We start from the raw sequence: 57,671 nt of genomic DNA, 5'->3' as shown, positions 1-57,671 counted from the left end.
GTGTGGTCGCCGACGCCGAAGGTGCTCCGTATCTGCGCTACCTCAACCACAAGATGAAACGCGACGCGTTGGTGCCCATCGACGTGCAGTTGCGCGAGCTCACCGCCGAACATCGCAACCGCACCGCCCAGCGTTGGCCGGCAGGCACGCCGGTGTTGTTCCCACGGCCGACGAAGAACATTGACGGCACCCACCCGATCGCCAGCCCCACCTACCGGATGGCGCTGTTGCGCTGGCTGTCCGTCTGCGACATCCGTGACGAGCACGGCCAGCCGGTGCACCTAACCCCGCACCAGTGGCGCCACACCCTGGGCACCCGGCTGATCAACCGCGACGTCCCACAAGAGGTCGTGCGACGCATCCTGGACCACGACTCCGCGCAGATGACCGGGCATTACGCCCGCCTGCACGACACCACCGTGCGCCGCCAGTGGGAGGCGGCCCGCAAGGTCGACATCCACCGCACCACAATCATTTTCGACCCGTCCGGTCCGATCGCCGCGGCCGCCTGGGCCAAACAGCGCCTCGGCCGAGCCACCCAGGCCCTACCCAACGGCTACTGCGGACTGCCGGTGCAGCAGAGCTGCCCGCACGCCAACGCACCGTTGACTGAACTAACTGGCCCAGCCGCGTGGCGTGGCGCGGCGTAATGCGCCGGCCCCGATAGCTTTCGGCCATGAACCAAGAGCCAGTACAAACCAGGGATGTAGCCCGTCTTGTTGTTTCTCGCTGTGGGGAGCTCGCCTCAACCGGCGATCTGGGTGAGCCTTACCGGTTGATCGACGCCGAGGGCGCCGTCGTGGAATCAGTGGCCGCGTTTCTACGGGAGCTGCTCGCGGCTGGGCGTTCTCCAGCGACGCTGCGTTCCTACGGCATGGACTTGCTGCGGTGGTGGAGATTCCTCGGCGCGGTCGATGTCGATTGGCGCCGCGCGACGCGGATCGAAGCGCGCGATTTCAGCTGTTGGATTCAGCTGACGGTCAAACACCGGAGAAGGCCATCGTCGGACCAAGTGGTTGCAACCGTGGAGTCGGTTGGGCCGCCGAACCCCGTAACGGGCAAGGCCGCCCTCGGCCCCGGGTATGCCCCGGCGACGATCGCTCACAGCGAGACGGTGCTACGCGGCTTCTACGACTTCCAGCGTGACCTCGGTGCCGGACCGATCTTGAATCCGTTTCCCCTCGATATCGCACGTCGGTCGGAGCGGGCGAATGCCCACCACAACCCGATGGAGGCCTGGAAGCACGACCGTGTAGGGCGCTATCGCCCCAAAATGCCGCAGCGGATTCCGCGGGCGATACCCGACGATCGGTTCAACACGCTGTTCACCGCGCTGCCGTCGAATCGGGACCGAGCAATGGTTGCATTCTGGATCTCAACGGGAGCCCGCGCGTCCGAGCTGCTGGGGGTTCGCCAGTGCGATGTCGACCCAGGCCAACAACTGATCACCGTGGTGCGCAAGGGTTCCCGCGCCATACAGCAACTGCCCGCGGCGGCGGACGCATTTGTTGTCGCCTGCCAGGGTGATGGGACCTCTGGTTTGCCATGAGCATGGGACCGGGTTGTTCCGGTTGTAGGCCGTGCGTTGATGGTGACCGATGGGGTGGTTGCCGGTCAATCCGACGGAGTCGGAGGGGCCGGCTTTTCCGGTCGGGGCTTTTGGCGTTGCCGGTAGGACTGGCCTTCGACGACGAGTTCGTAGGCCGCTGATTGCAGGCGGTCCATCGCGGATTGAGCCAGCAGAGGATCGGCCATCATGGTCAGGATCTCGGGCGGTTCGCGGTTGCTGGTGATGATCGTCGAAGCCTTGCGGTGGCGTTCGACGATGATCTCGTAGAAGTCGGTAGTCTCGGTGGCTTCCAGGCGGTGCAGTGCCAGATCGTCGATGATCAATAGCTCGACGCGGTGCAGTTTGCGCATCTCGTCTTCGTAGCTGCCGTCCAGGCGTGCTCCACGCAGGCGTTTGAACAGTTTGTCGGCCCGTTCGGTGTGCACGCTGTGAAGCCGTCGTACCGCGATGTGGCCTAAGGCGTTGGCCAGGAACGTCTTTCCCACGCCGACCGGGCCCATGACGAGCACGTTGTAGGCATCGGCGAGGAACCGCAGCGAGATCAGCTCGGCCCACAATTGCTGATCGAACGCCACGGCGGTGGAGTCGTCCCAGGCTTGGAGTTGCATCGCAGGATCGAGGTGGGCAGCCTTGGCCCGCCGCGTCGCGGACTCGCGGTCGCGGCGGGTGACCTCATCAGCGAACAACAGCTCCAAAAAGTCGTGGTGCGGCAGCCGGTTGGTGCGGGCCAGCGCCAGCCGCTCCGGGAGGGTGTCGAGCAGCTGACCGAGTTTGAGGCGGCGCATCAACGCTTTGAGCTCGCCGGAGACCTCGATCGGTTTGACCGCCGGCACGGCATCGGGGCGGGCCGGGCTCATGAGGGCCTGCGGACCGAGAAGTCGGAGCCATCCCGCACGAACCTGGACGCCGCCCCGGGTGGTTTCGGTATCAGGGGCATCTGTTCACCGCCGCCGCGGGTCACGATCCGCTCGATCAGTCCGACGTCGATGACTTCGGCATCCAAGGCACGCCGGCAGGCGTCCTCCACGGCGGCGGCGCTGTGGCGGCGCACCAGCCCCAGCAGCCGATAGACCTGGCGCATCTTGGTCCACGGCAGCGGGTGTTCCAACACGGCGGCGGCGTAGGTGCCGACGTGGGTGCCGTGGGCAGCAGCCTTGCGCTGCAGCGCATTGATGTCGCGCATCGCATAGACCGACACGTGCGCGGGCAGATCAGCGGGGTCGGTGTGCCGCCGGCCCGGGGCCATGACGGGGTGGACCTTGATCAACTCACCACGCCAGTACAGCTTCACCGCGTGCGCATCCGTGCGGGCCTCGATCCGCTTGCCGACCAACTCGCCGGGCACGCTGTAGAGCGCTTTGGCGATCTGCACATGCCGGTCTGAGGCGACCTTGGGATGGGTCCAGACCGGGATGTCGAACACATCCTCAGGCACCGGTCCCAGCGCAGGGAGTTCCTCGGCGGCGAACACCTCGGCCGGGCGCAGCCGGGTGGTGCCATGAATCCGCAACCCGGCGGTCTGCGCACACCACAGCCGCGCCCGTTCCCGGCAATCCCCGAGATCCCGGAAGTGTTCTCCGGCATAGAAATTCGACCGCACGTACTGCACCATGCGTTCTACCCGCGGCTTATCTTTGGGGCTGCGGACCCGCGTCGGGTCAACAGCGAACCCGCGGGCCTGGGCATACTCCCGGAACGCGTCATTGAGCCGGGGTTCGGTCGCGTGTGCGGTGGTGACGATGGCTTTCATGTTGTCGGGGATCACCACCGCGAACACCCCGCCGAAGAACACCCACGCCGCTTCGAACCCGGCGATCACATCGTTAAGGGTCTGGCGGTAGGTGGGCCAGACGAACATGTGCCGCGAATACACCGCGGTGAAGATCAACCCGTGCACCACCCGGCGCCGCCCATCACCAGCATCGATGAGCAGACCGAGGCGGCCGAAGTCGACCTGCACCTCCGCACCGGGTTCGCAGTCGGCCACCGGCACCGTGGCTTGGCGCCGCCCGAATCCCAATTCAGTTGTGGCGTAACGGTGCAACGTCCGATACGACACCACCACACCCCGGCGGCCAAGCAGCGTGTGGATCTTGGTCAACGTCAACCCGTCTTTGAGCCACGCCTTGATCTGCTCATGCTCAGCGGCGATCGTCTCCCAGGCAAGGCTCTTGCCAGTCGGCCGGTGCGGGCGAACCTCGGCGATCACCGCCGCGAGCAGCTCATCGGTGAGCTGACTGTCTCCGCCGTCACGGTCGAGCCCGCAGGCCCGTGCCCGGTCGACGTAGCGTCGCACCGTTTTACGATCGGTGCCCGAGAGCCGGGCCACCTCCCGCAACCCCAACCCCTGCAGCCACAGCCGCAGCATTTCCACGATCTCGATCACCGATACCTAATAGCTTTGTAGGGCACTGGACGATTCCTGATCAGAACTCGGGGCTAGACCCCCTTCCACAGGCGGGAACGCCGGCTGCTCTGCGACCTTCCGAGTGAGCGGTCGGCCAGCGAGTGTCGACGGAACGCCTGACCGATACCGGGGTCGGCTAGACCTGCCGGGAGAACGGCGAGGTCGGCGTGTCGTGACCGGCTGCTCCTCGGAAGGGGTTGGGGTGGGGAACGTGGTTCGAGCCCGCCTGCACGATCGACACCTCATCGACGGGGAGCCGTTGAGCTCTGACAAAGACTGGGGGTCGTGCGGGTTGCTGGGGTCGCGAACGGCTCAATCGGAGGTCAGGCCATCAGAGCCTTGCTATTAGGGCGCCGCGCGTTCTCACAAAGGGTCACGCACCCAACACATTTCGACAACCAAGGAGGTAAATTTGTCCATGGTCACGTGTGGGATCGACTGGGCCCAGGATCATCATGACGTCGCGCTGGTGGATGCCGACGGTCGGCTGGTCGCCAGACGGCGCATCCCCGAGTCGGTCGCCGGATTCGCCGAACTGACCGCCATGCTGGCCGATGCCGACGACGACCCTGAGGATCCGATCCCGGTCGCGATCGAGACCCCGCGCGGGTTGCTGGTCGCCGTGTTGCGGGCCAGCGGTCGACCGATCTACCCGATCAACCCGATGTCGGTGGCCCGCTATCGGGAACGGACGTCGATGTCGGGCAAGAAGTCTGACCACGGCGATGCGGTCACGCTGGCCAACATCCTGCGTACCGACATCGACCAGCATCGTCGGTTACCCGCCGACACCGAACTGGCGCAATCGATCACCGTGCTGGCCCGTGCCCACCAGGACGCCACCTGGCGGCGTAACCGGGCCGGCAACGAACTGCGGTCGCTGCTGCGGGAATATTTCCCGGGTTTCCTGCACGCCTTCGCCGACCGTCCCGGCGGAATCACCGCACCCGAAGCTCGTGCGGTGCTCGCCATCGCTGCCACCCCGGCCAAGGCGGCGCGGCTGTCAAAGCCGCAGATCACCGCCGCCCTGCGCCGCGCCGGACGCCAACGCGGCCTGACCACGCTCGCGGCGACAATCCACCAGCAGCTGCGGCTGCCGCAGCTGCGACACCCCGCCCCGGTCGAAGACGCCTTCGGTATCCAAGCAGTCGCATTGCTGGCCACCCTCGACGCTGAGTGCGCCAACGTCGACCGGCTGGGCGAGGCCACCGCCGCCACCTTTGCCCAGCACGCCGACCACAGGATCATCACCTCATTTGTGGGGGTCGGCGACCTTACCGGTGCCCGCCTGCTCGCCGAAATCGGCGACGACCGAACACGATTCGCCGACGCCCGAGCATTGAAGGCGTTCGCCGGGTCGGCGCCCGTCACCAAAGCCTCTGGGCGCAGCATCCGCATCACTCACCGGCACGTGAAGAACAACCGACTTGCCGCCGTCGGATTCGTCTGGGCGTTCATCGCGGCCGGCTGCGAAGGACCCACCCGCGCTCACTACCTGACACGCCGCGACCACGGCGACCGCCACCCCGCAGCCCTGCGCCACCTCTACAACCGCATGCTCGGCCAGCTCTACCACTGCCTGCAAACCAGCCAAACCTACGACCCAATCAAGGCATACCGACCACCCCCGACGCACCCCACACGAGCCGCCGCTTGACTGTTAACAAGATCGGAGGTCTCCCGGTAGCTCATCAGGCCAATACAGCGGCCCAACAACCGGAAGAACCCACGCCACGCCGGGGTGGTCCCATAACTGGCAAAACAGCCAGTCAGGTGGTCCCATCAATGGCAAACAGGTGGTCCCATGCTCATGGCAAAACCAGCTCTGAAGTGGTCCCTTTCACCTGGCAGCCGACATTTGTGTGGCTCCGCCTGTATCAGCAAGACCTGCAGGCCAAGTTGCCGCGTGGCCGGACCCGGCCGCTGTGGTGGACACTACGCCGACCACACCGTCCGCTGACCTATCACGCCGCGCACAGGATGTTCGAGCGGGCCAATGCCTGCCTGGGCTCGGATTGGACGTTGCACGACCTGCGGCACAGCGCCGCGATGCGGATGGCGCGGGATCCGCAGATGACGTTGAGCGACGTGCAGTGGGTGATGGGCCACGCCCACTTGACCACCACCGAGTTGTATTTGACGCCCTCCAAAGAGGAGGTCGTAGCGAGTGTGCTGGCTCACCACGCGCGGCAAGCGGCGCGGCGCGAAGATCCGGTTCCACCGCCGCCGGCGCCGGGCTACGACCCGCAGTCGCTGAGCGTCCTGTTCGGGAGGTCGATGTGACCACGATCGCCAAACACGTTGCGCGCAAACCACTTGCCGTGGCGAATGCGACCAAGACTCAGATCAGCGGGCGGAACAAGCAGCTGCGCGAACGGTTCCCCGCCCGTCAGCCCGAGCATTGTGGGGCAGCCACGGCCGGAACCGCCCAGGACACCATGGTCAGGCTGACCTCCGGATTGTTTACCTCGGATGTCAAGGGGACCCAGGCGGGTCGACGACGCGGTGTGACCAAGCTGCTGGACTGGCTGGCGACGTTTCCGGGCGACACCTGGCAACAGCGTTGGGAACTCAGTGGCGTCGAGCAGCATCCCGGCAAGACCTGGACCGGGCTCTCACTGAGGTGGCTGCAGGAGCGCGGTCAGGACGCGTCGTACGACGTCGACGATCTGGCCTCGGGCCTGCTCGTGTTGATCTGCGGCGACGTCATCCGTCCGGGTGTGCCGTGGATGCTTACCCGCACCCACGCCCGGCTGGCCGGTGCGATGGCGCACATCAGAGACCCGCAAGGGTTCGCCCAGCTGCGGCGACTCGCCGAGACCCAACCGGCCAGCTCCGCCGTCGACGCGCGGGTCGCGGCGACCAGGATCGCGACCATCCTCGCGTGCAAGGGCGGACGTGTCGCCGACATCACTGTCGGCGACTGTGTCGAACTGGTCGACACCCTGCGCCAGGTACACGCTCGCGGCGGACAAAAGAAGGTCGACTTCTACCTACGCCTGCGTGCGATTGGCATCTTCCCCGACGATGCGCCGCACACGATTCGCGCATTCGGGCAAGCCACCGGGCGACTCACGATCGAAGAATTAGTGGATCGATATCCGTTGCGTTGCCGACCCATTCGCGACCTGCTTGTCGACTACCTGCGGGAACGTCAGCCGTCGCTGGACTTCGCCAGCATCGACGCGATCTCCCGCAGCCTGGCCGGGCTGTTCTGGGCCCGCATCGAAGCCATCGCACCGGGCATCGACACCCTGCAGCTGCCCCAGGACGTCATCCGGACCTGGAAGGACGACCTGGCCACCAAGAAGCGAACGATCACCAACGCCGCCGGTGAGCAGATCGAGGTCGCAACCCCGCGACTCAACGCCAAAGACGAACTACTCCGGGTGCGAGCGTTCTACCTCGACATCGCTCAATGGGCCGTCGACGATCCCGCCCGATGGGCCCGGTGGGCGGCTCCCTGCCCGATTGGCGACGCCGAGATCCGACGAGCCAAGGAACGCAAACACCGCAAGGCTCGGATGGACCAGCGCACCCGCGAACGACTGCCTGTGCTGCCGGTGCTGGTGCGCACCGCGAACGAGCGCCGCCGCACCGCACAACAGTTCTTGCAGGCCGCTGACCAGACGGTGTCTGGAACCCTGATCCCCGGCACCGACGCCAAATTACGGAAAGCGCACGTCCCCAAAGCCATAGGCCGCCACGTCTGGGCCGACGACACGGCCACGGGCAAACGGCGCAACCTGTCCTACGAGGACGACGAGGCGTTCTGGGCGTTCGCGACGATTGAAGTATTGCGACTGACCGGCATCCGCTGTGAGGAACTGCTTGAACTCAGCCACCACAGCATCACCGAATACCGCCTGCCCTCCAGCGGCGAAGTGGTGCCGCTGCTGCAGATCGCCCCCTCCAAGACCGACACCGAACGCCTGCTGCTCGTCAGCCCCGAACTCGCCGACGTGCTCAGCGCCATCATCACCCGCCTCCGCGCACCAAGCGGTGCGATACCCCTGGTGCCGTCCTACGACACCCGAGAGCGAGTCTGGAACCCGCCGATGCCGCTGCTGTTCCAACGCGCCATCGGCAACGAGCACCGCCCCTTCACACCCAGTGCGATCCGCAAACTGCTCATCGACGCACTCGCCGCCAGCGGGCTCACCGACGCCACCGGCGAACCGCTGATTTTCTCGCCCCACGACTTCAGAAGGATCTTCGTCACCGACGCAATCATGAGCGGGCTACCACCGCACATCGCCCAAATCATCTGCGGGCACAAGACAATTGACACAACCATGGGATACAAAGCCGTCTACCCCATGGAAGCGATCGAAGCCCACCGAGCGTTCATCGCTCGCCGACGGGCAACCCGACCCAGCGAGGAGTACCGGACCCCGACCGAGGACGAGTGGGACGACTTCCTCGCCCACTTCGAGAAGCGCAAGGTGTCGGTCGGGACGTGCGGCCGCGCGTTTGGAACGCCGTGTTTTCACGAGCACGCTTGCGTCCGATGTTCGCTTCTCCGGCCGGACCCAGCGCAACGACCACGCCTGGAAGAGATCCGCAGCAACCTCGAGGACCGAATCGAGGAGGCCAAACTTCACGGCTGGCTCGGCGAAGTCGAGGGACTCCAAGTCAGCCTCGCCGGGGTGAAAGACAAACTCACTCAGATCGACACGAGCCGTCGCCTCGCGGTCGACCTCGGAACCCCCTCCCTACCAACAAATGCGCGGCCACGATGAACGGATCGCTAAGTGCCCCAGCTAAGTTCAGAGAAGCCTGTCTGACCTGTCCGATGTTCCTCACCACCGCCGAGTTCCTGCCCCAGCACCACCAGCAGCGGCAACAGAGCCTGCAGCTGATCACCGCCGCCCAAGCCCGCGGACAACAACGTCTGGCCGAGATGAACCACCAAATCCTGCACAACCTGGACAACATCATCACCGCCCTCAACGATCCACAACCAGGGAAGGCCAAACATGCCGGCTGACAACAGCATCCACCTCATCCACGCCGCCCAGCAGCGGCACGAACACACCCGCGCCAAGGCCATCGCTGCGATGCACGAACTCGACCGGACCGGCGCCCTGCTCACCTTCGAATCCGTCGCCCGCCACGCCGGTGTCTCCCGCTCGTGGATCTACACCCAAACCGACCTCAAAGACGAGATCCGCCGGCTCCGCACCCAACACCGACCCGAGCCAAGCACACCGTTACCCGCCCGACAACGCGCCAGCGACGACTCCCCGCGGCAGCGCCTCGAAATCGCCAACCGCCGCAACCGCGAACTCGCCGACGAGAACCGGCGGCTACGCCGCCAACTGGCGTGCGCCCTTGGCCAACTCCGCGACGACACCGGCCGACATCATGAACCGACGCATCGCGATTCGGTAACAATCGGGCCGTGCTAACCGCCAAGCGATATCCATCTCCAACCGCGTCATGGACACCCTCCACGACACAAACCTGCAGGTCACAACAGCTACCGCGGCCAGAACTCCAGATAACAATCGAGTCACTCAACGCCCGCTACCGACGGGCGATCAAGGCTCGCGGCCATTTCCCCTCGGAGGCCGCGGCGCTGAAGTGCCTGTATATGGTGACTCGCTCCCTCGATCCCAAGGGCACCGGCCAGCAACGCTGGGCGGTCCGCTGGAAGCCCGCTTTGAACGCGTTCGCAGTAACATTCGCCAACAGAATGCCCGACCTCAACCGAGGATAGGGAAACGCCACTTACACCGAATTCCGGATGGACCCGTCGGCGAAGTGCGCGGCCACTTCGCCGGTCGTTAATCCTTTAGCGGTCAACGACAACACGATCTCGTCGATGCCGGTCAGCCGACGTTGGCGCTTCTTGACGATCTGCGGATCGAACGAGCTGTTGGTATCGCGCGGCACCTCGATCTCGACCGGTCCGATCTCGGTGAACACCGTCTTGGCCCGGGTGCCGTTGCGGGCGTTGCCGCTGCCACGTCCGACCGGGTCGTGCTTGTCATAGCCGAGGTGCTCGGCCATCTCTGCGTCCAGCGCGGTCTCCAATACATTCTTGGTGATCTGGTTGAGTAGCCCGTTCGGGCCGACCAGCTCCACGCCCTGCTCCTTGGCCTGGGCCAATAGTTGTTCAGCGAGCTGCTTTTGATCCACCTCGGTAGCCATGGGCTCGAGTGTTTCGGACATCATCAGTCCTTCCCGCCAAGCTCACGCTCGGCGTGTCAGACCAAGGTCAGATCCACCGCTGTTCAGACAGTCCCCATCCTCAGTTTCGATTGCAGGGACCAGATCTTGTTGAGCAACAGTGCCTTTGTGTCGTAACGGTGGTAGCCGACCACGGTGCGCACGATCGCCCAGTTCTTCTGCTCGACGTGGCAGCCGTCGTTTTTGTTTCCGGGCCGCGAGCGGGTGAAGGTGATCTGGCGCCGCTCGCACCAAGCCAGCAGGTGGTGGTTGATGAACTCGCTGCCGTTATCGAAAGCCCAGGATCGGGAAGGGCATGGTGGTGGCGATCGAGGTGCCTCACCAAAAAGTGAGCGCGAAGCGTGGGCTGGTGCCTCACGCATGGTGAGCGCGTGGGGGCTTGCACTACTTCGCCTTGGCCAATCGGTCGATTGACGGTTGCAATGCTTCCAGGTCGATGTGGCGGGCGGCGGCAAGGGCGTCGGTCTTGGTCTTGGCCAGGTCCAGTAGCTGCATTTGGATGGTGTTGATCTGCCGGGTCAAATCGGCCGGGTTGATGCCCTCGATTCGGGCGGACACATGCGAAAGCTGTTGCGCATCAAGTATTCCCGATTCCTGCAGACGTTGCCACGGCGTGGCCGGCGTGTCGTAGATGCGCGTGCGGCGACTGGCCGCGGTGGTGCTGTAGCCGATGGGCTTTTTCGTCGGGGTGAAGAAGTTGCACCGCAGCGACACCAGCTTCCACAGCCGGTTGAGCAGCTCCAGCTCCTCGGAGGTGTCGTAGCGCCAGTAGAACGCGTGTTTGCGCACCACGTGGTTGTTTTTTGACTCCACGTGCGCTTGGTCGTTCTTCTGGTACGGCCGCGAGTGGGTCTGGGCGATGTCGCGGGTCTGCAGCCAGGCGGCGACCTCGTGATTGATGAACTCACCGCCGCAGTCCAAAGCGAAAATCACCAGATCGAACGGGAACCGCTGTTGCAGCTCGTCGATGCCGGCCGTGATCCACTTCGAGGCGTTGTTGCGGATCGAGAAGTTCTCGGTCCAGCCGATCACCAGGTCGGTCATCGTCAGCGTGCGGGCGAACTCGCCGATCAATGTCGGGCCGCAGTGCGCCACGGTATCGGCCTCGATCACCCTCGGGGCCTCAGGTGCCTCATCGGCGCAGGTACGGATGGCGATCGAGTTACGCAGCAGCGGCGACGGTTTGGTCGTCGAGATGCCCTTGATGCGCATCCTGTCCCAGGGCCGGTTTCAGGTAGCGGTCCAGGGTGGCCGCGCTCATCGCCTTCAGCTCCGCTGATGCCGCCTCGGTGGCGAACGGCCTGTCAAGATCACCGGATTCAGCCAGCAGCGGCAGCCACAGACCCACCATGACCACCAGGTACTTGCCGCACGGCATGCCCATCAAGGCCCACACATACTCCAGCAGTGCCCTGGCGTCGTCGCTGAAGCCCCGCGGCCGCAACGTACGCCTGTCAACCTGCTCGGCCGGGTCCGGCAGCCTCGGGCCGGTCAGCATCCGCCGAGCCGTCGAGCGGCCCATCCCCGTGGTGGACACCACCCGATCCAAAATCTTGCTCTTGTCCGCCTTCAACGCCTTGCGGTACTGACCTCGCAGTTTGTTCGCTACCTGCCGCCTCGCAGCCATGTCGATCTTGCCTTCCACATCGGGCAGGCCTTCCGGGCCACGCGCTCAAAATAGGTGAGGCACCACCGCCGGCCACGCGCTCAAACTCAGTGAGGCACGCCGGACTATTGACAATTGGTCGATCTTTGTAAAAGATTGGTAATACCGTCTGTCCGGGGTATTCGGGAGCAGCCAGTTGCCCGGTCGACGGCCGTCAGTATCCGGGAATGACGGGCAAGGGATCCACGCTATGCAAAGCACTATGCAAGACGTTCCGCTTTCTGTGACATCGATCGTCAAGCATGCCAACTCCATTCACGCCGACCGCCGCGTCGTCACACCGACCGAGTCGGGCTACCGGGCCGCGACCTACGGCGAGGTCGGCCGGCGGGTCGGTCAGTTAGCTAATGCGCTGCATGACCTTGGCGTCACCGGCGATCAGCGTGTGGCTACCTTCCAGTGGAGCAACCAGGAACACTTGGAGGCCTATTGTGCGGTGCCGTCGATGGGCGCGGTGTTGCACACGCTCAATATTCGTCTTACCGCCGAGCAGCTTGGCTACATCGCCAACCACGCCGACGACAACATCGTCATCGTCGACATGTCGTTAGCGCCGCTACTTGCGCGTTCTTTGCCGGCCATATCGTCGGTGCACACGGTGATTGCGGTCGGTGAGGGCGATCCCGAGCCGCTACGGGCGGCCGGCAAGGCCGTCGTTTCGTACGAAGACCTGATCTCGACACATCCCACCGAGTTCGACTGGCCTGAACTCGATGAGACGTCGGCCTCGGCGATGTGCTACACCAGCGGCACCACCGGAAACCCCAAGGGCGTGGTCTACAGCCACCGATCCACCTACCTGCATTCACTGGCCGTCTGCACTGGCAACGGGTTGGGCATCGCTGAAGCCGACCGCATCTTGGCTATCGTGCCGATGTTTCAAGCCAATGCGTGGGGCCTTATCTATGCCGCGCTGATGGCGGGGGCCGAACTGGTACTCCCGCACCGATGGCTACAACCTGGAGCGCTGGTGGCCATCATCGAGGACACCCGCCCGACCGTGGCCGGTGCGGTGCCCACAATCTGGAATGACGTCCGGCACTTCCTGGGCTGCGAGCCCGGTCATGACATCTCGTCGCTGCGTCTGGTCGCGTGCGGCGGATCGGCGGTACCGGTGTCACTGATGCGCGGCTTCGAACGCGACCACGGCGTACCGATCGTGCAGGCGTGGGGAATGACCGAAACCTCGCCGCTGGCCACGGTGGCCAAACCGCCGACTGGGCTCGACGAAGACCAACAGTGGGCGCTGCGTGCCACCCAGGGCCGCCCGATATGCGGCGTGGAAATCCGGCTGCGCAACGACCAGGATCGCACCCTGCCGTGCAACGGAGAAGCGGTCGGCGAGATCCAAGCCCGCGGGCCGTGGGTAACTGGCTCTTATTTTCGCGACGACGACGCCGACAAGTTCGACCAGGGGTGGCTGCGCACTGGCGATGTCGGCCACGTCGACGAGCATGGCTTCTTGACGCTGACCGACCGTGCCAAAGACGTCATCAAGTCCGGCGGGGAGTGGATTTCGTCGGTCGAATTGGAGAATTTGCTGATCGCCCATTCCGGGGTACATGAAGCCGCGGTCATCGGTGTGCCCGACGAGAAGTGGCAGGAGCGTCCACTCGCTCTAGTGGTGGTCAAACCCGGCGCCGATATCACGCCAGATGAGCTACGTGCCTTCTTAGACGGCAAAGTCGCTACGTGGTGGATCCCGGAGCGCTGGGCCTTCGTCCCCGAAATCCCGCGAACCAGCGTCGGTAAATACGACAAGAAAGTGCTTCGGGCATGTTACACCGCCGGTGACTACAACATCGTGGAATTCGTCTAGCGACCAAGGTTCGCTAGACCCGGCAATGCAGCCGAATAATTAAGGAGGTTACATGGCAACCACACGTTACCATTCGCTGGGTGCCGGCGGGCTGAACTGGGAAAGCGTGCCACTCAGGCTGTTCGCTGGCGGCATCGCCAAACTCTGGGACCCCGCCAATATCGACTTCTCCCGCGACAGCGCCGATTGGGAGGCGCTTTCCGACCGCGAACGCGTGTACGTCACCCGATTGTGCGCGGGCTTCATTGCCGGAGAGGAAGCAGTCACCCAGGACATCCAGCCGTTCATGGCCGCAATGCGGGCCGAAGGCCGGCTCGGCGACGAGATGTACTTGACGCAGTTTGCGTTCGAGGAAGCCAAACACACCCAGGCGTTCCGCTTGTGGCTCGATGCCGTCGGGGTGCGCGACGACTTACATAGTTTCCTCGATCAAACTCCGGCATACCGGCAGTTGTTCGACGAGGAACTTCACGAATCGCTCAACACGCTCTATGTGGATCCCTCGCCGGCTGCCCAGGTTCGCGCTTCGGTGACGTACAACCACATCATCGAGGGCATGTTGGCGCTGACCGGCTACTACGCCTGGCACAAGATCTGCGTGGAGCACGGCATTCTTCCCGGCATGCAGCAGCTGATTCGGCACATCGGCGACGACGAGCGACGCCACATGGCATGGGGCACTTTCACCTGCCGGCGCCACGTCGCTGCCGACGACACCAATTGGACGGTGTTCGAAACGCGCATGAACGAACTCATTCCGCTGGGGCAGCGCCTGATCGACGAGGGTTCTGCACTGTATGGCGACGACATACCCTTCAATCTGTCAATCGACGAGATGAGGACCTATGCCACCGACAAGGGGATGCGCCGGTTCAGCACGATCAGCAGCGCCCGCGGGCGACCGCCCGAGGAAATCGACCTCGACTACTCGCCACTGCAGCTGGAGGACACCTTCGCGGACGAGGACGCGAGGGTGCTGGCCGGTTCGGCCTGACTTCGACGAGATCGGCGCCAGTGCGTAAAAACGCGGAATTTTTGCGCTGGAGTCGATTCGGCACTGCGAGTACCAACACTGCTCCAGCTTAGTTGCCGTCGCCGGTGCCACTATCTCGGCACGCTTCAAAGATCCGCGATGGCGCAACGCTCCAAGCGGCGGCGAGGCCAGTCATTGACCGCACGACCCGGAGGAGACGACACACGATGCGTCGACCACTTGAGGACGGCTACTTCACGATGCCCAACGGCGATGAGCAGCCGCGGTTGATCGGTTCCTATAGCCCTGCTGCCGACAAGTACTTCTTCCCCCGCCGCCGCCGCTGTCCGTTGACGGGCGGCCCGGTCGAGGATGTCCTGCTGTCACCAACCGGCGAACTGTACGCCTGGACCTACGTCGAGTCGGCGTGGATGGGCAAGTCCCGGTTCGGCTCCACAGGCGACGGGCACGGTGTCGGCCAAGTTGACCTACCGGAGGGCGTGCGCGTGCAATCCATCCTGCGTGGCGAGATGGGCGACTGGGAGATCGGCATGCCCATGCAGCTTGAGGTCTACCCCCTCATGACCGATGCCGATGGCACTGAGCTGTGCTCGTTCCGCTTTTGCCCTACTCGACGGGGGGCATCTCGGTGATGGCCCGCGACGTCTATGTGATCGGCGTGGGGATGGCCCCGTTCGGCCAGCCGGACGCCAACGCGGCCGACTTGGGCTTCGGGGCCGGTGTCAACGCGCTCGGTGACGCCGGCATCGGCTTCGATGAAGTCGGCTACCTCTACAACGGCTACATCGGCGCCGGTCTGCTCACGGGTGTCACCCTTGCGAAGGATCTCGGGCTTACCGGCATCCCGATCACCCACGTCGAGAACGCGTCGGCCACCGGATCGTGCGCCTTCCATGAGGCGGTCCAGGTGGTGGCGGGGGGGAGCGTCGATATCGCGATGGCGCTAGGGTTTGACGACCTCAATCGCGCCACTCGAGCTATCGGGGGCAGCAAGCCCGGCATTGGCCAGGTGATCCTCCCGGCGGCGTTTTTCGCCATGTGGGCGACACGTCGCATGCACGAAGTGGGCACGACGGTCGAGACCTTCGCCGCCATCGCGGCAAAGAATTGGAACCATGCGCGGCTGAATCCCTACGCGCAACGTCGGGCCGACCATGAGGTCACCGTCGAAGAGATCCTCGCCTCGCGCATGATTTCCTACCCGCACACTTCGAAGATGGCCTGCGCCGCTGGCTCTGGGGCTGCGGCCGCGATCGTCGCGAGCCGCGAGGCGGCAGAGCGCGTGGCCGGTTCACGCCCGCTGGTGAAGGTGGTCGCCAGCCAGCAGCAGTCCGAGCAGTTCGTTGACGGCCACATTTTCATGGGTGCGGTCGTCGGTCCGGGCGAGCTCACCGCGGCCACGGCAAAGGCCGCCTACGACGAGGCCGGTGTCGGGCCGGCCGACCTCGACCTCGCCCACGTGCACGACGCATTCCCCATCGAGGAACTGATGTATTACGAGCTGCTCGGGGTGTGCGCGGCTGGGGAGGGGGACAAGCTCGTCTCCGAGGGCGCGACCAGCCTGGGTGGTCGTATCCCGTTCTCGACCGACGGCGGGCTGATCGGGCGCGGTCATCCCGGTGGGCCGACCGGCCTGGCCCAGATCTGGGATGTGACACGGCAGCTGCGGGGCGAGGCGGGCCCGCTGCAGGTCGAAGGCGCTCGAACCGGGCTTGCTCACATGATGGGCGCGGGCTCGGTCTGTGTCATCCACATCCTGCAGGCCGGGCGGTGACGTCATTCAACACATCCGATAAGAGAGAAATCGCCCTGCGGGGCGACAGCATGGAAGGGAAATCGCGTGGCTGAGCTTAGCTTCGACGGGAGGGTCGCCATCGTGACCGGGGCGGGAAACGGTCTCGGCAAGGAGCATGCGATGCTGCTTGCATCACGCGGCGCGCGCGTGTTGGTGAACGATCTCGGCGGCAGCGTCGCCGGCGTCGGCGCGGACCTGACCGCGGCGGAGGCCGTCGCTCAGGAGATCGAAGCCGCCGGCGGTATCGCGGTCGCCGATGGTCACAGCGTGGCGACCCGAGAAGGTGGGGCGGCCATCGTGCAGGCGGCTCTCGACGCCTTCGGGCGGGTCGACATCGTCGTCAACAACGCGGGCATCCTGCGCGACAAGTCCTTCCACAATCTCACGCCGGAGCTACTCGATCCGGTGATCGATGTCCATCTCTACGGCACCATCTGGGTGACCCAGCCGGCGTTCCTCAGGATGCGCGAGCAGGGCTACGGCCGGATCGTCAACACCTCCTCCGCCGCCGGGATTTTCGGCAACTTCGGTCAGACCAACTACGGGGCCGCGAAGATGGGGGTCATCGGCTTCACACGGGTGCTCGCCCAGGAAGGCGCGAAGTACAACATCAAGGTGAACGCGATCGCGCCGATGGCGCGGACCCGGATGACCGAGGAACTCCTCGGGCCGATCGCCAAGAAGCTGGACCCGGCACTGGTCGCCCCGGTCGTCGCGTATCTCTGCCATGAATCCTGCGATCTCACGTCGAGGATCTTCTCCGTTGGGGGCGGGCGAGTGGCCGAGATCTTCATCAGTGTGACGAAGGGCTTCTCATCGCCGACGCTCGATATCGAAGCGGTCCAGGACAACCTTGAGGCGATCTGCGACCGAGAGGGATACCAGACTCCAACGCAGGCCAACGACGAGATCGGCCTCGTGCTTCAAGCGCTCGGCTGAACACGTACGTACGTTGAGGAGGACCATGCCATGGCCGTGATCGACCTGCTGCGCCAAGCGGTAGAGGACCGACCGGACAAGACCGCCGTCATCGCCGAGGACGGCGCGGCCACTTTCCGCGAGCTCGACGCTGCCAGCAGCCGGGTCGCCCAGCAATTGCACGCCGCTGGGGTGAGCCGCGGTCACAAGGTGGCGATGCTGCTCGCCAACGACCAAGCGATGCATTTCAATGCAGTGTATTTCGGCATCCACAAACTTGGTGCCGTGCCGGTGCCGCTCAATACCCGGTGGGCAGCGCCGGAAAAGCTGTTCGTGCTTGAGCACAGCGACGCCGTGGCGGTGATCACCGGTCTCGCCCACCGGGAGGTTCTGGTTGCGCTTGCCGAAGGCGAATCTGTCGAGATCGGCGGCCGTCCCGGTAGCTTCCAACTTGAGCACTTCTTCGTGACCGGCAGCGAGGCGCTGGATGGATTCACCCCCCTGGGCGACGTGGTGGGCGCGGGCTCTGCGGACGTGCCGCTCCTCGAGCCTTCCCTGAGCGCCGACGACCCGGCGGATCTGCTCTATACGTCCGGCACCACCGGGATGCCCAGGGGCGTGCTGGTGCCCGAGGGCAACCTCGCCGACGAGCCCGGCCAGGCGAGCCTCGGGCAGCTTCTCGGCGCGATGTTCGGCGAGAGCCTGCTTCATGCGGTGCCCTTGTTCGGTTTCACGGGCTGCCATGGCCTGATGCTGCTAAGCATTCGTGCCGGGGTCACGCAGATCGTGTTGCCGCGTTTTGATCCCGAGCAGTTGCTCGCGGCGATCGAGCGCTACCGCGCCACGTCGATCATGGGTGTGCCGACAATGCTGAATTTGGCCATGAAGCACCCCACGGTGGGTGATCACGACTACAGCTCGCTGCAGCTCGTGTTTTTCGGGGCGGCGCCGATCCAGCCCGACACCGTGCGCAAAATGCGGCAGGTGTGGCCCGGAGCGAAGATGCTGAACGCTTACAGCCTCACCGAGGCCGGTGCCGGCGCGGCCTGCATCCTCGGTCCCGACCCAGATGACATCCTTGCCCGGCCGGGCTCGGTTGGCAGGCCCGTAGGATGCGAGGTTGTCGTCGTTGATGACTACGATAACCCACTCCCCCCAGGCAAGGTCGGCGAGATCTGCTTTAAGTCGAAGATAGCTCGGCGCAGCTACTACAAGGGGGAGCAGCCCACCGCGGAACTTTGGAGCGGTGGACTGTTGCACACCGGCGACGTGGGTTATGTCGCTGACGATGGCTACGTCTATCTGACCGAGCGCAAAAAAGACATGATCCTGCGCGGCGGCTACAACATCTTCGCCATCGAGGTCGAGCGCGTGCTGCTCGAGATGCCCGAGGTGCTCGAGGCCGCAGTCATCGCGGTGCCGCATTCGGACCTCGGTGAGGATCTCCTAGCGGTGATCGCGCCCAAGCCCGGGTTCAGCGGCGGCGAAGGCGAACTCACCGCGGAGCGGATCAACCAGTTCTGCCGCCAGCACCTCGCCGACTACAAATGCCCGCGCCACATGGTCGTAGTGGACGAGCTACCGAAGAACGCCATGGCCAAGGTCATGAAAAACGAACTCCGACAGCGCTTCCGAGATCACCTGTTCGATCAAGGGGCCGAAAACAAATGAATGCTCCTTGAATATCGGCTTAACAGCGCGACGGCGGCCATTCCGAGCAGTGTCCGGCGCATAGCCACAGAAGAACCGTAAAGCGAGCGGATGGGGACGGCGGAAGATGCCAAGGCCGGTGAGACAGTGCTTACGCGGAATTGATGAGCGCTTCGGTGTGTGGATTGGTCGATCCAGGCGACGGTAAGGCCGTCCCTATTTCTTTTCGCGACAACAACTGTTTGAAGAGAAGATGAGGTGCCATGTCATGGATTTCATGCTCAGTCCAGAACAGGACGATTTCCGCCAGACTATACAGCAGTTCGTTACCGAACTGTCACCGCTGGCCAAGGTTCGCCAGGCGGTAACAACTGCGCCGGGATATGACATCGACCTTTGGTCTCGCATGAGTCGGGAACTGGGGCTGCCGAGTCTGCTCGTACCGGAGGAGTACGGCGGTGCGGCAGCAACGATGATCGAGGCTGCTGTCGCCATCGAGGAGCTTGGACGCGGCATCGTGCCGTGCCCGCTGTTCGCGACCGTCGCGCTCGGTGTCGCGCCGATCTTGATCGCGGCCAGCCAGGAGCAGAAGAGAGAACTGCTTCCAGAGATAGCCGCGGGCGCTCGTACAGTCACGACTGCTATCAATGAACCGGGTTGCGTTGACGGCTTCGGTGCTGTAGCCATGCGAGCGGCGACAAATGGCGACGCCGTCACGCTGTCTGGGACCAAGATTCATGTGATCGACGGCCATAGTGCGGACACCCTGCTGGTGCTCGCTCTGCCGCCCGGTGACTCCGCTGAGCCGGCATTGTACCTCGTTGACGGTAACGCCGTCGGCCTCACCCGTACACGCGTCGAGACCCTGGACATCACCCGACCGCTGGCCACCCTGACCTTCGACGCCGTCTCTGCGGTTCCCTTGGCTGGCGCGCACGGCGTCGCGCCCATACGCCGTGCGTTAGATGTCGCGAAGACGTTACTCGCAGCGGAGATGGTTGGTGGCACCGAGGGCGCTATGACCATGTCCGTCGAATACGCCAAGGTGCGTCACCAGTTCAATCGGCCCATCGGCTCCTTCCAGGCGATCAAGCACCGATGCGCCGAGATGGCAATCGAACTGGACAGTGCTCGTGCAGTCACTCTCTACGCGGCTCATCTGGCAGCGGAGGAGAGCGCTGACCTCGCCAAGGCGGCCCCCATTGCCGTGGCAACCGCCGCGGCCGGATTTGACTTCACCGCATCGTGGAATGTGCAGATTCACGGCGGGATCGGGTTCACCTGGGAGCACGACGCACACCTCTACTACCGGCGGGCGAAAGCCGACCGGGTACTGCTGGGCTCAGTACGCGAGCAATGGCTCGAGGTCGCTGACCGCATCGGGCTCTAAACACCGCCACATACTTCGTCGGCACGAACAGAGAAAGATGACATGTGGATGGGGACCCCCTCAGCTCAGACGCTCGTTGATATAGGCGTTAGAGGAATTTTTCAGGAGCTCGAGGAGGTCCCGATGACGATGGTAGGCGGTTTCGACGTGCGGCGACAGCAGATCACATTCGATTACGTCGATTATGACGGCTTGTTGCGCTGGGGTCAGATCGGTCCGGCGACCCGGAAAGCGTTGCGGAACTGGCTGGCTGAGCACTGCAGCGATGGGGACGGCCAGTTCGCGCTGGAGGGCTGCCCGGGGTGGCGGTATGTGTGCGAGGAGCTGGCCGCTGCTGGGATCTGCGCGCACCTGGGGGATGCGGCCGAGATTGCCGTCTTACCGGAGCCCAAGAAGCGCGCCAAGACCGACCGCGCCGATACTCGGTTGCTGCGTACGCTGTTGTTCGAGGACCGGTTCCCCGAGTCGTGGATCCTACCCGCACACATGCTGGAGATCCGCACGCTGGGCCGGTTGTACTACACGTTGATGGACGAGCGGCGGGCCTGGCAGCAGCGCATCCATGTCCAGCTGTTCCATCAGGGCTGTCCACCGATTCGGGCGCTGTTATCCGGCGCAGGCCGCGCGGCGCTGGACAGCGTCGACTTGTCGGCGGCGGGCCGGCGGTGCGTTGACACTGCGCTACGGCGCATCGATCAGCTAAGCACCGAGATCGACCCGCTGCCAAGCCAATTAGTCAACTTCGCCCGACGCCAAGCCGGGTGTCAGGCAATGCAGCGCCATTACGGCATCGGTTGGTTGTGCGCGGCGATCATCTGGTCCGAGGTCGGTGATGTCCGCCGATTCAGCAGTTCCCATCGGCTGGTGCGGTTTGCTGGGCTGGATGTCACCGTGTACTCCTCTGATACCAAACGCTCACCAGGGCACCTGTCGCGAGAGGGCTCACCCGAGCTGCGCTGGGCGGCGTTTGAGGCAGCCGAGTGCGCGAGCCGGCGCCGTTCCCTTGATTACGGTTACTACCACAAGCTGGCAGCCAAGCGCGACGGCCACAACGGCAAGAATCCCCACCCTGGCGGTGGAACGCAAAATTCTGCGCCGATGCTATCACCCGCTGCGTGCGTTCGAAGATGGCGCCCTGGCGCTGCCAGTCCCCGAACGCCAGGAGGTGGCCTCTTAAATGATGCGTTGCGCGCCTGCCATGCCCATTAATCACCTGATGCTAATCACCTGATGCCTGCGGCCAGCGCCCGTGTGGTTCCTGTCGCCACTCCGCTGTTGGGTGGACTTCCCGGAAAGATTGAGCGGCCGCGCCTTCGTTGCCCGCACGTCGGGCACCCCATCGATCATCAAGTTGCCGGATATCGTCCGTGGACTCAGATAAGGCTGGGCGCCGGCACACGCGACGCGCGTCTTTCGCCCCACATTTATGCACCGGAGGGCAGCAGATGACTTGAACCACACCGTCTTTTCCTGTTCCCCGGCGGCCAAGTATGCGGCGGATCCTCGTCGGTCTCAAGGTCGTTCGTCCTCGCTACGCTGCGGGCGCTCCGCCTTGACCCCGACCGCGGTCCACCGCCTTCAAGCGGTCGAAAACGAAGCAAAACACGCAAAAAATAACCCAATGGATCCACCTTTACGCGGGTCCTCAACACAGATAAGGGACGACGATTCGATATGGACCTGTCTTATCCCCCGTCAGCTGAGGCGTTCAGGTCACGAGTGCGCGACTTCATCACCGCGAACGTCCCTGCCGACTTCGCTGGAATCGGGGCGTTGGATCAAACCCGGCGGAAGGAGTTCATCCGAGAGTGGCGGAAGACGCTCGCGGACAACGGCCTACTCGCCGTGTTGTGGCCAAAGCGATATGGCGGAGCGGGACTGACCCCACTCCACCAAGTCGTGCTGGCCGAGGAGTTTGCTCGCGCCGGGGTACCCGCCGGAACTGAGAACGACATGTTCGGGATTCAGCTGCTTGGCAACACGCTTGTCGTCTGCGGCACCGAGGACCAGAAGAATTGGTTCTTGCCGCGAATTCTGTCCGGTGATGATCGGTGGTGCCAGGGGTTTTCCGAACCCGACGCGGGATCGGATCTGGCCAGCCTGCGGACGAGAGCGGTTCTTGATGGCGACGAATGGGTCATCAACGGGTCCAAGATCTGGACTTCAGTGGGACACCTCGCCAACTGGATCTTCGCACTGTGCCGCACCGACATGGATGCTCCCAAGCACCGGGGGATCTCATTTCTGCTCGTGCCGATGGATCAGCCCGGCGTGGAGGTTCGACCCATCAAGAATATAGTGGGCCAGTCGATGTTCAACGAGGTGTTCTTCACCGACGCCCGAACCGCTGCAGACAACGTTGTCGGGGAAGTGAACGCAGGATGGTCGGTGGCCATGACGCTGCTGGGTTTCGAGCGTGGAACAAGTGTCACCACCGACGCGATTCGCTTCCAAGCTGAGATCGACCGGCTCTTCGAGCTGGCGAAAGAACGAGGTAAGACTAACGACCCGCATATCCGTGAGCAGCTCGCTTGGTGCTATGGTCGCGTCGAGATTATGCGGTGTCGTGGGTATCAGGCGTTGACGCGCTTCTTACACGGTGAGTATCCAGGTCCCGAGGCCGCGATGACCAAGATCCTCTGGAGCGAGTTCTTCCAACGCGAGACCGAACTGGCGATGGAGATCCTCGAGACGGACGTGTTGACGCTGTCGGGCACGGGAACGAACGGCGCCTTGGCGACTGCGGATGTCGGAACACCGAATTCGTCGCTCGCGTGGGTTGAGTCGGCATTGGCGGCGCGAGCCGCCACGATTTATGCGGGCAGTTCACAGGTGCAGCGCAATATCATCGGCGAGAAACTGCTCGGCCTGCCCAAGGAACCGCGCCTCTAGGATCCGAACAATGCCGGAGCCCGTAGACACCAGTAGTGCCGCTTCCGGTAGATGGGCGGCCATCTCGAATGCGGAATACCTGCGCAAGTGGCTGGGCCTTGGTATCGCGATCGGCACTCGGCGACGCCTGAAAACTGACCCCGTGTCGACGCAGATTTTGACCCCTTCGACCGATTCTCGGCTTGGGCCGAGAGGAGAAAGGAGTTGTTGTCAGTGGACGATTGGCTGAGATCCGCAGACCGCCGCTGTTGAAGATGTTGCCGAAAAGCGGTTCTCCGCGCAGCGGTCACCGTGCCGGTGATGGGTGCGACCAACCGATAATCCATTTTGATGATCATCACCGGCTCGTCGTGACGAAGTATCTTGCGGGAACAGCGGATGACACCGGACCGGATCCGCAGCGTCTTAGGACGATGCGGGCTTGCTCTTTGAGCAGCAAGGCCTCTGTCAATGGCCATTTAGAAGTGTCGCTTGCCAGGGTGATGGGGCCACCTGATTGCCAGGGGGATGGGACCACCGTGGCGCGTTATTGAGGAAGCTCGTCGTCGTGGTCTGGGTCAAGCTGGCTGGGTCGGGTGCGTTGACGGTAGGACGGTCCTTCGATGACGAGGGTGTGGGCGGTGGCCGTGAGTCGGTCGATCGCTGATTGGGCCAGCAGGGTGTCGGCGGTCATGGTCAACCATTCGGAGGGTTCTCGGTTGGAGGTCACGATGGTCGTTTTGGCGCGGTGGCGTTCGACGATGATTTCGTAGAAGTCGCTGGTCTCTGTGGCGCCGAGGGGTCTGAGCGCAAAGTCGTCGATAATGAGGACGTCGATGGTGGTGAGTCGGCGGATCTCGGCGTCGACGGTGTTGTCCAGGCGGGCGGCGCGCAGCCGGGTGAACAGCTTGTCGGATCGGGCGAACAGTACGGAGTTGCGTCGGCGAATTACCATGTGTCCCAATGCTGTTGCCAGATACGTCTTGCCTACTCCGACCTCGTGTCAATGTGCGGTTTCAGGACATGCTTGGCATTGTTGCTTCAAGACATCTTTGACGGATTCGCCCTGGGCAAGTCGCGAGCACGGCTAGATGCTGTGGCGGCGTGGGTAAGCCTTGAAGATGGTGATATCGCTGTCGGGATTTCTCGCATGAGTGCAGATCTCGTTGCCGTCGATTACGACGCGAAAGACGGTGTCCTCAATGGCAATAGCGACCGTTTGCCCTTGGTAACTGCGTCCTATCCGTAGTCGTTGGCCGGCGACGGTCACCGTCCCATTGGCCGCCACGCGTCGCATGGCCTGGTGTGGGGGCGCCGGTGGCGGCAAGGGCTCGGCGCTGGGGCGTGCTCCACGCAGTGCTGCGCGCTGATCCGCCGGTATCGGCGCGGGCAGCGTCTTGACGAGTCGGCGGTTGGCCACGATGTGCATCAGGGTGCCCTCGAAGCGGACGGTGACGCGCTGGCCGACCAACGTCGACTCCAGCAGCACCTTGTGGCCACCAAGGCCGATGCAGCCATCGCGGGAGACGGTGCGCGCGACTTCGATGACTGCGCTGGTGGTCAGCATGTCGACGGTGACAGCGCCACGTGCGGGCTCTGGTCCGGCGATGCGTGCACCGCGGCGCAGCAGATCGCGCAGGTCGTGTTCGGACAGTCGCGATGGTCGCGTCCGGATGACCGCGCCGTCGAGCACGATGTGGATGCTGCGGTCGCTGGCCCACACCGTGACCTCGCGTCGGGCCAGCGCGGCGGTGAACTTGAACTGCTGATCAGCTGGAAGCAGCAGCCGCGCTCGGGGCGTCAGCACTGCCTCCCACTCGACGGCGTGCACGGTCGCGCCCAACGCGTGCTCTGTCACCGGCGCGAGGTGTTGGCGGGTACGAGGCGGAACGATGACGTCGACGGTGTTGGGGACCAGCGGTTCGGTGGCTACGGGCAGCGGCGGTATCACGTCGATGGGCGCTGGACGGAACACCGTTGCCGGCGTCGCCATCCCCAGCGACTGGTGGCGGCGTTTCTCTTGGGCTCGCGGCCTGAGTCGCGGTAGTGTCCCGGTGTTTCCGCAGTTCGCGCGGCTGGCTGCTGAAGAATATGGTGCGCAACAGGTGTGGTGCAAGGACTCATTTGTCAGCCGGTCGGCTGGGAGAGGTTGAGCTGGGCCATAAGTTCGCGGTTGGCGGCGCGGGCGGCGGTGAGGTCTTGGTCGCGTTCTTCGAGTTGCAGCCGTAGCTCGACGATTTGTTGTTCGAGCGTGACGATGCGTTGCTGAAGTTGCTCGATGTCGGTTGGCGCGCCGAGTCCGCTTGCGCGCCATGCTTGTTCGCCGAGCAGTTCAGACAGACGGATCTCGAGTTGTTGGGTGCGTGCGGCCATGCGGGTGCAGCGGTGCTGGGCGGCGAGCAAGTCGGCCTGCAGTGAGGCACGGGTGACCTGGTGACCGATCTCGGATTTGTCTGGTGGCTGGGTTGCAGCGGCGTGGATGCGTTCGAGCAGGTCGCGGTGGCGGTATAGGAAGGTGCGGTCGACTCCGGCGCGTTGAGCGATGCTGGTGGCGCTGAGTTCTGCGCCGTCTTTGATGGCGACCTCGAGGGCGGAAAGGACGCGTTGGCGGCGTCTGGTGGAGTCGGCTCGTCGTCCGTCGATCATCGCGTCGAGGGCATGGGTGGTGTTGGTGGTCATGGGGTTCTCTCTGGGCGCAGGTCGGGCAGGATTTGGCGGGTGCGAGGCATGCCGAGCATGACGCTGCGGTGTCGGCGCACGACGGTGACGGCTTGTTGAAGTTGTTGTCGCTGTTCGGGTTCGAGTTCGCCGAGCCCGTTTCTGATCTGGTCGATCAGGCGGCGGATGCGGCGGATTTCCTCCTCGGAGGGCATCGCCTCGACGCGGGCCCAGTCATCGAGGTCGGTGGTGGCGAGCAGGCGTTCCCGGGTGCGCAGCAGGTCGTCGAGGTAGGCGCGCAGGTCGGGCAGATAGGAGACGTCGGTGCGGAAGTGGTCGCATCCAGCGCAGCGGAACCGGAACGGACAGGCACCGCCGCCGGCCTTGACGTTGGACGGTTCGGCGCAGACACCGAATGGAACCGCGACCTCGCCGACGGCGCGACGGGCGTGTTCGGAGTCCAACAATGCTTGGGCTTGCCGCCAGATGCGGTTGCCATGCCGGTCGAACTGCATCGCGGTGACGCGATCGACGGCTTCACGGCGGCGGGTTTCGCCGATGCGGTAGTAGCAGCTGGTGGTGTCGAGTTTGCGGTGCGACATCAGCTCACGCAACACCTCGATGGGGACGCCGGCGTCAGCGTGGCGTTGGGCGTAACTGTGCCGGTAGGCGTAGAGCACCACCTTGCTCTTGTCATATTCGACACCATCGGCGTTGCGCAGCACCGGCAGTCGGTCGACCCAGGTGCGGTGGGCGAACGCGAGAGAAAAGCCGGTGATCGCGCGGCGTCCGCCGGGGTTGCGCCGGTCGGTGGGCAGCAGCTTGAGCTCGCCGATCGGAGTGTTTGGGTAGCGGTTCCGGACTTGTTGCTGCTGGGCGAGTATTACGGCGGCGGTCTGCTCGCTGATCGGCAGGCGTCGTGCGAGCCGGTTGGCCTTATGGTTGTCGTAGATCAGCACGGGCTGTCCGTCGTCGTCTCGGGTCAGGCAGTCGAAGTCCAGCTCGCAGATCTCTTCGGGACGGCGGCCGGTGTCGATGGCCAACTCGACCGCGGTGCGCATCTCTGATGAGGTCAGTTCATCCAGGTGTTCGCATAACTGCTTCATGATTTCCGGCGGCAGGTCCCGGTTGGGTTCGCCCGGTTCGGGTTCGACAGGCACGTCCGCCTGCCCAATCACAAAGTCCTCGCCCAGCCCGGCGGCGATGCCGCCGGGCCGCGTCAGCCCCATCGCCCGGATGCGGGTGAGCACGGCACGAACCTCGCGGCAGGCCCGGATCCGGGCATCGCCACTGATCTGACCGACCGATTCAAGGTAGGCCAGCCGGTGCAGGAACGCCTCCATATCGGTGCGTCCCAACGCCGCTGGGTGTTCGCCGCGGTCCTCGCGCATGCGCAGCGACTCTGACAACCGCACCAGGCAGCCGATGTAGTGGCGCACGGCCAGGCCGGCGCTGGTGCGCCGCCCGGCTCGGACACGTCGTTTCGGCAGGTCATCGGCGGCCCACCGCTTGGCGGCCTCCCGCAGCCAGGACTGGCTGATGCCGGTAAACGACACCGTGCCGTGATGCCCAAACACCGCCAGGTCCCATTCGTCCTGGGCGACTTCGGTTTCCGGGCTCGACAAGGCGCGCCGAGCATGACCGATCAGGCAGTTGACCAGCCCGGTGAACTCCAGGCCCCGGCCGTCACCGATGACATAGTCGGCGATCGACCCCACCTGCTGGCCCAGCAAGTCGTTACAGAACGCGCGCAGCACGGCCTCGTCGGTCTTGACCGCGTTGATCCGGCAGCGCTGCTGCAAGCCCACCAGCAATTCAGCGACCACCAGCGGCGTCAGGCCCCGCAGACTAACCTCGCCGCCGCGACCGATCGCTGGTTCGGTTGCCCGCCAGACGATTTCATCTAAATGTGGGTCACGTGCGCGGACGGTGCGCAGCCGCTGCTGGTGCGCCTCACAGTACAGACCGTCGGGATGGCGCCGCTGGCGAGTGCAGGCGGCCACCGCGCACGGCGGACACGGCGGAAGCGGCCTGGTTTGCCGGTGAGCACGGAACTCGTCGACATCGGCAACCGGCAAGGCGCGCAGCTGTTCTGCGTGGGCGTGACACAGCCCGGAACTCGCCGATTCCCACTCGCGTCGACAACCGTCGACGACACAAGCATCCGGCCCGCGCCCCATTCGTTCGCGACCCCGCGGCGGAAGCGAGGCGATCTCGTCGTCACCGAGCCCGTGTTCGGCAAGCCGACGCCGGCACGAGGCGCAGATCCGCGTCGCTGCCGGCGCGGATGTCAAACAGCCCGACGCGCGGCAGACCGGGCGTCCCAGCAGCGGATGCTCCGGTGCGAACGACAGCACCTTTCGCGCCGCGTCCCAGCCGGCTTCGGCGAGGAACGCGGGATCGATCACCACGGTGATCGACGCAGCGTGCCGGTCGATTCCTGCTGGATCGGCGAACACGTGCACTCTGCCGGCGACGATCGCAGCCGTCGGCATCGTCACGGCGCTCACCCGTCCGTCCCGGCAAGCTCGCGGGGACTGCGGACCCGGTCGACGGCCTCACGCAACCGGGCCGGGTCGGGATGCAGATAGACCTGCGACGAACTCATCGCCGCATGCCCCAGCAGGGCGGCGATCTCGTCCAGACCGGCACCGGCGTCGGCAAGGTTACTGCCGAACGCATGCCGCAGCCGATGCGGCGTCATATGCTCGATTCTGGCCCGCCGCGCGCAGGCGGTGATCAATTCATTAATCGTATCCGGGCGCATCGGTGCGCCGATCGGCTCGCGAAACAGGTTGACCAACAACAAATCCGACTCAGCCGCCCGCGGCACCGCAAACCGCTCGAACTCGTAGACATCGAACAGCTGAACCGCCAGAAAATCCAGCGGCACCACGCGTTGGCGACGCGATTTGGCCCACGCGCCGTTCGGATTCTCCCGCCGCACCACATGCAGGTGCGCTCGCGGGATTTCACAGCCCAGCAGACGTGAGTCGGCCAACAGGTGAACGTCCGAGCGCCGTAGGCCACACAACTCGCCGCGCCGCAGCCCGGCCCTGGCCATCAACAGCACGATCAGCCTGTCCCGCGCCGACTGGCAGGCCCGCAGCAGCGCCACGATCTCGGCATCGCTGGCCCGGTCCACCATCGCCTCTGGCTCGTGCAACCGATGCCGCGCCCGCATCCGCCAGGCCATCCGATGTTCCTCACCGCGGGCCTGCGCGGGCAGGTCACGCTCGTCGGCCAGCTCATAGATCAACGGCATCAGCTCGCCAGGCGCCTGACCGGATGCCACCGCGTGAGCGACGAAGCCCCGCACCGCGGTCAGCACACCGTTGATCCGCCGCGCCCCACGCACCGGCTCAACGCCCGGACCAGCCAGCACCTGCCCACCCGCCACGACCTCGACACCGCTGGACTGCGGCCCCGCGTGACGCAGCCAGGTGATGAACAGCCCCAGCGCCGCCACCCCGTCATGCCAATGCCGGCCGGTGCGAACACACCAGCGCAGAAACAATGCGATGGCGCCCGCATATGACCTTGTGGTCAACTCCGAACCGTCACGGCCGAATCGGACATGCCGCAAGAACGCATCCGCTTCGGCCACCACCGCCAAATCCTCATCCAGCACCGTCCAGTACCTCGCCCCGGACGGCAACCTCACCAGAAACGCCCGCACCCTGATCTCCTCTCGCAGCAGGCAGCTTTACCACTACCAGCCACGAGCACCACACCCCGGGAGATCTGTTGCAGAACCGGGCCGTGTCGCCGGTTTACGCAACGTCACACAACAGGGCAGCTAACCCCAGAAAAGGACGGCTGTGGTTGTAACCGTGCACCCAGGCATCGATCGCCTGCTGGGCGGCTTCGATGCTTACGAAGGGGCCTGCGGAATCCAGGAGCTCGCGGCGCAGCGTCTTGTGAAAACGTTCGATCTTGCCGGTCGTCGTCGGTGATCGGGGTTTCGTCAGCCGCGTGGTGATGCCGTTCTCCCGACAGATCCGTTCGAACAGCACCTCAGCCGGATACGGCTTGGTGAACCGGCCCGTGAACTGCTTCCCGTTGTCGGTCAACACTTCTGAGGGCACGCCGTAGGCGGCCATGGCCGCGGTGAATGCCGCGCAGACCGCGCGTGCCCCCGGCTGGGCAACGACAGTGGCCATCACGACGAACCGTGCATGGTCATCGATGCCGGTGACCAACTTGCACTCACGACCATCGGCGAGGAACACCCCGCCCATGATGTCGATCTGCCACAGCTGCATCGGGGCGTCGCGCTGCCAGCGCCGGTACTTGCGCTTGTGGTTCTGCTGCTGCGCGGTGATCAGGCCATGACGCACCAAGATTCGGTAGACGCTCGACCGCGACGGCGGCGCGTCCACGCCACGAAGTACCAGCTCGTGAGCGATGCGTTGAGCACCCCAGCGCGGATATGTTCGGCGCAGTTCGCAGACCATCGCCACCACCGTCGGCGACAGCTCGTTCGGCGACGTCAACGGCCGACGCGACCGATCGGCCAATCCCGGCAAGCCGAAGGCCTCATACCGGATGACCCATGAGTGCACGGACTGCCGCGACGCCCCGCACTCCCGTGCCACCTGGCTTTTGGGAACTCCGTCGAGGACCTGCAGGACCGCACGATATCTGTGCTCAGTCACCCAATCGGCGGAATCACCGGCCGTCTCATCGCTCACAGAACGAGCATCAAACCAGACCGTCAAAGATCTGCTGAACCCGTCAAGGATCTCTAGAACCCCTGCCGTCCAACATGTCTTGAACCTTTACACGGACACCTCGCCGGTGATCACGCCGATGCGGCGTTCGGCGATGCACCAGCCGATGCGGGCGAGGGCTTCGTTGTGGGCGCTGTGGCGGTGCAGCATGCCGGGGGCCAGGTCGCGGCCGAACGGCGTGCGCGAGAAACCGTAGTAGGAGATCAGGTTGTCCATCATCGGGGTTGGGCCTCTTCGCCGGTGAGTAGGTCGAGCTGGCCGGGGATCTGGTCGGCCCCAGTCAGGGCGGCGTAGTTGACGCCGCGGGCCAGTTCGGTCTGATGCGCGGTCTCGATCAGCCGCGCGTAGTCGACACCAGTGGGTTTCGGTGGTATCGACGGGGTTTCGGGTTTGGCCTTGGGGTGCGAGTGCCGCCCGATGTGGTGCGGGATCGCTAGCCCCATCGGCACGCCGGCCAGACGCACCTCGATGCGGGTCAAATCGAACGGGTCGAATACCAGCTCCACCTTGCGCCCAACCAGTGCGGGGTCGACCTCGTAGCTGTTGCCGTGCAACGAGACGGTCGCCGTCTTGGTGACGCGGCGGTGCTCCTCCCACAAAAACGCCTCGGTGAGCGCCTCCGGGGCGGGCAGGCCGACCGGGCCAGACGCGCACCAGCGGGCCAGCGGGGTCTGCCCGGTTTCGGAATGGACGGTGCGGTGGTAGACAGTTTCGACCCAGGCCGCAAAGAGCCGGTTCAATTCGGCCAGATCGGCGACGTGGTGGCGTCCGGCGACGTCGGGCTCGCCGGTGATCTCGACCAGGAACTGCTCACGCACGGTCCTGAAAAACCTCTCTATCTTCCCTCGCCCTTCCGGCCGATGCGGTGTCGAATGCACCAGGCGCACACCGAGTTTCGCGCACGCCCTCAACAACCACGTGTCTATATAGGCCGATCCGTTATCGACATACACGGCCTTGGGGACGCCGCGCGAAGCCAGCGCCGGGCGCAGTGCGGCGGCCAGCCGCACGGTGTCCTCGGCATACCCCCACCGATAGCCGGGCAGCAGCCGGGAATGATCATCCAAGAACGCGAATAAATAGGTTTTACGGGCCGCGATCGCGATGCCGTGCAGCGCATCCCCGGTCCACAGGTCGTTGGGGTGCTCAGCCTCGAACCGGCCGAACACCGGCGCCGACCCGCAACCGGTGCCGGCGGTCAGCCCCAACCGGTGGAAGTTGCGTTGCAGGGTCCGCTCATCGGGCGCCCAGCCCAACTGGGTGAGCAGGATCCGGCGGATCGCCGCGGCGGTGCGGGCGGGGTTCTCCCGACGCAGCGCCACCGCCAGCTCCAGCACTTCGGCCGGGGTGCGCGGCGTGCATTGGCGCGGGCTGGGCACCAGCGCATCGAACCCGCCGGCACGCCAGTCCCTAATCCACCGATCGATGGTCTGCCGCGAGATCCGCACCCGCCGCCCAAACGGGTCGGTGTGCTCGCGCGACGCCAACTCGCGCACTATCTTTCCCCGCTCCTTGGTGGAGTGCGCCGGCTCGGCGGCCTCCCGGATCAACTGGTACCGGAACAATCCGATCACCCGGGCCCGCTCGGCCCGCACCCTCGCCTCATCATCGCCGACCACCACCGGCCGCCTCCTTTGCTGTCTTTTAAACACACGACAGCGCACAGGATTACGGCCTCATCTGCCTTGGCGGCAGGGTCGACTCGTGTTGCACCCACTCCCCGGGCCAGCCCGACGCCAACAACCGGCCACCGGAGACCGCCACCGCGACTTCGGCCAGCGACACCTCGGGCAGCGCGAACCGGCGCTCGATCACGGACGAGGACGAAGAAGATATCGCCGATTGGTCCGTTGCCGAAGACCGCACGACCGACCCGCGACAAGACCGATGGATATTCAGTGACATACGGCGTTGCATGAGTGACGTACGCGAGATAGGCGACACCGGCCAGCAAGAACCCGAGAATGCAGGCCATCGCGGTGAGCACTCGACGTGCGTTGACGCCCTGCGGCTTTCGGAAGACGTCGACTGTATTTGGAAATCGCCTCAACCCCGGTCAATGACGAACCCCCGTTGGCGAACGAACGCAGCAAGGTCAGGATCGTGGCGCCCATCACCAAGCCGTTGCCCTGCTGTACCGGCACCGTTCCGGCCAGGTGATGCGGGTCGTACACCGGTAATTCCCAAAATATTTCGCGAATGACACCCACCACGATCGTCAGACTGATCATGGCGATGAAGGAGTAGGTCGCCACCGCGAACGGCATTCCCGCTTCCTTTAAGCCACGCAGGTTCAGGTAGCAGATGACAAGCACCACGCCAACCGTGATGGCTAGGCTGTAGGGACCCAACACCGGGATCGCCGACACCACCGCCACCGTTCCAGCCGCCGACTGCACTGCCACCGTGACCACATAGTCGATCAACAGTGCAGCGGCCGCGACCTGCGCGACCCGGGGTCCGAAATTCTCCCGCGCGCCAACGCCGCCAGCCCGGCCTGGGGCAGCAGTTCGATCAAGATCTGCTCCGGGCCGTATGCGGTCGATGAGATTGCGTCCGGTGAAAGTGCCCCAAGCGCAACGGGATTCGACAACTTCTCGGATGTCAGGTTCTCGGTAATCAGCGGCTTTCCCAGAAAGACGCGCTTGGCTATGTCCCCGACAGTCGCCGGGATACGCTGCTTGCCAGTCGAAGTTGTCACGACCACATTCTTTACCCGAGGTTGAGCGCTAAGGAAGCACTTGGCAACGCCTTCGATGCATTCTGCCGCCCGCCCCCTCCACGCGGGTGCGCAAGCTAAGCGAGGCGGCCGGCCGCGGCGGCGACGCGCTCGTCAGTGGCGGTCAGCGCAACCCGCACATGCTGTGCACCGCGCGGGCCGTAGAACTCGCCGGGCGCCACCAGGATGCCGCGCGTGGCCAACCACGGATGCTGTCCCGGCATGGCTCACCGCGGGTGGCCCACAAGTAGAGTCCTGCTTCCGAATAGTCGATAGCAAAACCGGCTGAGCGCAGCGCCGGCAACAGGGCCGCCCGCCGCCGCGCGTACCGCTCGCGCTGCAGCTTTTCGTGATCGTCGTCGTCCAGCGCGGCCACCATGGCAGCCTGCACCGGCGTCGGCACCATCATTCCTGGCATGTCTGCGTACTGCCAGCAGTTCGACGACCAGGGCGGGATCACCGGCGACGAAACCGGCCCGGTATCCCGCGAGCGACGAGCTCTTCGAGAGCGAGTGCAGCGCTAGCAGCCCGGTGTGGTCGCCATCGCAGATGGACGGATGCAGCACCGACAATGGCTCGGCATCCCAGCCCAATCCCAGGTAGCACTCGTCGGAAGCCACCACAACGCCACGATCGCGCGACCACCCCACCACCTTGCGCAGGTGTTCGGCGCCCAGCACGCGCCCGGTCGGGTTGCTCGGGGAGTTCAGATACACCAGTGTCACCGATTGCGGGCCCAACTGGGTCAGCGAGTCCGCGAGCAGCACCTGCGCTCCCGCCAGCCGGGCGCCGACGTCATACGTCGGATACGCCAGTTCCGGCGCCACGACCACATCCGCTGGGCCCAGGCCCAGCAGGGTCGGTAGCCAGGCGATGAGTTCTTTGCTACCGATCACCGGCAGCACGGCCGCCTTGGTCAGCCCGGTGATGCCGAAGCGGCGGTCAAGGGCAGCCACTGCCGCTTCACGCAGCCGCGCAGTACCGGCGGTTGCCGGATAGCCCGGCGCGGAACTGGCGGCCGCCAACGCCTCTCGGATCACCGGCGCAACCGGATCTACCGGAGTGCCGATGGACAAGTCGACGATGCCGTCCGGATGGGACCCGGCCAGCGCCTCCGCCTCGGCCGACGTGTCCCAAGGGAAATCCGGCAGGGAGGCCGACACTCCCCTGCGAGCGGGTGGTACCCCCAGTCGGCCCATCCCGGGCTTCTGCAGCACCGGCGCGCTCAGTCGCCTTCGCCCTGCGGTGGCAGATCCTTCACCACTTGGGGATCGTTCTCGGTCATGCCGACCTTGGCCGCACCACCCGGCGACCCCAGCTCAACGAAAAAGTCGGCGTTGATCTGCGTGTACTGGCTCCACTGTTCGGGCACATCGTCTTCGTAGTAGATCGCTTCGACAGGGCAGACCGGTTCACAAGCCCCACAGTCGACGCATTCATCGGGGTGGATGTAGAGCATCCGAGCACCCTCGTAGATGCAGTCGACCGGGCACTCCTCAATGCATGCCTTGTCCTTGATGTCGACGCAGGGTTCGGCAATTGTGTACGTCACGGACGTCTCCTCAAGGTGTCCTCCATGTAATGCCCCGTGTGGGCTGCCGTTCGCATTGTCGCGGCGGTTCTGGACCGCTTCCAGACAAAGCGTTTGATTACTGATACTAGACGTTGCACATACACGTCAACCACTTGGCACGCCCGTCAGACCGCAGTGCTATGCACCTAGTCGCACCTAGTCGCACAGCGGCGTGGTGTGCCATTTCTGCTGCCCGGATGGCACCGGCGTACGCGACCTTGGTGTCGCTGTGCGAACAGGCCGGCTCGGGCTACCAGTTACCCCCTGGTTGATCAAGTTCCTGTGGGAGTCCGATGCCCCAGAATTGGGGCGAGGAGGACTCGATTCATGGCACGTCGACGGCATACACCGGAGCAGGTGGTCCGCAAGCTTCGTGAGGGTGAACGGCTGCTCGGTGAGGGCAAAGACCTCGGGGAGGTCTGCCGGCATCTGGAGGTCAGTGAGCAGACCTGGCATCGCTGGCGAAATCAGTACGGCGGGATGAAAGCCGAAGACACCAAACGGCTCAAGGAGCTTGAGCGGGAGAATCAGCGGCTCAAGAAGCTGGTCGCCGAGCAGGCCCTCGACATCGACATGCTCAAGGAGATGAGCCGGGGAAACTGGTGAGCCCCGACCGTCGGCGGCGAGCGGTGGTGATGCTCGTCGAGCGGTTCGGGGTCTCGCAGCGGCGTGCCTGCCGGGTGGTCGGCCAACACCGCTCGGTGCAGCAGTATGGGCCGCAACGACCCGATGGCGTCGAACAGCGGCTGCGCGCCTGACTGCGGGAGATCGCCATCAGCCATCCGCGGTGGGGCTGGCGCAAGGCGCACGCCATCGCCAAGTCAGAAGGCCTCGTGGTCAATCCCAAACGCACGCACCGATTGTGGAAAGACGAACGGCTGCAACGTCCGTCGAAGACCCGCAAGCGGCTGCGCCTGGGCCACAGTGCGGCGCACCGGCGCATGGCGGCGGCCCGCCCCGATCACGTGTGGGCGCTGGACTACCAGCACGACCTCACCGTCGACGGCCGCCAGCTGCGTTTCCTCAACGTCATCGACGAGTTCACCCGCGAGGCGTTGGCGACACGGCCACGTCGGTCGTGGAACGCCGATCAGACCACCGGACTGCTCGACGAACTGATCATGACCACTGGCCGCAAGCCCGAACACATCCGAATGGACAACGGACCCGAACTGACCAGTCACGCCCTCGCCGACTGGGCCCGCTTCGGCTCGGTAGGCGCCGTGTTCATCCAACCCGGCGCACCGTGTTCGGGGGCATTCAGGTTGAGCACTTGGGGGTAGCGATCCGGCACTGACGGTGATCAGTTCGTCGGCCGGTCGTTTCTGCGTTTGGTCTTTGTGGTGTCGGGGCGGCACGGTGATCACGTCGTTGTGGGCGGCGGCCCTCCCGATGTCTCTGGGCGGAGTCTGCGGGAGGGCCGTCTTCGCGCTTGGAGGCGCAGTGGTCACGGTAGAGGCAGATGTCGATGTGGTCGAGCGCAGGCTGGCGGCGGGCGAGTTGAGCTGCCCGGCATGCAGCAGCGTGCTGGCGCGTTGGGGGTGGGCCAGGCCGCGACAGCTGCGCGGTCGGGACGGGTCGGTGCGGTTGTGTCCTCGCCGGTCGCGATGCACCGGCTGCGGGGTGACGCATGTGTTGTTGCCCGTGACCGCGTTGCTGCGCCGTGCCGACACTGCGGCGGTGATCGTGTCGGCGCTGGCTGCCAAGGCGTTGCGGCGGCGGGTGGGGTTTCGCCGGATCGCGGCCGACTTGGCCCGTCCGGTGGAGACGGTGCGGGGCTGGCTGCGTCGCTTCGCCGAGCGGGCCGAGGCGGTGCGGTCAATGTTCACGGTCTGGTTGCGCGCGGTGGACCCCGATCCGGTGATGCCTGAGCCGGCCGGCGGGGTGGTCGCCGATGCGGTGACGGTGATCGCCGCGGTCGCGGGCCCATTTCGATGATCGACCCGACATATCACGTGATCGAGGACCCCGCGAAGGCCGGCAGGCCCGGGGACTCCGGGGAATCCGGGCAACGCAGCGAAACGTAATCTTTTGGCCGGATATCGGGCTGACCCGAGGGGTGTAAATGGCCGAAAGCCGGGCAGTTAGATTCGTTAACTAGTGGGCGGTGTACGTCATGCCCGCGGTCGACGGAAAGGACAGCTGTGAAGCGACTGGCAGCCGTGTTGGTGTCCGTGTTGGGTTTCGCATTCACCGCCAATGGTTACCGGGCGCTGACTAAGCGCCCGTACGGCTCGGTTTTCGCGTCGGAACTTCCAATGCAATCGCTCGGCGTCCAGGTCACGGCGCTGGCGGCGGTGGCTGGGGCTGCTGGGCTTGCGCCACGTCGGGCGAAAGGCCGACGAACCGCTGACCGCTGCGCTCGATGCCGGCCTGGGTCCCGAGCGTCGCACCGAGTCGGGCGATCTATGGAAGCGGCCCGCGCCCGCAGGTGCGACCGCGAAGAAACCTGGCGTGGGACGAATGCTGCGGATCTACCGTGACTACGCGCATGACGGCGATATCAGTTACGGGGAGTGCGGCTCCAGGAACCATCTCGACATCTGCTCCGGTCCAGGTCGGGCCAGTGGGGCGTCGGCAACGTCGGAACGGTGGCGCTTCGCCATTTCGTCGGTAACCCTGCGTACGAGGTGGTCGGCGTGCTCTGTAATCGTCCGGAAAAAGTTGGCAAGGATGCCGGTGAGCTCGTCGGCGCCGCGCCGATCGGTGTGCTTGCGACCACCGACAAGGAAGCCATCGAAGCGCTTGACGCCGATTGCGTGTTCTATGCGCCACTTTGGTCCGATCCCGAAGAGGTCTGCCGTCTGCTGCGCGGGGGCAAGAACGTCGTCGCCTCGGGTGGCGCATGGTGGTATCGAACCGAACACAGCAAGGCGGATATCGACAAGATCGACGCAGCGTGTCACGAGGGCGGTACTTCGTTCCACGCAGGTGGTATCAATCCTGGCTTTGCCGGAGACCTGCTCGTGCTGACGCTGGCCCGAATCGTCAGCCGGATCGACGCTATCCACATCTACGAGGTGGTGAATTTCGGCAAGGACACTTTGAAGTACCTGCACGAGATGGGGATGGGGAGCGATCCCGAAGAGTTTCTGGCCGGACCGAATCTCCTGGGGAACGCATGGCCGTTGTTCGCCCAGTCGATGGCCATGGTGGCGGACGGATTCGGCAAGACGGTCGACAAGTACACAACGGATGTAGAGTTAGGGACGGCCACGCGCGACATCCGGTACGAAGGGGGGCCGACCAGCGACATGCCAGGCTTTAAGGGCGTGATCAAGAAGGGAACAGTCGCCTCACAGCATCACAAGTGGACGACTTGGGTGGACAACAAGACCTTCATCACATTCCACGAGATGTACACGATGGACGAATACAATGCCATTGAGCCGCAGCCTGATTGGGGCGGTCACTATCACTATCGCATCGTGATCGAGGGCGACGAACCCACCGAGCTGATCCTCCAAGCGCCTCCGGATGCGCAGGGCAACTACCCGAAGCCGGGCTACACCTGGACCGCGATGGGCCCCGCGAACGCGATTCCAGCCGTTTGTGACGCCCCGCCTGGATTCCTCACCCATAAGGAGCTCGGGCTTGTGCCGCTGCGCGGCCTGGTGCGCTTGTAGCGATTACAAAACCGCTGGGCCCGAATCAGCCGGGAGACGGCGGGAGGATCCCGCGAATCCGGGCCGTGAGCCACGAGGCCACCGCTCAGGTTTTGCGCGCCGTCAATGAGCTTGCGGACCAGGAGGGTTCTCGCTCCGGCGGGTATTTCGTGCGGGCAGTGGGGGCGATGAAGCCACGTCATCCTTGCGGTCGGGGTCGCTGTCACCTCGGTGCCGGCGGTGTCAAAAATCTTCGCCGACCTGAAAATCCTGGACACACGGTTCAGGCAAGACGACTCTGCATCCGTGGCAGATGTTCTGGCACCTTTTCGCAACGGTGGCCTACTTCATCCTCGGGCTCAAGCTTGTTCCACGCGTCATCAAGCGCATCAACACTTCTCGCTGGAATGTCTTTGCGCGGCAGTCGCCCACCGGCTACCCCATAGCGGTCCTGCTGGCATACTGCGCAGTTGTCGGAGCCCTCGACGTCAACCTCGTCTTCGCGGCGTTCCTCGCAGGTTTTGCCGTCGCGCATAGGAAGCGCAGGATCTTCGCCGACGCGCTCGAGGCAATCGGCAAAGTCTCCTTCGCCTTCTTCATTCCCATCTACTTCGCGATCGTCGGCCTGAAGCTGGATCTCATCCGCGGCGTCTCGGTATGGATGATCGTCATCTTCATTGTCGGCACCTGCGCGATCAAAGTGATGTCGGTATCGCTCGCCGGGCGGTTCGCGGGTTTCCGGGGACTTGACCTGATCAACCTTGCGATCACCACCAACGCCCGCGGTGGCCCCGGCATCGTTTTGGCCAATGTCGCCTTCGACGCCGGCATCATCAGCTCAAAGTTCTACACCACACAGGTAATCGCAGCCGTGCTCACCTCCCAGTTCGCCGGTACTTGGCTCGACTACGTCATGCGTAAAGGCTGGCGGGACTGTCTGAACAACGGTGGATCTGATCTTGGTCTGTCACGCCGAGCGTGAGCTTGGCGGGAAGGACTGACGATGTCAGAAACACTCGATCCTGTGGCGATGGAACTGGATCAACGGCAGCTCGCTGAGCAGCTGCTGGCGCAGGCAAAAGAACAGGGTGTCGAGCTGGTCGGCCCGAACGGGCTGCTGAATCAGTTGACCAAGAACGTGCTGGAGACCGCGCTGGATGCCGAGATGGCCGAGCACCTGGGCTATGACAAGCACGACCCTGCCGGGCGCGGCAGCGGGAACTCCCGCAACGACACCAGGGCCAAGACGGTGCTCACCGAGATCGGCGCCGTCGAGATCGAAGTGCCTCGCGACACCAACAGCAGCTTCGAGCCGCAGATTGTCAAGAAGCGTCAGCGTCGGCTGACGGGTATCGACGAGATCGTATTGTCACTCACGGCAAAGGGATTGACCACCGGTGAGGTCGCTGCCCACTTCGCCGACGTCTACGGCGCCACGGTATCCAAGGACACGATCTCGCGGATCACCGACAAGGTAGTCGCCGAGATGACCGACTGGTGTAACCGGCCACTGGTGCCCGGGCGGATTCCACTCATCGTTGCGAATCAGTGAAGTGTGTACTGACGCTCCCATCGTCGCAGAAGTTCGGTCGGGGTGTTGTCCTTGAGGCACAGTCGTGGGCGGTCGTTGAGTTCATCGGCGATCTGCCGGAGTTGGCCGTCGTCCCAGATGCTGAGGTCGGTGCCCTTTGGTAAGTATTGGCGTACAAGCCCATTGGCGTTCTCATTACTTCCGCGTTGCCAAGGTGAGTGTGGGTCGGCGAAGTAGATCTTCAGCCCTGTCGCCGCCTCGATACGTTTGTGATGAAACATCTCGTTGCCCTGGTCCCAAGTCAGGGTCCGGCGCAGTTTGACCGGCATTTGGGTGAACGTTGCGATCAGGGCATCCCCGACATGCTGTGCCGAATGTCCATTCGGCAGTCGAATCAGCAGTGTTAGACGCATCTTTCGTTCCACCAGCGTTGCGACCGCCGACCGCTGCTGGGCGCCGACGATGTAGGGGTCGGACCGGGGCGCGGTGCCGGGATTGCTCCTGGCCCGTTTCCCCGGCCCGCCCTCCGCACCGGACGTGCGACTCTCGTCGCATCCGGCGCTCCACGGACTGCCACCGTTATGCGGGGACCGAGGTCGCCGCTGTGCTGGTCCACGGTGTGGGGATGTTGCTCGCCCGCCACCGATACCGAGTGATCGGAACGGTGGTGGTATCGAACATGACGATCCCATTCTCTTGCGGACGATTGCCTGGCCTTCCGGTCAGGAACCGCCGGTAGAGCTCCGCCCACGTGATCCGCTTGTGCCGTTTGAGCAGCCACTGGGTGACCCGATGCCAGGCAAAGGAATCGAGGTATCCGAAGGTTGCCTTCGACACACCGTGACGGAAATACGCACACCATCCTCGGAGCACCGGGTTGAGGCGTCCGAGGAGATCAGCAAGGCCATGATGACGTGCCTTCTTGGTCAGCGCCCGCACCTTCGTCATGATCGAAAGCAGCGCCTTCTTCGACGGGTAGGTGTAGACAGCTGCCTTGTTCGTGCCCTTCTTGCGGCGCCGCTGGATGCGGAATCCGAGAAAGTCGAACCCCTCGTCGAGGTGGCATACCTGGGTCTTCTCCACGGATAGCCGTAGCCCCAGTGGGGCAATGACATCCGCGACTTCGTCCCATAATGCGTCCGCGTGCGCTTTGGTTCCGGCCACCATGATCACGAAATCGTCGGCATAGCGGACGATCCGATAGGTGGCCCCGCCACGTTTGCGATGGGCATCTCGCCGCTGAGATGTCCGATGGGCATCCCATTTCACACGGAAATGTGCGTCCAACACCGTCAGAGCGATGTTGGCCAGCAGCGGTGAGAGTATGCCACCCTGGGGTGTGCCGGTATCAGATTCCCTGACCGTTCCGTCGCCAGACATGATGCCCGCCTTCAGGAATGCCTTGATCAGGGCCAGGACCCGCTTGTCGACGATCCGCGTGCGTACTCGTTCCATGATGGCGGAGTGAGCCAGTTCGTCGAAACACGCCGCGATGTCAGCCTCGAAGACCCAGTGATAGTTCCGGGTCCCCAAAGCATGTATCTCGGCGATCGCGTCCTGAGCGCGACGTCGGGGACGGAAACCGTAACTGACCGGCTCGAAATCCGCCTCGAAGATCGGCTCCAACACCAACAGCAACGACGCTTGAACCGTGCGGTCCATCGCCGTGGGAATACCGAGCCGCCTGAGTTTGCTGCTCCCTGGTTTGGGAATGAGTATCTCCCGCACCGGAAGTGGAGCAAATGTCCGTGCCTTCAGTTCGGTTCGAACGTGGCTCAGGAACGCCACCGTCTCGGCATCTCCGGTTATGGACGCAGGAGTCAGCCGGTCGACACCGGCTGAGCGTGCGCCCTTGTTGCCCCGCACCCGTTCCCACGCGACGGTGAGAAAGTCCGGGTGGTGGACGAGGTTGAACACATCATCAAAGCGGCGGTCGGAATCTTCGACCGCCCAGTGGTGCAGCTTGCGTTGCATCTGTCGTACCTGCCATGCCGCCTGATCGGGATCGGGCCATGACAGCTCACCGGTATTCACCAGTGCCTCCGTTCGTGTCGTGTTCGCTGCATCAATTCCGCTGGGGCCCTTCGCCATGCACGAGGCTTTCCCCCGCTCGGACTACTACGGCCCCTCCGCCCCACCGCGTGGCCATCGACAGACGACGCGTCAACCCGGATTCGGCGCCCTCGGCTGAGGACGACGACACGGGAGCCTCGCGATGGTTCCCACGTTCACTGCTGACCGCTCGAGGAGGGAGGTGCCCAGCTATGCCCCTGCGATATCGCCACGGCTACGCCGCAGGCATTCACCGTGGCCTCCAGCGGCAGCGACCTAAACCGCAGCCGGAGTTCCCAACACCGAGACGCCAGTGGTGTTGGTGCGCATCGCAGACCAGCCCGAATCCACCGGGTTAGAGCTGGCGGGAGACTTGAGAGGCGTTAAAACACTGGTTCCTCGCGTACACCTTCTCCTCATGCTTGCCGGACCCAGGCCATCCGGTAGTGCCGGCCTGTCCCGTCGTTGTCGGGGCTGCTTACCACCCTCGCCGGCGTCTCCCGGTCCAGGCTGCCCCCAGCTTCGTTACGCTGCTGCGACAGCACAACGGCGCAGGTCTCTCACCTCCGCTCGGTCACACAGCGCCTCGTGGCGCACGAGGTCACCCTCCCAGTGGCCCGCCTGTCGGCGGGTTTGGACGCTCGCCGGTCGCTCGTGGATTGACCGCAGCTTGGTGAGTTGTTTCAGCGCGCCGTCGATAGCGCGATCCGTACCGAGGCCGACACGCTGGAGCGCATTCGGCGGCTGGCAGCCCACTACGACGACGCGACGATCGCGCGTCTGCTCGCACGGCAGGGCGTGATGACTGCGACCGGGCTGGCGTTCACCCGCGACCGGGTTGGCAGCCTGCGCCGCAAACACGGTATCGCCGGGCCGACCGAGCCTGTCGTACCCGTCGGCGACGATGTACGCATGGTCAGTATCGCCGAAGCCGAGACGCTGCTGGGGCACCTCCCGCGCCACTCTCTACCGGTGGCTGGCAAGCGGCTTCATCCACGGCGAGCAACATCGCCCTGGCGACCCGTGGCGGATCCGCATCGACCCCGAGCTACGCGCCAATATCACCCCAGACACACCCGACGGATGGGTTGGGCTCGAGCAGGCTGCCCGCCGACTCGGCGTGGCCAAACAGACCGTCCTGGATCGAATCCGCCGCGGAGAGCTCAACGCCGTCCACGTCAACCGTGGCCAACGCAAAGGCCTGGCCATCCAACTGCCGCTGCCGGAGGAGACCTTGTTCACTACGGCGCCATGAAACGCCGACAGCAGCTTGTCGCATCCGGTCCAGAACACCTAATCGCACCACCCGCCCGACCATGAACACCAACAACAACGCAGCATTCGGCCCGAATCTGGACCGAATGAGACAAACGACGAAAGGAAATTAGCAGTGAGAACCGGGATCGACCGGGTTGCCCAACTCGTCGCGCAGATCGATCGTTCGCTTGCGTTCATGAGTCTATGCGGTAGCGCTGACAGGCTCGGTTGGCACCAGGCCAGTTTCGGTGTGATTTTGCGGATTCCTTTGCGGCAGTTCGGTCGGTGGGTCGTGCAGCGATCTGCGTAGGTCGGCCAGCAGCCGCAGCCCGGCCGGGGTCATGGTGAACCCGCGCCATCCGGCGCTGGCGCGGTCGAGTACGGCCCACACCAGTGTGAGGCAGGAGTACTCGCCGGGCAGGCGGCCGATCACCTTGACTCTGCGCCGTGTTTCGCCGAAGGTGCGTTCGATGAAGTTGGAGTGTCGGGCCCTGGGCCAATGCTCACGGGGAAACCGCAGGTAGACGGTCAGCGAGTCGCGGTCATCGAGCAGGGCCCGCACTGCGGCCGGGTAGGAGTCGCGCCAGCGCTTGGCGAACGCGTCGGTCCTGTTTTGGGCGAGTTTGACCGCGGCGATGCCGGGTTCGACATCGGCTGGTAGGTCGAAGACCGCCCAATAATCGGCTTTGACGTCAGCTTGGGCATTCTTGGGCACCTTGGCCAGGATGTTTCTGGCGCGATGAATAAGACACCGCTGCCGCAACGCCGCGCCCATGGTGGTCTCGACCGCGCCGATCAGCCCGGGTGCGCCGTCGCTGATCACCAGCAGTGGGCACGCCAGGCCGCGTTCGCCGAGCCCGCGCAAGAACCCTTCCCAGGCCGCACCGGATTCCGAGGAGGCCGCCTCAAGCCCGACGAACACCGGTTTGCCGTCGGTGTCGATACCCCACGCGGCCAGTACCGGCTCGGCTGAGGCGCCTGCGTGGTATTTAAAGTGCGACCCGTCCAGGAACAGGTAATCGAGCTCGACGTCGTCGAGGCGGCGAGCGCTCCACTGCTCGAACTGAGCCGTTGATGTCCTCGCAGATGCGCGACACCGTCGACTTCGACACCGCGGCGGCCTCGCCGAGCGCTTCGACCAGGGTGGCCTCCACGTCGCGGACCGACAACCCGCGCACGAACCCGGCGATCACCAATGCCTCCAATGCGTTGGTCTTGGTTACTCCCTTGCCGAACAGCTGGGAGGCGAACCGCTCGGTGGTGCCGCGCATCTTCGGCCGTGCCAGCGTCACCGGTCCCGCGGTGGTCTTCACCGTGGTCGGGCAGTATCCGTTGCGCATCCCGGCGCGGGCGTCCGCACAGCTCGCGGTCCGCTGGTAGCGGTCCCGGCCCAAAAACGCGGCCACTTCGGCCTCGATGGCGGTCTGCAGCAGCAACCGGGCACCAAGCCGGGCTACTTCCTCGATCGCGCCCGCCAGGTCCTCGCCGCCGGCGAACACACCATCAATTTCTGCCTGCAACCGCTGCACAGGCGATACCCTCTTCGACACGGACGTAGGCTCCTTCCATCAGACTGGCCGGTCTTCGAGGGAACCTACGTCCGGATTCTTTTACACCGCGGCAGGGACACGACCTAGCGAGGACACTGTCGCGTTAGAGGACTTGCTGACTCCGACACTCGACGAGTTGGACACGATCGCTACCAATGGCGGTCTGGCGCGGGGCGTGCCGACCGGATTCGCTGATCTCGATGAGATCACCTGCGGGCTTCAGCCAGGAACCATGGTTACCGTTGCGGCTCGTCCGGGCGTTGGAAAAGTCCGTTCTAGCACTGGATTTCATGCGATCGTGTTCGCTCAGACATCGGATGGCCAGTGTCATCTTCTCGTTGGAAATGAGTAAGTCCGAAATTGTGATGCGGCTGCTGGCGGCCGAAGCGAGGGTCAAACTTGCGGATATGCGTTCGGGGCGCATGAATGACGATGACTGGATCCGGGTGGGCGGCACCATGAGTCAAATCAGCGATGCCCGGATTCGGCCCGTTGCTAGGAGGCGGAATTCGTGGCCGCGATTAACGGCGATCTAGCTAACTACGAGACCGTGGATAGGCTTGCGGGCATCGCTGGTCTTTCACCAGTGCCACACGATTCCGGGCGCGTCACGGGCAACCTGAAACGTCCACGCAGGTATGACCGGCGCTTACTCCGAGCCTGCTACATGGCTGCCCACAACAGTCTCCGCACCAGTCCAGCATCGCGTGCCTTCTACGACCGGAAACGAGCCCAGGGCAAACGCCACAGTTGTCGGCGTCGTCTGAAAACTGACCCCGTGTCGACGCGGTGGTTTCTAGGTGCGGTCGCAACACTTCTCTAGATTCTGGAGGTTGTGTTGGCATCGTCGCGTCGGGTGAAGAAGGGGCCGGGACGTCGTCCGCAGTCGGCCAAGCGTCAGCGGTTCATGGAGTTGCGGGCTCGCGGGTGGAGCGTGCGGGCCGCGGCCCGCGAAGTCGGTGTGTCCCGGTCCGCTGCGACGAACTGGACACGCGGTTACAAGACCTACCGCAACGGCGTCGCGGTCGGGTTCGTCCCGCCGCTAGATCGACTAGCGGTCCGCCAGATCAGCACGCGATACCTGTCCCAGGACGAGCGCATCGAGATCGCCGATCTGCATCACTCAGGGCTGAGGGTGCGGACGATCGCCACCCGACTCGGTCGAGCGCCGTCGACGATTTCGAGGGAGCTACGGCGCAACGCACCAGCCGGCCGCGGATATCAGCCCTTCGATGCCCACCGGCGAGCCACCGCGCGACGAGCACGTCACCACCGCCGTCGGGTCGACACCAACGACCAGCTCGGTAACGCGGTCGCCGAGCTGCTTCTTCAGCGTTGGAGCCCCCAACAGATCAGCCGTCACCTCCGCCACCGCTTCCCCGATGATTCATCGATGTGGTTATGCCACGAAAGCATCTATCAAGCTGTCTATCAACCGAATTCACGTTTCATGCGGCCCTCGCGATTAGCGCCGCACCGACGCTCACCGCTGCGCACCGGTCGAGATCACCGCCGAGCGCATCACCGCCAGAGTTGCCGGCGGCCGCGGTTCCAGCAGCCGATGCTCACCATCCACGACCGGTCCTTCTCGGCTGTCGACCGGTCTGAAGCCGGCCACTGGGAAGGCGACCTTGTGCGCCACGAGGCGCTGTGTGACCGAGCGGAGGTGAGAGACCTGCGCCGTTGTGCTGTCGCAGCAGCGTAACGAAGCTGGGGGCAGCCTGGACCGGGAGACGCCGGCGAGGGTGGTAAGCAGCCCCGACAACGACGGGACAGGCCGGCACTACCGGATGGCCTGGGTCCGGCAAGCATGAGGAGAAGGTGTACGCGAGGAACCAGTGTTTTAACGCCTCTCAAGTCTCCCGCCAGCTCTAACCCGGTGGATTCGGGCTGGTCTGCGATGCGCACCAACACCACTGGCGTCTCGGTGTTGGGAACTCCGGCTGCGGTTTAGGTCGCTGCCGCTGGAGGCCACGGTGAATGCCTGCGGCGTAGCCGTGGCGATATCGCAGGGGCATAGCTGGGCACCTCCCTCCTCGAGCGGTCAGCAGTGAACGTGGGAACCATCGCGAGGCTCCCGTGTCGTCGTCCTCAGCCGAGGGCGCCGAATCCGGGTTGACGCGTCGTCTGTCGATGGCCACGCGGTGGGGCGGAGGGGCCGTAGTAGTCCGAGCGGGGGAAAGCCTCGTGCATGGCGAAGGGCCCCAGCGGAATTGATGCAGCGAACACGACACGAACGGAGGCACTGGTGAATACCGGTGAGCTGTCATGGCCCGATCCCGATCAGGCGGCATGGCAGGTACGACAGATGCAACGCAAGCTGCACCACTGGGCGGTCGAAGATTCCGACCGCCGCTTTGATGATGTGTTCAACCTCGTCCACCACCCGGACTTTCTCACCGTCGCGTGGGAACGGGTGCGGGGCAACAAGGGCGCACGCTCAGCCGGTGTCGACCGGCTGACTCCTGCGTCCATAACCGGAGATGCCGAGACGGTGGCGTTCCTGAGCCACGTTCGAACCGAACTGAAGGCACGGACATTTGCTCCACTTCCGGTGCGGGAGATACTCATTCCCAAACCAGGGAGCAGCAAACTCAGGCGGCTCGGTATTCCCACGGCGATGGACCGCACGGTTCAAGCGTCGTTGCTGTTGGTGTTGGAGCCGATCTTCGAGGCGGATTTCGAGCCGGTCAGTTACGGTTTCCGTCCCCGACGTCGCGCTCAGGACGCGATCGCCGAGATACATGCTTTGGGGACCCGGAACTATCACTGGGTCTTCGAGGCTGACATCGCGGCGTGTTTCGACGAACTGGCTCACTCCGCCATCATGGAACGAGTACGCACGCGGATCGTCGACAAGCGGGTCCTGGCCCTGATCAAGGCATTCCTGAAGGCGGGCATCATGTCTGGCGACGGAACGGTCAGGGAATCTGATACCGGCACACCCCAGGGTGGCATACTCTCACCGCTGCTGGCCAACATCGCTCTGACGGTGTTGGACGCACATTTCCGTGTGAAATGGGATGCCCATCGGACATCTCAGCGGCGAGATGCCCATCGCAAACGTGGCGGGGCCACCTATCGGATCGTCCGCTATGCCGACGATTTCGTGATCATGGTGGCCGGAACCAAAGCGCACGCGGACGCATTATGGGACGAAGTCGCGGATGTCATTGCCCCACTGGGGCTACGGCTATCCGTGGAGAAGACCCAGGTATGCCACCTCGACGAGGGGTTCGACTTTCTCGGATTCCGCATCCAGCGGCGCCGCAAGAAGGGCACGAACAAGGCAGCTGTCTACACCTACCCGTCGAAGAAGGCGCTGCTTTCGATCATGACGAAGGTGCGGGCGCTGACCAAGAAGGCACGTCATCATGGCCTTGCTGATCTCCTCGGACGCCTCAACCCGGTGCTCCGAGGATGGTGTGCGTATTTCCGTCACGGTGTGTCGAAGGCAACCTTCGGATACCTCGATTCCTTTGCCTGGCATCGGGTCACCCAGTGGCTGCTCAAACGGCACAAGCGGATCACGTGGGCGGAGCTCTACCGGCGGTTCCTGACCGGAAGGCCAGGCAATCGTCCGCAAGAGAATGGGATCGTCATGTTCGATACCACCACCGTTCCGATCACTCGGTATCGGTGGCGGGCGAGCAACATCCCCACACCGTGGACCAGCACAGCGGCGACCTCGGTCCCCGCATAACGGTGGCAGTCCGTGGAGCGCCGGATGCGACGAGAGTCGCACGTCCGGTGCGGAGGGCGGGCCGGGGAAACGGGCCAGGAGCAATCCCGGCACCGCGCCCCGGTCCGACCCCTACATCATCGGTAATAACCACCTCTCGGCGATCGGCACTCTGGTCGAACGCCAGACCCGGATGCTGCGGTTGGTGCATCTGCCTCGCAGTGACGCCGACTCCCTGCACGCGGCCTTGGTGGCCCGCATGAAGGATCTGCCACCCACGCTGATGCGGTCGATCACCTGGGACCAGGGCACCGAGATGGCGCGCCACCTTGCCACCACCGACAAGCTCGGCGCGCCCGTCTACTTCTGCGACTCCAGATCACCCTGGCAACGCGGCACGAACGAGAACACCAACGGACTGCTGCGCGACTACTTCCCGAAGGGCGTCACCCTCATCAGCCACCCGCCGGAGCAGTTGTTGGCCGTCGAACACGAACTCAACCATCGCCCCCGCATAGTCCTCCAAGACCGTTGCCCCGCCGATCTATTCGCTGCCCTGTTAGTCTCGAGTGATCCGTCGGTGTTGCGACGTTGAGTAGAACCCACCCCGTCGTCAACACCTCACACCTCTGCCGCGTGGACCGGCCCTAAGTCATTACGTCACGATCGGCGGTGCCCTTGCCGCCGCGAGTGTCCTCACGGGCAAGACACTGCGAAAAGACCGCGCTTCGGCTCCATCACCGCGAATCGTGCGTCGGGCACGGCCACTCGGATGTCGGTGGAGCTCAACATCTCGAATCCGCCCGCCACGCAAGTGCCGTTGACCGCGGCGATGATCGGCTTGTACACGGGGAAGCGATGCAGGACGGCGTGGATTGCGTCGAGCTTGTCCAGAGAAGAATCCGGTTATTTCCGCCTGCATCCTGCGAGTCCGAGGCGGTCGGCGGCATCTCGCTGCCAGATGTCAAGACCCGGGTGTGTGCCAAGTGATAGGTCGACGGTTCGGCGTGTTCGTTGGTCGCCTGTCTACCGGATGGTCATGAGGCGTTCGGTCGGCCCGGTGCCTGTAGGTGAGGGCGGGGTGGCAGCCGCGGTGTTTCTGTGGGACGGTGCGGCGCTCGATTCGATGCGGCTGCGGCCGGTGCTCATTGCGGCGATCCCCTCTTCGGGTGCGTTTCAGTAGATCTGCATATCAGTACGCGGATCAATGAGGGGTCCTGCACTTGGGCCCAAGGTGAGGCGCGGCACCCCTCGCGCGTCGTCGGCGATGAGTTGCCGGCGGGCGTCTGCTGAGGCCCTGTGTTGGGGACGGTCTAGGTGCACGCGGCGAGGTGTGACTGCTGATCGGACTACGCAGGGAGCGATTTTTGGCCAACAGCGATACTGAATTCTAGGAAGAAAGGTTTCTGCAGATATCGGGCACCAACCGAGTAAGTCTAGTTTGCTGGCACCTTGAAACTCTGATAATCGTAATCAAGTCAGACTCTGGCCTGAATGATTCACGTTGTGCTCGATATCAGTAAGTACGCAGACGCGAATTGGCGCATGTCAGTACACCAGTACATGGTTGTTGAACTGCTGCAATATACGATTGTAGGTGTGGAAGTCAGTGTCTACTGAAACACTGAATTTATGAATATGAATCACTTTGCAAACAAGGTAGCCCAATTGGCTTGACGCTCACTTTCTGTAGTAGCTAAGCTGCATTGCATAGCCAAAGTTCATACAGCTGGTGGCATTGCTATCACCAGTTGTGGGAATCCAGTTGTGGGAATGGAGGTGAGCCCCATTACCACCTAAGTGACTGTGCAACGCACGACAAGTGCGCCGATCATAACGCGATCATCTAATGATCCATGAATTCGGAGGGGAACATGACTTGCAAGACACGACGCCGCGGTATCACGATCAAGCTCGGCATGGCCGCAGGTGCAGCTTTGGCCGCCGGGCTCATCCCGATAGCCAGCGCGGGCGCTGCCTGGGCGGATGAGCCAGACCCAGGGATCACAGTTGGGGGCGGCGGGTCTGGTGGAGTGTCCACCCCGATCGGTGGGGGCAGGGCGTCGACCGGCGGGTCCGGTGCTTTCAACGACAATGGCGGCGGCTTCGGTACTGGCACGTCGGGCGGTTTGACCGGTCCGGGCGGCGCTGGGAGCGGCGCTTCCACCGGCGCGGGCGGTGGTTTCACCCTGCCGGGATTGCCGGGATTTTGAGGTAGGCACCGCAGCGGGAATCGACATTTGACTGGCGTGGCCGCTAGCCGCGCAGCAACGGATGTCGACATGCGGGGCAAGCGGATGACGCACCCCGAAGCCTCGGGAGAGGACGTTTGCTTGGTGATTGGGACCGGTCGCCCGAGTCGCGCACATCGTGGCCGGGCGACCGCTCGTCGGCGGGTATGACGGTCGGCTGCCGAACACGCCTGGCGCCTGAAGCGGCCACCCATGATGCCGAGCATGAAGTGTTGGTGCGCGCGCCCAGTCGCAAAGTTCGTGATTGAGGCGTGACGGGCGGTCCACCACGCAACGCACGATGTCTTGCGGTCACCATCTTCCACCATCTTCGAGCCAGCGCCCGTTCACATCCGGCCACCAGGTCGGCAACGGGTCGCGGCGGGCAAGGCGGGCGGTTCATCGCGCTGCGCGGCGCACCAGACAGCGCGGTCGCCTGGCGTTTCTGCCGCGCGCTCGCAACGCCGTGCTGCGCCGCTTCATCGAGGCTGCAGTGCGCTTCATCGCGTCGATGAGGTCCTTGGCCTCGCCGATCGATTCCAAAATGGCCACCCGAGCTTGGCCGGCCTCCTTAGTCAGTGGTGTGCCCAGGAGCTGCCAGTCCGAGCGCAGCCAGTCGCGCGCCGCGCTGAGCGCTGATCTCACTTCGTCGATGCAGGCGCGGGCGTTCTCGAATAGTTCGGGACGAGTTGGCAGGTCAGCCATGGGTTGTCCTTTGCGGCGGGTTGTAGCGGGAAGCCGTGGGAGTGACGGCCGGCGAGGTTTTCACCAGCCGGCGTAGGCAAGGGGCAGGTCGGCGATGACTTGTCGGCGTGATTCGTCGAGGCTGGCAGCAATGTCGCTGAGGCCATTTGCGCCAAGTGATCGCAAGAGTTCGCCGCCGGGCTCAGAGTTGTAAAAGCTCACCATCGCCGCAAGGAACATCGCTTCGCCCGAGGACAGCCATCCGATAGCTGATCGGATCTCGTCGACCCTCGGCGAGAGATCCCACTTGCTGGTCGCGCTGTCCGGGGAAGTCTGGCCGTCGGCGAACCATCGGGGACCGGCGATCTCTACACCGCGCTGCCACGCTTGAAAAACGGTCTCATCATAGAAACGTGCTGACATGTGTTCTCCTCCTGAGCCGTTCATGAGTTTCTTCCAGGTGTGACAATCGTTATCCCGAGGGCACGGGCGGCGTCGCTGAGTCGACTGTCATAGGCGACCATGGCGGTCAATGGTGCTGTGGATGCGGCGATTTGAGCGGTGGCCAGGTGTATCGCATCGAGCGAGCGCAGCGCCGGATCGGGGTAGGCGGCCGCGGTGGCGCGGATGACCTGGTCGATTTCGAACCGATCCAGTCTGGCCAGCACAGAGGGGACAGCAGATAAGCCATTTGGGGCGACTGCGCGGATGGCTCTGGGGAGCTCCACTTCAGCCAAGGCAGATGTTATCCAACGTGTTTCGGTGCGTTCATCGAGCCAGTCAGCTAGAGCATCAGATTCGACTTCGATCCGGATCAGCTTGACCAGAGCCGAGGTATCCAGGTAGATCACCGGCTAATACCTTTCCTCGGCGCGCAGACGTTGCAATAGCGCGCCGGCGTCGAGATTGTCGTGCATCGGAACGGTCGGCCGCGGGGCTGGGCCGGCCAGCGTCGCCGGTTGCACTCTGCCGGCAGTGATCAACGCATCCAGTGGGCCGGCGGTAGCGGGGATTATTCGGGCGATGACTTCCCCGCGCTCAGTAAGCGTGATCTCTTCGCCACGCTTGACGCGGGCCAAGACCTTTGCCGTCTCTTGGTTGAGCATTCGGAGAGGTACTTCACTCATACCAATAATGTACTACATAGTTGTACTACATGCTATGGTGGCGCAACTGGTTCGGAGCGCCGGCGGCCCATGTCCACACGCCCGCCCCCGAGAATCAACCTATCGACGAAGCCGTTCAGGAACTCCGCGCCGGCCTCGTCGTCAGGCTCGCGGCCATCGGTGCTCACAAAGGGACCTATCCGTCTCTAGCTGCCTTGTCAGCTCAATTCTCACAGGTGGGGCAGAGATATGCGACGGTCAGCGCGTGGTTATACGGCCGAGCCATTCGCTTGATGCCGGCGGTCTGCGGGCGGTGCCGCTCAGTCAGTGCCGTCGTCCCGACCATTGGTGGCGCCAGCCACTCGGCCAACCTAGCCTTGACCTGCTCCGCCTGCTCCCGACTGTGGCACATGTCGTTTGCCATCTTTCCGAGTGTTACGCGGCAGGGGAGAAGGTCAAGTCCAGGGACGTGGTGTACGACGTCGTCGTGTGATTCTTCGACTTGGTGGTTTAGGCGGTCAGTGCCGCCGGGGTGTCCTCCTGTTCTGTTGATGGCGTGTGGTCGGCGCGGGATTTGCTGAGGACGTCGAGGCCGAGGTAGCGGCGGGATTCGGCCCATTCGTCGTGTTGTTCGGCCAGCACCGCGCCGACGAGGCGGATTAGGGCGTTGCGGTCGGGGAAGATTCCGACGACGTCGGTGCGCCGGCGGATTTCCTTGTTGAGTCGTTCTTTTATCCGGCCCTCGGGGGCGGGTCAACCCGTCGGGGTGGGATGTTCATCGATCGAGGCGCTGGAGGTGGTCGGTAAGGGCGTGGGCGACGCGGTCGTGGCGGGCGGCTTCGTCGGTCCAGCCGCGGCACTCGGCGTCGGTTCTGAGGGCCTGGACGTCGGCGAGTTGGTCGGTGAGCGTGTCGCGGAATTCGGGGGCGGTGACGTAGTTGTCGCAGGTTTCGCAGATGTTGGCATAAGGGCACGCGCCCGCGGATTCGTGGCGAGCGCAGTATCCGTGTGCAACGCGGGTTTTCAGCATTTCACTGTGCAGCCAGCCGACCTTGTCGGGCAGGATCGGTTTGCCGACCGGGGTGAGGGTGAACTGGCGGCGCATCTTGCCCATCGCTTCGTCGTAGGCCGCGCGCAGGGTGGGCGAGGCCAGGGTGGCGTAGCGGATCGTCATTTGTGGAGTGACGTGCCCGAGTAAGGACATCAAGGCCTGCAGACTCATCCCGGCGTTGGCGAGTTCGGTGGCCCAGGTGTGGCGCAACTGATGTGGAGTGACCATCAGGACGCCGCCGTCGGGACGGTGCAACCCGGCGGATTCAGCGGCGGTGAGCAGCCCGTTGCGCAGCCGGGTGTAGCCCAGGCGGCGTCCGTGCCGGGTGAACAGAAAGTCGGTGAGCACGCCGGTGCGTGGGTGCGGCAGCGGCCGGTGCGTGCCGCGGAGGGCGACCCACTCGTCGAGCGCGGCGAGGGTCGCGGCGGAGAGCGGGACCATGCGTTCGGTGGCGAGCTTGCCCAGTGGCACCTTCAGCCAGGTTCCGGCCGGTCCGTAGTCGATGATGCTGCCCAGTTCGAGGTCGAGCAGTTCCCCCGCCCGCAGGCCGGCACCACGCAGCACGGTCAGGCCGATGCGGGCGAACGGATCCTGCAGGTGGGCAACGGCGTTCATCACTGCCGCGTCCACATCGGGTGCTAGCGCGCGTGGCAACGGCTGGTCGAGTTTGGGGACGTCGGCGGCGAATACCAACCGCCGTGGTGGGGCCTGCGCCCAGCCCCAGGCGGTGATGTCGTCGAGCAGGTTGCGCAGACTGAGCACTGCCGACTGGGCCACCGCGGCCGAGACGGTGCGCCCGGCGCCCGCGGCGGCGCGCTGACCACGCCAGCCCCGGGTGCGATTCCATTTCAGGTAGCCCTCGATGCAGCTCCGGTCGAGTTCACGCAGGCTGATGACGTCGGGATGGTGAGCGGTGAGGTATTCGGCGAAGGGCAGCAGGTCGTTGATCAGCGACTCGACCGATTTGGGCCGCAGCACCGCCGCGCGCACGCCGATGTAGCGCAGCAACGTCTGACGGATCGGGTCGGGCATCTCCACCTCGGTGAAGCGCTGCTCGAGGCTACGGGCCCACCGCCGGCGTTTCGGCGCGGTGTCGATGACCGCGGTCTCGAACAACAGCTGCCGCAGGCTGGCCAGCCGCCCCCTGTATGCCCGCCGCGACGATGGCGGCACCACGGTACGTGACAGCGCGGCGTCGAAGTCGTCGAGCGCGTCGCCGGTCAGGTCGGCGACCATTCCGCCGTGGTGTGCCAGCACTACCGCCAGACATTCGCCGAGGACCGTCTCGACCCAGGAACTCCTCCAGCCCAACCGAATTCCCGCATTCCGCAACGCGGCGAATCCGCTCGGATCCCGGTCCTCCACTGCGCGGCCCAGCCCGGTCAACTGTTTGACCGCGGCCAGCTCGACGTCCAGCCGTAACCGGCCGGTGCCGATCGTGTGACAGATCAGCGGCCACGCCCCGGTGTCCCGTATCTCGGCGATCCGCTCGGCTGCCGGCAGCGTCATCCAGGCGTGCAGGTCGCGGTGGCGTGCGGTGAAGTCGCGAGCGATCCGAATCCGGTCGCGTACCGCCCGCCCGCTCAAACCCAGGGTGGCGACGTGGTCGAGATAATCCGCCACCACCTCGTCGGCGCCTACGGGTTGGCCGACCAACACCGTGGTCACTGCCGGGCTCCGGCCAACGTCGCACGAGCAGCACCGTATTCGGCGGCGAGCTGCTCGATCGACAAATGCACGTAGCGGGCCGTGGTCTCCGGCGAGACATGCCCCATCAACGCCCGCAACGCCAGCAGATCGATTCCGGCCGCCGACAATTCGGTGCCGTAGGTATGCCGTAAACGGTGCGGGCGGACTCTTGTGGCGCCAGAGGTCTCCCGGTGCCGACGGAACAGGCTGCGCAGCCCGGCCTCGCTGACCGGTGCACCGGTCGTCGGGCCGCGCAGCACTACGAAGCACTGCGGCGTCGCCAACCCCGGCGGCCGCTCCCATCGCAGGTAGGCGGCGAGCTCGGTGAAGAACGCCGCATCGACCGGGACATGACGTTCCTTGCCGCCCTTGCCGATCACCCGAAGCCGGCGCCGGCCCATATCGACGTCGGCGAGCAGCAGGCCACGCGCCTCGGCCGAACGCAGCCCTCCGAGTAGCATCACCAGCACCATCGCCCGGTCCCGGTGCGTTGCCAGTGTCGCCAGGAACGCGTCGACATCGTTGGTGGACAACGATTCCGGAAGACGCTGCGGCTGACGCACCAACCTACCGCCACTGCGTGCACGCCCGGGACCCAGATGACCGAGCAACCCCCGCTGCGACTGGCGCAGCCCCTGTCCCCGCCGCGGCGACGGCACCGGATTGTCGGTGCAGACACCGGTCATCACCAGATACTCGAATAACGCGCGCACTGCCGCGACCCGGCGGTTCACCGTCGAAGCTGCCGGCGGGGTCGACGAGCGGTGACCGCCGGTGGGCTGGTCCGTTCGGCGGACGCCTTGCCAGTCGATCCAGTCGAACACCAACGGCGCATCGACCGCGGCGAGCCCGACCGCTTGCTGGACGAGGAACCGGCTCAAATTGGCGACGTCGAATGCGTAGGCCCGCACCGTGGCCGCGCTGAACCCCCGTCCCGCCAAATGGTTGAGAAACGCGTTCACCGCGTCCTGCCCGTCCCAGTCGCCCTCCAGGACATATCCGCTGTCGCTCTTGAGTACCCGCATCGCCGCTCCGCCTTCCCCCACCGAGATGCAGACAGCATCCATCCGTGCTCAGCGCTTGTGCGTGAACCTCACGCTGCAGCCCGAACCGTGTCCCCGGAGAGCCGGTTAACGGATAGTGGGTTGTTGGACCAGATCTGCCGCCAAATTTGTTTGGGGAAGGCGGTGAAGGCGAGCAGGTCGGCGCGGGCGTCTTCGAGGTGGTCGGCGACCTTGGGGAGCTTGTCGGCCAGTGCGTCGATGATGCGGTCATATTGGGCTGCAACGGAACCGGCGTCAGGTTGATCGAAGACCGAATGCAGTAGTGTGCGTACCCACGGCCACGATGATTTCGGAGTGATGGCCATCAGGTTGGTGGCGTAGTGGGTGCGACACCGTTGCCACGATGCCCCAGGCAGGGTGGCGCCGATCGCGGCCACCAGACCGGCGTGGGCGTCGGAAGTGACCAGACGGACCCCTGATAGGCCGCGGGCGGTCAGCGACCGCAGGAAGGTCAGCCAGCCGGCCCCGTCCTCGGCGGTGGTGACGTCGATGCCCAGGATTTCGCGGTAGCCCTCGGCGTTGACCCCGGTGGCGATCAGCGCGTGCACGTTGACCACCCGGCCTGCTTCGCGAACCTTGAGCACCAGGGCGTCAGCAGCCATGAACGTGTACGGGCCTGCATCCAGTGGCCGGGTCCGGAACGCCTCGACCGCGGCGTCGAGCTCTTTGGCCATCACGCTGACCTGGGACTTCGACAAGCTGGTGATGCCCAGAGTCTCGACGAGTTTGTCCATCCGCCGCGTCGAAACGCCCAGCAGGTAGCAGGTAGCCACCACCGTGGTCAGGGCCCGCTCGGCGCGTTTGCGCCGTTCCAGCAGCCAGTCCGGGAAGTACGAACCTTGCCTTAGCTTGGGAATCGCCAGATCCAATGTGCCTGCGCGGGTGTCAAACTCGCGGTGCCGATACCCGTTGCGGGAATTGGTGCGCTCGCTGCTGCGCTGGCCGTAGCCGGCACCGCACACCGCGTCGGCTTCGGCGCCCATCAGGGCGTGAATGAAGGCGGCCAACAACTCGCGCAGCACATCAGGGTGCGTGGTGGTGAGTCGTTCGGCCAGCACGGCAGACAGGTCGATATCGTGGGCAATGGTCATCGCGTTGATTCCTTTGCTCGAGTGACTTTGGTCGGTCCCTCGAAGAATCACGCGATGACCTTCATTCATCCGGCTACGACACGCCGGTCATCACCGGCTCGTACACCACTCTGCTGGACG

46 protein-coding genes and 17 pseudogenes (1 of these 63 running past the window's edge) are annotated in these 57,671 nt (G+C 64.4%); 32 read left to right on the top strand and 31 right to left on the bottom strand.

Annotated features, from left to right (window positions below):
- A protein-coding gene (locus I2456_RS23340; protein ID WP_224189100.1) for a tyrosine-type recombinase/integrase crosses the window boundary here: on the top strand, positions 1-650 show its 3' portion. Its footprint begins 796 nt before the window's first position; 650 of the gene's 1,446 nt are visible here — the last part of the coding sequence; its start codon lies beyond the left edge, outside the window; the stop codon is at positions 648-650.
- 26 nt (positions 651-676) lie between these two features.
- A complete protein-coding gene (locus I2456_RS23335) occupies positions 677-1,549 on the top strand; it encodes a site-specific integrase (RefSeq protein WP_167380263.1) in 873 nt (290 codons plus the stop codon).
- A gap of 65 nt (positions 1,550-1,614) precedes the next feature.
- Here the strand turns inward: I2456_RS23335 and I2456_RS23330 are convergent, their stop codons facing one another.
- Together I2456_RS23330 and istA are read right to left on the bottom strand one after the other, a co-directional pair.
- Positions 1,615-2,427 carry an ATP-binding protein gene (locus I2456_RS23330; protein WP_033711543.1) on the bottom strand — a complete coding sequence of 271 codons (813 nt, stop codon included), beginning with the start codon at positions 2,425-2,427 and terminating at the stop codon, positions 1,615-1,617.
- The gene (gene istA, locus I2456_RS23325) at positions 2,424-3,938 is read right to left on the bottom strand and encodes an IS21 family transposase (RefSeq protein WP_065133523.1); all 1,515 of its coding nucleotides are present in this window, start codon (positions 3,936-3,938) and stop codon (positions 2,424-2,426) included. The genes I2456_RS23330 and istA overlap by 4 nt, the downstream gene beginning before the upstream one ends.
- 457 nt (positions 3,939-4,395) lie before the next feature.
- Between istA and I2456_RS23320 the strand changes: the two genes are divergently transcribed.
- From I2456_RS23320 to I2456_RS23295, 6 genes are all read left to right on the top strand, one after another.
- Positions 4,396-5,634, top strand: coding sequence for an IS110 family RNA-guided transposase (locus I2456_RS23320; RefSeq protein WP_007172236.1), 1,239 nt, complete (start codon positions 4,396-4,398; stop codon positions 5,632-5,634).
- Between the two features lie 173 nt (positions 5,635-5,807).
- Positions 5,808-6,260: a site-specific integrase gene (locus I2456_RS23315; protein ID WP_241007795.1), complete on the top strand. Its 453-nt coding sequence runs from the start codon at positions 5,808-5,810 to the stop codon at positions 6,258-6,260.
- Positions 6,257-8,719 (top strand): site-specific integrase, encoded by a 2,463-nt coding sequence (locus tag I2456_RS23310; RefSeq protein WP_007168441.1) that lies wholly within the window; start codon positions 6,257-6,259, stop codon positions 8,717-8,719. Before I2456_RS23315 ends, I2456_RS23310 begins: the two co-directional genes overlap by 4 nt.
- A gap of 53 nt (positions 8,720-8,772) precedes the next feature.
- The gene (locus I2456_RS23305; RefSeq protein WP_007168442.1) at positions 8,773-8,967 is read left to right on the top strand and encodes a hypothetical protein; all 195 of its coding nucleotides are present in this window, start codon (positions 8,773-8,775) and stop codon (positions 8,965-8,967) included.
- Complete coding sequence (locus I2456_RS23300; RefSeq protein WP_007168443.1) at positions 8,957-9,388, top strand: DUF6262 family protein; 432 nt, start codon at positions 8,957-8,959, stop codon at positions 9,386-9,388. The genes I2456_RS23305 and I2456_RS23300 overlap by 11 nt, the downstream gene beginning before the upstream one ends.
- A complete protein-coding gene (locus tag I2456_RS23295) occupies positions 9,382-9,699 on the top strand; it encodes a transposase (protein ID WP_075630241.1) in 318 nt (105 codons plus the stop codon). Before I2456_RS23300 ends, I2456_RS23295 begins: the two co-directional genes overlap by 7 nt.
- 35 nt (positions 9,700-9,734) lie before the next feature.
- On the opposite strand, the pseudogene I2456_RS23290 reads toward I2456_RS23295, so the two are convergent.
- The 4 genes and pseudogenes from I2456_RS23290 to I2456_RS28705 form a co-directional block, all read right to left on the bottom strand.
- Positions 9,735-10,133 (bottom strand): annotated as a pseudogene (locus I2456_RS23290) (transposase); the annotation flags it as partial.
- 143 nt (positions 10,134-10,276) lie between these two features.
- A pseudogene (locus tag I2456_RS23285) lies at positions 10,277-10,444 on the bottom strand (integrase); the annotation flags it as partial.
- 112 nt (positions 10,445-10,556) lie between these two features.
- Positions 10,557-11,384 (bottom strand): integrase catalytic domain-containing protein, encoded by an 828-nt coding sequence (locus tag I2456_RS23280; protein ID WP_224112851.1) that lies wholly within the window; start codon positions 11,382-11,384, stop codon positions 10,557-10,559.
- Between the two features lie 25 nt (positions 11,385-11,409).
- Positions 11,410-11,694 (bottom strand): annotated as a pseudogene (locus I2456_RS28705) (integrase catalytic domain-containing protein); the annotation flags it as partial.
- A 334-nt stretch (positions 11,695-12,028) separates the two neighbouring features.
- Between I2456_RS28705 and I2456_RS23275 the strand changes: the two are divergent.
- The 9 genes from I2456_RS23275 (at position 12,029) to I2456_RS23235 (ending at position 23,296) form a co-directional block, all read left to right on the top strand.
- Positions 12,029-13,657, top strand: a complete 1,629-nt coding sequence (locus I2456_RS23275) for a long-chain fatty acid--CoA ligase (RefSeq protein ID WP_007168449.1) — start codon at positions 12,029-12,031, stop codon at positions 13,655-13,657.
- 52 nt (positions 13,658-13,709) lie between these two features.
- On the top strand, positions 13,710-14,651 hold the full coding sequence (locus I2456_RS23270; RefSeq protein ID WP_007168450.1) for a R2-like ligand-binding oxidase: 942 nt from the start codon (positions 13,710-13,712) through the stop codon (positions 14,649-14,651).
- A 206-nt stretch (positions 14,652-14,857) separates the two neighbouring features.
- Positions 14,858-15,283, top strand: coding sequence for a Zn-ribbon domain-containing OB-fold protein (locus tag I2456_RS23265; RefSeq protein WP_007168451.1), 426 nt, complete (start codon positions 14,858-14,860; stop codon positions 15,281-15,283).
- The gene (locus I2456_RS23260) at positions 15,283-16,425 is read left to right on the top strand and encodes a thiolase family protein (RefSeq protein ID WP_040622299.1); all 1,143 of its coding nucleotides are present in this window, start codon (positions 15,283-15,285) and stop codon (positions 16,423-16,425) included. The genes I2456_RS23265 and I2456_RS23260 overlap by 1 nt, the downstream gene beginning before the upstream one ends.
- Positions 16,426-16,491: 66 nt before the next feature.
- Positions 16,492-17,385 carry an SDR family oxidoreductase gene (locus I2456_RS23255; RefSeq protein WP_007168453.1) on the top strand — a complete coding sequence of 298 codons (894 nt, stop codon included), beginning with the start codon at positions 16,492-16,494 and terminating at the stop codon, positions 17,383-17,385.
- A 30-nt stretch (positions 17,386-17,415) separates the two neighbouring features.
- Complete coding sequence (locus I2456_RS23250; RefSeq protein ID WP_007168454.1) at positions 17,416-19,035, top strand: class I adenylate-forming enzyme family protein; 1,620 nt, start codon at positions 17,416-17,418, stop codon at positions 19,033-19,035.
- Positions 19,036-19,282: 247 nt separating this feature from the next.
- Entirely contained in the window at positions 19,283-20,404 is a 1,122-nt protein-coding gene (locus I2456_RS23245) for an acyl-CoA dehydrogenase family protein (RefSeq protein WP_050790029.1), read from the top strand.
- Between the two features lie 123 nt (positions 20,405-20,527).
- Positions 20,528-21,613: a transposase gene (locus I2456_RS23240; RefSeq protein WP_224112852.1), complete on the top strand. Its 1,086-nt coding sequence runs from the start codon at positions 20,528-20,530 to the stop codon at positions 21,611-21,613.
- 465 nt (positions 21,614-22,078) lie between these two features.
- Positions 22,079-23,296: an acyl-CoA dehydrogenase family protein gene (locus I2456_RS23235; RefSeq protein WP_007168458.1), complete on the top strand. Its 1,218-nt coding sequence runs from the start codon at positions 22,079-22,081 to the stop codon at positions 23,294-23,296.
- 526 nt (positions 23,297-23,822) lie between these two features.
- Here I2456_RS23235 and I2456_RS23230 read toward each other — a convergent pair.
- The 12 genes and pseudogenes from I2456_RS23230 to fdxA form a co-directional block, all read right to left on the bottom strand.
- A pseudogene (locus I2456_RS23230) lies at positions 23,823-24,272 on the bottom strand (ATP-binding protein); the annotation flags it as partial.
- A gap of 90 nt (positions 24,273-24,362) precedes the next feature.
- Positions 24,363-25,289: pseudogene (locus I2456_RS23225) on the bottom strand (IS481-like element ISMva2 family transposase); the annotation flags it as partial.
- 113 nt (positions 25,290-25,402) lie between these two features.
- Complete coding sequence (locus I2456_RS23220; protein ID WP_080711234.1) at positions 25,403-25,954, bottom strand: DUF6262 family protein; 552 nt, start codon at positions 25,952-25,954, stop codon at positions 25,403-25,405.
- Positions 25,951-28,443 carry a tyrosine-type recombinase/integrase gene (locus tag I2456_RS23215; RefSeq protein ID WP_141244865.1) on the bottom strand — a complete coding sequence of 831 codons (2,493 nt, stop codon included), beginning with the start codon at positions 28,441-28,443 and terminating at the stop codon, positions 25,951-25,953. The genes I2456_RS23220 and I2456_RS23215 overlap by 4 nt, the downstream gene beginning before the upstream one ends.
- Entirely contained in the window at positions 28,440-29,612 is a 1,173-nt protein-coding gene (locus I2456_RS23210; protein ID WP_033710464.1) for a tyrosine-type recombinase/integrase, read from the bottom strand. The genes I2456_RS23215 and I2456_RS23210 overlap by 4 nt, the downstream gene beginning before the upstream one ends.
- A 118-nt stretch (positions 29,613-29,730) precedes the next feature.
- Positions 29,731-30,627, bottom strand: a pseudogene (locus I2456_RS23205) (IS481 family transposase); the annotation flags it as partial.
- Positions 30,628-30,723: 96 nt separating this feature from the next.
- Positions 30,724-30,885, bottom strand: a pseudogene (locus I2456_RS23200) (ExeA family protein); the annotation flags it as partial.
- The gene (locus tag I2456_RS23195) at positions 30,882-32,288 is read right to left on the bottom strand and encodes a DDE-type integrase/transposase/recombinase (protein ID WP_007168461.1); all 1,407 of its coding nucleotides are present in this window, start codon (positions 32,286-32,288) and stop codon (positions 30,882-30,884) included. The pseudogene I2456_RS23200 and the gene I2456_RS23195, both read right to left, overlap by 4 nt.
- 46 nt (positions 32,289-32,334) lie before the next feature.
- Positions 32,335-32,487, bottom strand: a pseudogene (locus tag I2456_RS23190) (hypothetical protein); the annotation flags it as partial.
- A pseudogene (locus tag I2456_RS23185) lies at positions 32,480-33,367 on the bottom strand (APC family permease); the annotation flags it as partial. The pseudogenes I2456_RS23185 and I2456_RS23190, both read right to left, overlap by 8 nt.
- Before the next feature lie 95 nt (positions 33,368-33,462).
- A pseudogene (gene dapC, locus I2456_RS23180) lies at positions 33,463-34,548 on the bottom strand (succinyldiaminopimelate transaminase).
- A gap of 62 nt (positions 34,549-34,610) precedes the next feature.
- Positions 34,611-34,937, bottom strand: a complete 327-nt coding sequence (gene fdxA / locus I2456_RS23175; RefSeq protein WP_007168467.1) for a ferredoxin — start codon at positions 34,935-34,937, stop codon at positions 34,611-34,613.
- A 348-nt stretch (positions 34,938-35,285) separates the two neighbouring features.
- Here fdxA and I2456_RS23170 point away from each other — a divergent pair, with 348 nt between their 5' ends.
- The 7 genes and pseudogenes from I2456_RS23170 to I2456_RS23140 form a co-directional block, all read left to right on the top strand.
- The gene (locus I2456_RS23170) at positions 35,286-35,564 is read left to right on the top strand and encodes a transposase (protein WP_007168468.1); all 279 of its coding nucleotides are present in this window, start codon (positions 35,286-35,288) and stop codon (positions 35,562-35,564) included.
- Positions 35,561-35,716, top strand: coding sequence for a hypothetical protein (locus I2456_RS23165; protein ID WP_154074411.1), 156 nt, complete (start codon positions 35,561-35,563; stop codon positions 35,714-35,716). The genes I2456_RS23170 and I2456_RS23165 overlap by 4 nt, the downstream gene beginning before the upstream one ends.
- A 75-nt stretch (positions 35,717-35,791) precedes the next feature.
- A complete protein-coding gene (locus I2456_RS23160; protein WP_007168470.1) occupies positions 35,792-36,241 on the top strand; it encodes a DDE-type integrase/transposase/recombinase in 450 nt (149 codons plus the stop codon).
- Between the two features lie 403 nt (positions 36,242-36,644).
- Positions 36,645-36,878 (top strand): annotated as a pseudogene (locus I2456_RS23155) (hypothetical protein); the annotation flags it as partial.
- Between the two features lie 596 nt (positions 36,879-37,474).
- On the top strand, positions 37,475-38,584 hold the full coding sequence (locus I2456_RS23150; protein WP_007168472.1) for an NAD(P)H-dependent amine dehydrogenase family protein: 1,110 nt from the start codon (positions 37,475-37,477) through the stop codon (positions 38,582-38,584).
- 316 nt (positions 38,585-38,900) lie between these two features.
- Positions 38,901-39,545, top strand: a complete 645-nt coding sequence (locus I2456_RS23145; RefSeq protein ID WP_230493326.1) for a cation:proton antiporter — start codon at positions 38,901-38,903, stop codon at positions 39,543-39,545.
- 48 nt (positions 39,546-39,593) lie between these two features.
- Positions 39,594-40,076 (top strand): annotated as a pseudogene (locus tag I2456_RS23140) (transposase); the annotation flags it as partial.
- A gap of 32 nt (positions 40,077-40,108) precedes the next feature.
- Here the strand turns inward: I2456_RS23140 and I2456_RS23135 are convergent.
- From I2456_RS23135 to I2456_RS23125, 3 genes are all read right to left on the bottom strand, one after another.
- Positions 40,109-40,519 (bottom strand): IS30 family transposase, encoded by a 411-nt coding sequence (locus I2456_RS23135; protein ID WP_241007794.1) that lies wholly within the window; start codon positions 40,517-40,519, stop codon positions 40,109-40,111.
- Positions 40,520-40,673: 154 nt separating this feature from the next.
- Entirely contained in the window at positions 40,674-42,128 is a 1,455-nt protein-coding gene (ltrA, locus tag I2456_RS23130) for a group II intron reverse transcriptase/maturase (protein WP_033711551.1), read from the bottom strand.
- A 543-nt stretch (positions 42,129-42,671) separates the two neighbouring features.
- Complete coding sequence (locus tag I2456_RS23125; RefSeq protein ID WP_033711281.1) at positions 42,672-43,109, bottom strand: hypothetical protein; 438 nt, start codon at positions 43,107-43,109, stop codon at positions 42,672-42,674.
- Between the two features lie 157 nt (positions 43,110-43,266).
- Between I2456_RS23125 and I2456_RS28965 the strand changes: the two genes are divergently transcribed.
- Positions 43,267-43,401, top strand: coding sequence for a hypothetical protein (locus I2456_RS28965; protein WP_277395689.1), 135 nt, complete (start codon positions 43,267-43,269; stop codon positions 43,399-43,401).
- Positions 43,402-43,605: 204 nt separating this feature from the next.
- Here the strand turns inward: I2456_RS28965 and I2456_RS29230 are convergent.
- Positions 43,606-44,953, bottom strand: a pseudogene (locus I2456_RS29230) (IS256 family transposase).
- 76 nt (positions 44,954-45,029) lie between these two features.
- Between I2456_RS29230 and I2456_RS28695 the strand changes: the two are divergent.
- From I2456_RS28695 to I2456_RS23085, 5 genes and pseudogenes are all read left to right on the top strand, one after another.
- A pseudogene (locus I2456_RS28695) lies at positions 45,030-45,432 on the top strand (DnaB-like helicase C-terminal domain-containing protein); the annotation flags it as partial.
- Positions 45,425-45,719, top strand: a pseudogene (locus tag I2456_RS23100) (transposase); the annotation flags it as partial. The pseudogenes I2456_RS28695 and I2456_RS23100, both read left to right, overlap by 8 nt.
- Positions 45,720-45,809: 90 nt before the next feature.
- Positions 45,810-46,658, top strand: coding sequence for an IS30 family transposase (locus tag I2456_RS23095; protein ID WP_420029196.1), 849 nt, complete (start codon positions 45,810-45,812; stop codon positions 46,656-46,658).
- A 543-nt stretch (positions 46,659-47,201) separates the two neighbouring features.
- Entirely contained in the window at positions 47,202-48,656 is a 1,455-nt protein-coding gene (gene ltrA / locus I2456_RS23090; protein ID WP_033711551.1) for a group II intron reverse transcriptase/maturase, read from the top strand.
- Positions 48,544-49,230 (top strand): IS30 family transposase, encoded by a 687-nt coding sequence (locus tag I2456_RS23085; RefSeq protein ID WP_372585603.1) that lies wholly within the window; start codon positions 48,544-48,546, stop codon positions 49,228-49,230. Before ltrA (I2456_RS23090) ends, I2456_RS23085 begins: the two co-directional genes overlap by 113 nt.
- 101 nt (positions 49,231-49,331) lie before the next feature.
- Here the strand turns inward: I2456_RS23085 and I2456_RS23080 are convergent, their stop codons facing one another.
- Positions 49,332-49,484, bottom strand: a complete 153-nt coding sequence (locus I2456_RS23080) for an enoyl-CoA hydratase-related protein (protein ID WP_007168480.1) — start codon at positions 49,482-49,484, stop codon at positions 49,332-49,334.
- Positions 49,485-49,695: 211 nt separating this feature from the next.
- On the opposite strand from I2456_RS23080, the gene I2456_RS28955 reads away from it, so the two are divergent.
- Positions 49,696-49,818: a hypothetical protein gene (locus I2456_RS28955; protein ID WP_255250777.1), complete on the top strand. Its 123-nt coding sequence runs from the start codon at positions 49,696-49,698 to the stop codon at positions 49,816-49,818.
- Between the two features lie 691 nt (positions 49,819-50,509).
- Positions 50,510-50,848 carry a hypothetical protein gene (locus I2456_RS23075; protein WP_080691075.1) on the top strand — a complete coding sequence of 113 codons (339 nt, stop codon included), beginning with the start codon at positions 50,510-50,512 and terminating at the stop codon, positions 50,846-50,848.
- Between the two features lie 417 nt (positions 50,849-51,265).
- Here the strand turns inward: I2456_RS23075 and I2456_RS23070 are convergent, their stop codons facing one another.
- From I2456_RS23070 to I2456_RS23035, 8 genes and pseudogenes are all read right to left on the bottom strand, one after another.
- Positions 51,266-51,571, bottom strand: a complete 306-nt coding sequence (locus tag I2456_RS23070; RefSeq protein ID WP_007168485.1) for a hypothetical protein — start codon at positions 51,569-51,571, stop codon at positions 51,266-51,268.
- 60 nt (positions 51,572-51,631) lie between these two features.
- Complete coding sequence (locus I2456_RS23065; RefSeq protein WP_007168486.1) at positions 51,632-51,973, bottom strand: hypothetical protein; 342 nt, start codon at positions 51,971-51,973, stop codon at positions 51,632-51,634.
- A 20-nt stretch (positions 51,974-51,993) separates the two neighbouring features.
- The gene (locus I2456_RS23060; RefSeq protein ID WP_007168487.1) at positions 51,994-52,401 is read right to left on the bottom strand and encodes a type II toxin-antitoxin system VapC family toxin; all 408 of its coding nucleotides are present in this window, start codon (positions 52,399-52,401) and stop codon (positions 51,994-51,996) included.
- Positions 52,402-52,404: 3 nt separating this feature from the next.
- Positions 52,405-52,677 carry a type II toxin-antitoxin system Phd/YefM family antitoxin gene (locus I2456_RS23055; protein WP_033711258.1) on the bottom strand — a complete coding sequence of 91 codons (273 nt, stop codon included), beginning with the start codon at positions 52,675-52,677 and terminating at the stop codon, positions 52,405-52,407.
- A gap of 489 nt (positions 52,678-53,166) precedes the next feature.
- A pseudogene (locus tag I2456_RS23050) lies at positions 53,167-53,385 on the bottom strand (transposase); the annotation flags it as partial.
- Between the two features lie 46 nt (positions 53,386-53,431).
- Positions 53,432-55,375 carry a tyrosine-type recombinase/integrase gene (locus I2456_RS23045; RefSeq protein WP_007172497.1) on the bottom strand — a complete coding sequence of 648 codons (1,944 nt, stop codon included), beginning with the start codon at positions 55,373-55,375 and terminating at the stop codon, positions 53,432-53,434.
- Positions 55,372-56,421 carry a tyrosine-type recombinase/integrase gene (locus I2456_RS23040; RefSeq protein WP_007172498.1) on the bottom strand — a complete coding sequence of 350 codons (1,050 nt, stop codon included), beginning with the start codon at positions 56,419-56,421 and terminating at the stop codon, positions 55,372-55,374. The genes I2456_RS23045 and I2456_RS23040 overlap by 4 nt, the downstream gene beginning before the upstream one ends.
- Before the next feature lie 116 nt (positions 56,422-56,537).
- Positions 56,538-57,551 (bottom strand): annotated as a pseudogene (locus tag I2456_RS23035) (IS256 family transposase); the annotation flags it as partial.
- Positions 57,552-57,671: the final 120 nt, after the last annotated feature.

The organism is Mycobacterium kubicae (genome assembly GCF_015689175.1).
Taxonomy (GTDB): Bacteria; Actinomycetota; Actinomycetes; order Mycobacteriales; family Mycobacteriaceae; genus Mycobacterium; species Mycobacterium kubicae.
The sequence above is the reverse complement of the archived record's forward strand: the minus strand, read 5'-3'. Positions and strand labels throughout refer to the sequence as shown.

Excerpts from the sequence above, each read along its gene's own strand:
- I2456_RS23335 (WP_167380263.1), top strand. The coding sequence starts at position 677 with ATGAACCAAGAGCCAGTACAAACCAGGGATGTAGCCCGTCTTGTTGTT.
- I2456_RS23330 (WP_033711543.1), bottom strand. The coding sequence starts at position 2,427 with ATGAGCCCGGCCCGCCCCGATGCCGTGCCGGCGGTCAAACCGATCGAG.
- istA (WP_065133523.1), bottom strand. The coding sequence starts at position 3,938 with ATGCTGCGGCTGTGGCTGCAGGGGTTGGGGTTGCGGGAGGTGGCCCGG.
- I2456_RS23320 (WP_007172236.1), top strand. The coding sequence starts at position 4,396 with ATGGTCACGTGTGGGATCGACTGGGCCCAGGATCATCATGACGTCGCG.
- I2456_RS23305 (WP_007168442.1), top strand. The coding sequence starts at position 8,773 with ATGTTCCTCACCACCGCCGAGTTCCTGCCCCAGCACCACCAGCAGCGG.
- I2456_RS23300 (WP_007168443.1), top strand. The coding sequence starts at position 8,957 with ATGCCGGCTGACAACAGCATCCACCTCATCCACGCCGCCCAGCAGCGG.
- I2456_RS23280 (WP_224112851.1), bottom strand. The coding sequence starts at position 11,384 with ATGCGCATCAAGGGCATCTCGACGACCAAACCGTCGCCGCTGCTGCGT.
- I2456_RS23275 (WP_007168449.1), top strand. The coding sequence starts at position 12,029 with ATGCAAAGCACTATGCAAGACGTTCCGCTTTCTGTGACATCGATCGTC.
- I2456_RS23270 (WP_007168450.1), top strand. The coding sequence starts at position 13,710 with ATGGCAACCACACGTTACCATTCGCTGGGTGCCGGCGGGCTGAACTGG.
- I2456_RS23265 (WP_007168451.1), top strand. The coding sequence starts at position 14,858 with ATGCGTCGACCACTTGAGGACGGCTACTTCACGATGCCCAACGGCGAT.
- I2456_RS23260 (WP_040622299.1), top strand. The coding sequence starts at position 15,283 with ATGGCCCGCGACGTCTATGTGATCGGCGTGGGGATGGCCCCGTTCGGC.
- I2456_RS23250 (WP_007168454.1), top strand. The coding sequence starts at position 17,416 with ATGGCCGTGATCGACCTGCTGCGCCAAGCGGTAGAGGACCGACCGGAC.
- I2456_RS23245 (WP_050790029.1), top strand. The coding sequence starts at position 19,283 with ATGGATTTCATGCTCAGTCCAGAACAGGACGATTTCCGCCAGACTATA.
- I2456_RS23240 (WP_224112852.1), top strand. The coding sequence starts at position 20,528 with ATGACGATGGTAGGCGGTTTCGACGTGCGGCGACAGCAGATCACATTC.
- I2456_RS23235 (WP_007168458.1), top strand. The coding sequence starts at position 22,079 with ATGGACCTGTCTTATCCCCCGTCAGCTGAGGCGTTCAGGTCACGAGTG.
- I2456_RS23220 (WP_080711234.1), bottom strand. The coding sequence starts at position 25,954 with ATGACCACCAACACCACCCATGCCCTCGACGCGATGATCGACGGACGA.
- I2456_RS23170 (WP_007168468.1), top strand. The coding sequence starts at position 35,286 with ATGGCACGTCGACGGCATACACCGGAGCAGGTGGTCCGCAAGCTTCGT.
- I2456_RS23085 (WP_372585603.1), top strand. The coding sequence starts at position 48,544 with ATGGGATCGTCATGTTCGATACCACCACCGTTCCGATCACTCGGTATC.
- I2456_RS23075 (WP_080691075.1), top strand. The coding sequence starts at position 50,510 with ATGACTTGCAAGACACGACGCCGCGGTATCACGATCAAGCTCGGCATG.
- I2456_RS23070 (WP_007168485.1), bottom strand. The coding sequence starts at position 51,571 with ATGGCTGACCTGCCAACTCGTCCCGAACTATTCGAGAACGCCCGCGCC.
- I2456_RS23065 (WP_007168486.1), bottom strand. The coding sequence starts at position 51,973 with ATGTCAGCACGTTTCTATGATGAGACCGTTTTTCAAGCGTGGCAGCGC.
- I2456_RS23055 (WP_033711258.1), bottom strand. The coding sequence starts at position 52,677 with ATGAGTGAAGTACCTCTCCGAATGCTCAACCAAGAGACGGCAAAGGTC.
- I2456_RS23040 (WP_007172498.1), bottom strand. The coding sequence starts at position 56,421 with ATGCGGGTACTCAAGAGCGACAGCGGATATGTCCTGGAGGGCGACTGG.